Origin of the sequence: Sphingosinicella terrae (genome assembly GCF_003347635.1) — a bacterium.
In the GTDB taxonomy this organism is placed as follows: domain Bacteria; phylum Pseudomonadota; class Alphaproteobacteria; order Sphingomonadales; family Sphingomonadaceae; genus Allosphingosinicella; species Allosphingosinicella terrae.
In genome coordinates, this window is the sequence record NZ_QDFY01000013.1 from 54,162 (window position 1) to 96,593 (window position 42,432).

A 42,432-nucleotide genomic window follows, 5' to 3' on the forward strand; every position below is an offset into this window, starting at 1 on the left:
ATCCCGGTGCCCGGCCACGACCTGCCCGGCGTGGTGGCCTTCAGGGAACTGGCCGACGTCGACGCGATGCTCGCGGCGGCCGAGGACGGCGGCGAGGCGGTGGTGATCGGCGGCGGCCTGCTCGGCCTCGAGGCGGCGCACGGCCTCTCGCGCCGCGGCATGCGGGTGACCGTCGTCCATCTCATGCCGACCTTGATGGAGCGCCAGCTCGACGAGGCAGCCGGCTGGCTGCTCAAGTCCAGCCTCGAGGCGCGAGGGCAGACCATCCTGACCTCCGCCTCGACCCGCGAGATTTACGGGGGCGGACGCGTCGAGGGTGTCCGGCTCGAGGATGGCCGCGAGGTGCCGGCGCGGCTGGTGGTGATGGCGGTCGGGATCCGCCCCAATGCCGCGCTGGCGCGCGAGGCGGGCCTCGAGGTCGGCCGTGGCGTCGTCGTCGACGATCATATGGTGACGAGCGACCCGGACGTGCTCGCGGTCGGGGAATGCGCCGAGCATCGCGGCCAATGCTACGGGCTGGTGGCGCCGATCTGGGACATGTGCCGCGCCGTCGCCGACGGGCTCACCACGGGCCCGCGCCCCTATGCCGGCTCGGCCGTGTCGACCAAGCTCAAGGTCTCCGGAATCGACGTCTTCTCGGCGGGCGACCTGGCCGGCGGCGCGGGCTGCGAGGACATCGTCCTGCGGGACGCGGCGCGCGGCGTCTACAAAAGGCTGATCGTCCAGGGCGAGCGGCTGGTCGGCGCGGTGCTCTACGGCGACACCGAGGACGGCAATTGGTATTTCCAGCTGCTCCGCGAGGGCGCCGACATCGCGCCGCTGCGCGACAACATCATCTTCGGCCGCGCCTTCGCGGAGGGCGGCGCCGCGGACCCTAAGGACGCCGTTGCGGCACTGCCCGACGAGGCGGAGATCTGCGGCTGCAACGGCGTGTGCAAGGGCAGGATCATAGCCGCCATCGCCGAGCAGGGCGCGGCGACGCTGGACGACGTGCGCGCTCTCACCAAGGCCTCGGCGTCGTGCGGATCGTGCACGGGACCGGTCGAGGCGCTGCTCGCCTCGACGCTCGGCGAGTCCTATGCCGGCGAGCGCGCCGTCCGGACGATGTGCAAATGCACCAGCTTCGGCCATGGCGACGTGCGGCGCGAGATCGTCGCTCAGGGGATGAAGTCGATTCCCGAGGTGATGCACAAGCTGCACTGGGCGACGCCGGACGGCTGCGCCTCCTGCCGGCCGGCGCTCAATTACTATCTGCTCTGCGCCTGGCCGGGCGATTATGCGGACGACGAGCAGAGCCGCTTCGTCAACGAGCGGCTCCACGCCAACATCCAGAAGGACGGCACCTATTCGGTGGTGCCGCGCATGTGGGGCGGGATCACCAGCCCGAAGGAATTGCGGGCGATCGCCGACGTCGTCGAGAAATATGACGCGAAGATGGTCAAGGTCACCGGCGGCCAGCGGCTCGACATCTTCGGCATTCGCAAGGAGGACCTGCCGGCGGTCTGGGCAGACCTCAACGCGGCCGGCATGGTCTCGGGCCACGCCTACGGCAAGGCGCTGCGGACGGTGAAGACCTGCGTCGGCTCCGAATGGTGCCGGTTCGGCACCCAGGATTCGACCGGACTCGGCGTCCGGCTGGAGCAGATGAGCTGGGGCAGCTGGATGCCCCACAAGTTCAAGATGGCGGTGTCGGGCTGCCCCCGCAATTGCGCCGAGGCGACGATCAAGGATTTCGGCGTGATCTGCGTCGACAGCGGCTACGAACTGCATGTCGGCGGCAATGGCGGCATCAGGCTGAGGGGCACCGACCTCCTGTGCAAGGTGGAGACCGAGGCGGAGGCGATCGAATATTGCGCCGCCTTCGTGCAGCTCTACCGCGAGGAAGCGCATTATCTCGAGCGGACGGCGCCGTGGATCGAGCGGGTCGGGATCGAGCCGATCCGGGCCCGTATCCTCGATCCGGCGAGCCGCGGCGCGCTCGCCGAGAGGTTCCGCCAGTCGCAGCGGCACAGCCAGCACGATCCGTGGGCGCAGCGCGCGCGCGGTCGCGACCGCCACCTCCACCACCATCTGGCCGAGGTCCGGCCGAAGGAGAATGCCTGATGGATCGCAGCCTGTTCGGCGAGTGGCTGGACCTCGGCCCGATCGAGGACATCCCGCTGCGCGGCGCCCGCAGCGTCCCCGTCCAGGGCGGCGAGGAGATCGCCGTCTTCCGCACCGGGGAGGGCCGCGTCTACGCCCTGGTCAACAAATGCCCGCATCGCGCCGGACCGCTCAGCCAGGGCATCGTCCATGGCGACAAGGTCGCCTGTCCGCTGCACAATTGGGTCATCTCGCTCGCCACCGGCCAGGCCGAGGGCGCCGACATCGGCTGCACGCCGACAATCGAGGTGCGGGTCGTCTCCGGCCGGGTGCAGCTCAAGCGCGCGGCGGTGGTGGGCCGCGCCGCCTGAGATGGAGTCGGTCCGGACCACCTGTCCCTATTGCGGCGTCGGCTGCGGCATCCTCGCCCGCGCGGCCGAGGGCCAGGCGGAGATCAAGGGCGATCCGGAACACCCGGCCAATCGCGGCCGCTTGTGCTCCAAGGGCGCCAACCTGGCCGAGACGCTTACCCCCGAGGGGCGGCTGCTTCACCCGATCGTCCACGGCCGGCGCGCCAGCTGGGACCGGGCGCTCGGCCTGGTCGCGCGGCGGATGGCGGCCTGCGTGCGCGACCACGGTCCGGACAGCGTCGGCTTCTATCTGTCGGGCCAGCTCCTCACCGAGGATTATTACGTCGCCAACAAGCTGATGAAGGGCTTCATCGGATCGGCCAATGTCGACACCAATTCGCGCCTGTGCATGTCGAGCGCCGTCGCCGCCCATGTCCGAGCGTTCGGCGAGGACATCGTCCCGGCCGGCTATGACGATCTCGACCAGGCCGACCTCGTCGTCCTGATCGGCTCCAACGCCGCCTGGTGCCATCCCGTTCTCCACCAGCGCATCCTCGCCGCCCGCGAGGCGCGCGGGACCCGCATCGTCGTCGTCGACCCGCGCCGGACCGAGACGGCCGAGGAGGCCGACCTGCACCTCGCCTTGCGACCCGGCACCGACATCGCCCTGATCAACGGTCTGCTCGCGCATTGCCGCCGCAGCGGCCTGGTCGACGACGCCTACATCGCCCGTAGCGTCCACGTCCCGGACGGCTTCTGGTCATCGATCGAGCAAGCGGGCGATCCCTGGTCGGTGGCGCGCGCCTGCGACCTGGCGCCGGCCGACGTCCAAGCCTTTTTCCGGCTGTTCGCCGAGCGTCCGCGCACGGTCACCCTGTTCAGCCAGGGGATCAACCAGTCGGTGCGCGGCACCGACCAGGCCAATGCGATCCTCAATCTCCATTTGGCGACCGGGCGGATCGGCAGGCCCGGCGCCGCTCCTTTCTCCATAACCGGCCAGCCCAATGCGATGGGCGGGCGCGAGGTCGGCGGCCTCGCCACCAGCCTCGCCGCCCATATGGATTTCGGCCCCGACAATGTGGAGCGCCTGCGCCGCTTCTGGGCCGCGCCGAACGTCGCGTCGAAGCCGGGGCTGAAGGCCGTGGACCTGTTCCGCGCCGTGCGCGACGGCCGCGTCAGGATGCTTTGGATCATGGCCACCAATCCGGCGGTGAGCCTGCCCGATGCGGGGGAGGTGCGCTCGGCGCTGGCGCGCTGCCCTTTCCTCGTCGTCTCCGACTGCATCGCCGAGACCGACACCAGCCGCTTCGCCCATGTGAAGCTGCCGGCGGCCGCCTGGGGCGAGAAGGACGGCACCGTCACCAATTCGGAGCGCAGGATCAGCCGGCAGCGACCCTTCCTGTCTCCGCCCGGCGAGGCGCGGCCGGACTGGTGGATCGTCGCCGAGGTGGCGCGGCGGATGGGCTGGGGCGACGCCTTCGCCTATCGCGGCCCGGCCGACATCTATCGCGAGCATGTCCGGCTGTGCGCGTATCAGAATGACGGTCAACGGCGGCTCGACCTCGGCCGTCACGCCGGCCTGTCCGACGCCGGCTATGCGGCGATGGAACCCTGGCAGTGGGGCGGGCGGCCATTCGCCGACGGCCGCTTTCCCACCGCCGACGGCAAGGCGCGGCTGGTCGCGATGCGGCCGGCGCGGCCGGAAGCGCCGCTGGCGCGCTGGCCGCTCCTGCTCAACAGCGGGCGCTATCGGGATCAATGGCACAGCATGACCCGCACCGGCCTGTCGCCGCGGCTGGCGCGCCATCGGCCCGAGCCCTTCGTCGAGATCGCTCCAGCCGATGCCGAGGCCGCAGGCATCGCCGAGGGCGACCTGGTGCGCGTCGCGACCCCGCAGGCCGCGAGCCTGTTCCGTGCCCGGCTCACAGACCGACACCGTCCCGGCGAGCTGTTCGTGCCGATCCACTGGACCGACCGGCAGGCGACCGGCGGCCGGACCGGGCTGCTGACGCGGCCGCTCGTCGACCCGCATTCGGGCCAGCCCGGCTTCAAGGCGACGCCGGCGGCGATCGCCAAGGCGGCGGTCGACTGGCACGGCTTCCTTGTCGCGCGGACGCTGCCCGCGGCGATCGGCACCCTCTACGCGGTCCGGATCCGGCTCGCCGGCGGCTGGCTGGTCGAGCTGGCCGGCAGCGGCGATCCGGCCCCGCAGGCGGAGCGCCTGCTTCCCGCCGGTCACCGTGTCGAAGCCAATGACGCGGCGCGCCGGCAGCTGCGCATCGTCGTCGAACGGGAGGGGAAGCTCGAGGGGGCTTTGCTGATAGGGCGGCCCGGCTCGCTGCCGCCGCGCGAGTGGCTGATCGGGCAGCTGGCAGGCGACGACGAGGCAGCCTCGGCTGCGGAATGGCTCGCCGGCCGTCCGCTCGGCGCGCGGCCGGCCGCCGGCCCGATGTTGTGCGCCTGCTTCGAGGTCACGGCTGACCGGGTCGCGCAGGCCATCGCCGAGCATGATCTGGGCAGCGTCGAGCAAGTCGGGTCATTGCTGCGGGCGGGGTCGAATTGCGGCGCCTGCCGGCCCGAGATACGCGCGCTGCTTCGCCGCAACTTCGCTTAGGGGAGGGGCCCGGGAGGACATCCTCCCGGGCCCGAGGATCAGCCGAAGCAGGCCCAGGCCAAAGCGATCAGCGGCCCGAGGACGAGGGCGGTGAAGCCGAGCATCTGGTGGGGCTTCAGCCGGAAGTCGCGGGCGTGGTCCTTGCGGAACTGCATCATCCGCGCGGCGACGCCCTCGCGCGCGCTGGCCAGGCCGATGTCGAGCTGGCGGCCATTCTTGAGGAAATCCAGCAGCCCGGCCTTCTCCGCCTCGGCGATGTGAGGATAAAGGCGGAAGAGATCGGCGATGCGGTCGATACGCCGATCCTCGTCCGGCTCGGACATAAGCGGCTGGGAGGCGGCGAGCGGGCCCTTGTCCCGCACGTGGACGACATTGGCAGTCTTCATATCGGTGACTCGCGATGCTCCGCACCGGCCGCAGAAAGGCCGCGGCCGGTGGATAAGGATGAAGGAAGATGACGGCGCGATGCGCCGGGAGCGTCAGGCGAGGGGCGGAGCGCGCGGGCTGTAGTGACAGCCGGCCGAAAGGGCCGCGCCGCCGGTGGCGGTCGCACGCGGATGCGCGAGGCGGACCCGAGAAGCGGGGGCAAGATCCGTTCCGCCGGCAGAGAGGCCGGCGGGATGATCGCCACCGCTGCCGCCACTGCCGTCGTCCGGCAAGCGGGCCAGCCCGTCGACGACCGAGAGCGGCCGCGGCACCAGGGCCTTGGGCAGGTCGGATGCGGCGGTGAAGAAGGGACCCTGACCGCGGCCGGCCGCGGACGCAGGCTCGAGCGGCACCGCGAGCAGCGCCGTCACCAGCAGCGTCAGCAAGGCGACCAGGCGGCCTATTCTCGCGGCGATGAAGTCATGGCCGGACGGCAATTCGGATCCTTCGGAGAGCGAGTGTCTCATCTGGGACCCCGGCCCGGGTCTTTCAATCGTGCAGATCGGCCGCTCCGAGACTCACCGCTTCTCGTCCGGAGTGCGGCAGGCCTGACGATCGCCGTTCAGACAGGCCTCGACCCGGGCGCGATACTCCGCCTGCTCGCGTGCGACGCGGCGGGCATGCTCTTCCATCACCGCCCGATGCTCGGCTTCGACCCGGCGCGCTTCCTCCTCGGCCTCGATCAGGCTGCGCTCGTAGGCGGCGCGCTCCTCCTCGATCCGGCGGGTCTCGGCTGCCGCGCGGGCCGCGACCTCGGCGTTGAGGCGATCGATGATCGGCGATTCGACGGCATTGATGTCCCGCCGCCTTTGCTCCTGCATCTCGGTCCAGCGCGCATCGGCCTCCGCCGCCGCGTCCGCGTCGGTCTTTGCAGCGCCTTGGTCGGCCATGTCCGTGGCCGGCGGCGCCGCCACCTCGACGGGAACCGCCTCGGCTTCGGCCGGAGCCGGGAGGGCTTCCTCCGGTATCGAGGAGGGGGGAAGGTCGACCGGGACGACCGATCCCGGTCGCACCGGAGGCGTCGGCGCCGGCATCGGTGCCGGTTCGGGCTTGGCGGGGGATTCCGGCGACAGCGCCGGGGTCGGCCTGTCCTCGGGCAGCGGGATCACCTCGAGCAACTCGCCGAGCGGCTCGTCCGGTGTCTGTGCCCACGCATATCCGCTGAACAGGGCGGCGGCCGCGAGCAGGAGGGACGTCCGGCGAAATCGATTCATGCGGGCCTGATCCGCCTGTGAAGCTGAGCGTCCCGTGAATGGCCCCTTCCCGGGACCGGCGTCAACCGCCGGCGAACACCATCGCCAGGGCGGCGCCGGTCGCCGCCGCCCCGCGGGCGCCGCCGGCGCGCCGCCTTCGATGGGATGAGCTTCTTCCGGTTCGCCGGCAGCGCGGCGCCGGCGTCCGGTCTCCGCGCCGCGGCGAGATCAGACGATCAGGACCGTCGCGACCGACAGGAAGACGCCCATGCTGACGACGTCGCTGGCGGTGGTCAGGAAGATGCTCGACGCGGTGGCCGGATCGGCGCCGAGCCGCTTCAGCACCATCGGGATGAGCGCTCCGGCAAGGCCCGCGCTGACGCAGCTGACCACCATCGCGAACATGACGACGCCGGCGAGGAGGGCCGGCTGTGCCTCGCCCTGCATCGTCGCATAAGCGAACATGCCCAAGCCCGCGGTAACGCCGACGAGCAGACCGTTGAAAAGGCCGAGCATGCCCTCCTTGACGACGAGGGTGCGTTCCGAGCCAGGCTTGAGGTCGCCAAGGGTCATGCCGCGCAAGGTCACCGCCAGCGCCTGACAGCCGGTATTGCCGGACTGGCCGGCGAGCACCGGCAGGAAGACCGCGAGGATGACGAGGCGGTCGAGCGTGCCCTCGAAGATGCCGACCACGCCGGCTGCGATGAAGGCGGTGAGGAGGTTGAGCTGGAGCCACGGGTGGCGCATGAACAGGCTCTTGCGCATCGGCGTCGAAAGGCGCTCCTCCTTCTCGACACCGACCATCTTACCGGCCTGGGCGCTGATCTCGATCGCCTGCTCGGCGAACAGCTCGTCGCCGCGGATCAGCCCGCGCAGCGTGCCGTCGGCCTCGCAGATCGGATAGACCGGAAAATGCTTCGACACCGCCACCTTCAGCGCCTCGTCGAGCGGCATTTCGACGCGCAGCCAGAAGGGGTTGCGCAGCATGATGTCCTCGAGCTTCGTCTCGGGCGTCGCGAGCAGCATGTCGCGCATCACCACCACGCCCTCGAGCTTGCCGCTGTCGTCGGTGATGTAGCAATAGGTGATGAAAGCGGCCCGGGTCAGCTCGCGCAGCAGTTCGACCGTCTCGGCGACGGTCATGTCGCGGCGGAAGACGCCGATCGGCGGCGACATCAGCTCGCCGACGGTAGCGGGGGAATTGGTCGCAGGGGACAGGGCCTCGACGGGTTCGGCGGTCATGGATGCTCCAGCCAGGTCCAGGAGAAACAGAGGGCCTTACATGTCATTCTTTTCCGATGCGGTCCATCCCGCCAAATGCCCGTTTCGTCGCACAATAGAACAGGTTGGTAGCGTTGCCTCCGACTCCGTCCCTTCCCGGCGCCGCCTCGGTTCGCTGCGTGGCTCCGCTCCCCCGGAATTCGGGGCTGGCCGGATCTTCACCATGCGCCACCCGCTTGTGGTGGTGCCGCATCAGCCGTTCCGCGGGCTCAGCCATGACCGGCCTCGCATCTCCCTGCCGACGGCGATCGTCGACGGCGCGAGCGATCGCGCTCTGCGGGTCGTCGGCGAGCCAGGTCCGCCATTCCTCGCTGTCGAGGCGGGGCTGGGCCGCGCGATAGAGCCGCGACAGGCGCCGCACGCGGCGGCCGACGAACCGAGGCTCGACCTCCTCGAACCGGTAGACGAACAACCGGCGCCGCGGGGGCGAGGTCGCGCAGGAAGCGAGCAGCCTTGCCGCCTCCGCCGATGAAGTCCACGAGTCCACCCGGCATCCCGCCTCCCTCCCCTCGGGCAGGCGATATATACAATAATCATGTAAAAGTCAAGGGCCTCTTGTAGGGCTCAGCCGCTCTCGGGCGGCCGCGGCCGCGCGAACCAGGTCAGCCGGCCGACAATCTCCCCGGTCGCCGACTGGATATAATAGGTTTCGTCCGCCGTAGCCTCCCCTTCCGGCCGCGCCTTGCCGAGCGCGTCGGCGATCACGCCCGAATCGAACGCGGCGCGGACATAGCGGAACCAGGGGCGCAGAGAGCGGGGCCCCTTGTCCTCGGTGGCATTCTCGATGTCCGAGATCTGCTGCTGGTGGATCTTGACGGGATCGCCCTGTCGATTGGCGATCAGGGTCGCCATGCGCGCGACCAGCATGGAAGAGGCGCCGATCTCCGACCTCTTCTCCGCGAGCCACCGCCCCGCCTCGAGAACATCCGCTTTGCCATTGGCCATCATTCCCTCCATCGCAGCCTGTTTACCTACAAGATAATTGTTGAACAAGGTACAATCTTCTTGTAGATTGTGAATCGAAGGAAGGGACGACAATCATGGCCAGGCGCAACGCGGGACGGAAGAAGAAGAGCGGGGACCGTTACCCCTCGGGCAAGCTGAAGCCGCTGCGCGACGAAGGCAATGCGCGGGTGCGGTCGCATCGCACCTTCTACCTGCGCCACGGCCAAGTCCGGGCCGGAGACGATCTCGACTGCGCCCTCGGCCAGGCCCATGCGCTCGGCCTGCTCGAAGGGACGCGGGTCGACGGCCGGGTGCTGCTGGAGCATGGCAAGGAATGGTGCCGTCTCTACCGAGCCACGTTCGGCGGCGGCGTCCAGACGCACAATCTCGAGCGGATCGGCCAGTCGATGCCGAGCAGTGCGATCACCGCCACCGACCTGCGCTACCGGGCCTGGGCAGCCATCGTCGCCACGCTCGGCGCGCGGGAGCGAGAATGCCTCAACCTGGTCTGCGTCGAATATGGCGAGGGATGGAGCTTGCCGCCATTCCTGGAGCGGCTGATCAATGCCTGGAAGGCGCGGCAGCGGCCGCCGCTCTATGCGGGCGACTATCTGCCGATCCGCGGTGACCAGGAAAGGCTGGACGCGCTGAAATCCGCCTTGCTTGCCATCGTCGAGGGGAGCCGGCGGCGCCGCTCGTGAGGCCTATCCCGGCTTGCGACCGACATTAGCCAGCTTTTTACCATCGTGCGTGTAGGTCGGCCTGGTTTGGGGAGAACGAGATGCTGAACAGGGAGGGGGGCGCGTTGCCTGCCGCGGGCGGGGTGCCGGAGCATCAGCAGCGCGTGGACGAGCTTCAGGCCCAGGTCAGGCGGGAAGGGCGCGCGAAGCGTCCGACCCTCTTCAAGCCGGCCGCGCCCAAGCCCGATCCCTCCCAGGATCCGCTCGATCACCGGATCGCCGAGGAGCTCGAATGCATCCGCCGGCATCTGGACCTGATCGGCGGCGTCCTGGTCAGCGAACCCATCCTCCTGCACCGCTATGCCACCCAGCTGCAGGCGATCGACCGGATCAATCAGCAGCTCGGCCATCTTGCCCGCATCGTCGGGTCCGAGCAGAAGGAGATGGCGGTCGACCAGGTGACGATGCAGGACCTGCGCGGGCGCCTGCAGCGCAGGCCGCTGAGCCTGCTCACATCGCCCCACCGCTGACCGGCGAGCGCTGCGGATCCTATCCGCTACCGCGCATCGACGTCGCGAACCGGTGAAAGACGACGCCCCGCCGAACGAGCATCCGTAAGCTTCGAAAGTGAGGTCGGCCTCGGCCCCGGGATCAGACTCGCGGCCGAATGACGGACGCGCCCGCGTCAGGCCGGCTCAGTCGGCGGCGCGGCGGGCGCGGTTGCGGAGCAGCCAGGCCGTGCCGGCGGCGAGCGCGGCACCGGCGCCGGCCGCGACGGCGGCGCCGCGGTGGCGATTGAGAACCATCTGCAGGCTCGACGGCGATGCCTGGGCGTCGAAGCGGCCATGGGCGCCCGGATCGCCGGGGACCGGCTCGAACAGATTGTCGCGGCGGCCGCGCTCGAGCGGCTCGCCGGTCGCCTGGCCGTCGACGCCGGTGGCGCCGAGATAGCGGTCGAGCCAGGGGGAAGCGAGGGCGTCGCCGACGATCGCCTCGATCGTGGTCCGTCCGACCCACACCTCCTTGCGGCGCGAATAAGCGGCAAAGCGGATCGCGCGCGCCGCCACCTCGGGCTGGTAGATCTTGCCCGCGGGCCGCGGCTTGCTGTCGATATGGACGCGGCCCCAGTCGAATTGCGGCGTGTTGAGCGCCGGGAGCTGGACCATGCACAGCCTCACCGGGCTGTCGGCGTGGATCAGCTCGCAGCGTACCGCGTCGAGGAAACCCTGGACCGCATGCTTCGCGCCGCAATAGGCCGACTGGAGCGGAATGCCGCGATAGGCCAAGGCGGAGCCGACGAGGACGATCGAGCCGCGGCGACGCGGAAGCATCCGGCGCAGGGCGGCGCGCGTGCCGTGTACCTGGCCGTAATAGGTGACGTCGGTCACCCGCCGATATTCCTCGGAGGTCATCTCCATGAAGGTCGAGAAGATGCCGGCGAAGGCATTGTTGACCCATATGTCGATCGGACCGAGCTCATCCTCGATCCGCGCGGCGGCGGCCTCGACGGCGTCTTCATCGGCGACGTCGGCCTGGATGGCCAAGGCACGGGCGCCCAGCGCCTCGATCTCGCCGCGCGTGGCTTCCAGCCCCTCGCGGCCGCGCGCGATCACGGCGACGTCGGCACCTTTCCCGGCAAAGAGGCGTGCGGTGGCTCGACCCACGCCGGCCGTGCCGCCGGTGATGACGACGACGTCCCTTCTCGCGTTCGGCCGTCTCGCGTTCGGCATCTTCTTCCCTCTTGGCGGCGTCTCATCCGGCAACGGGCCGCGGCGGGCCGGGTTCCGCGGGCGAGGGGCCGGCAGGGGGCCCGTCCGCCGCTTGAGCCGGTTCCTCGATCCCGGACATGTTCACGCTCGCCAGGCAGGCCTGCAGCTGGGCTCTGCGGAAAGGCTTGGCGAGACAGAGCAGGCCCGGCGGCAGTCCGTCGGGCTCGGGCCCGCCGGAAACGAGAATCACCGGCAAGCCGGGATGGGCGCTCCGCGCGATGCGGGCCAGATCCGTGCCGCTCATCCCCGGCATGATCTGGTCGGTGACGAGCAGGCCGACCTCGTGGCGCCCGTCCAATATCCGCGCTGCCGCCTCGCCGGAAGCGGCCCCGATCACCCGATAGCCGAGCGCTTCGACCATCTCTGCCATGCTGGCGCGGACAAGGTCGTGATCGTCGACGACGAGGGCGATGACGGGCGGCGCCGGCGTCCGGCGCGCCTCGGCCGGCGGTACTTGGTCGGGTCGCAGGGTGCGCATCGGGCCCTCGCGGTCATGGTCCCCCCGCCTGGCCCCGGATCACGCTGATCCACATTCATTAACGAATCGTAAAGATCGAGTCGCGGGCCGCTTCAGGATGCCAGCCAGCGGCCGAGCTCGGCCGGCGCGATGGCATGGTTGAAGCCGATCCCGCAGCAGCTGCCCCGGCGCCAGCGCACCACGCCTTCGATCGGCCGGAAACCCTCGAAGGTCAGGGTAACGGCGGCCCCTTGCTCCAGCGGGTGCTCGCAGGCGAGCCGGGCTCCGTTCGGAGAAATGTCGCGGGCGGAAGCGAAGGCGATGTCGGCACCCGCGCGGACCATCGTCAGCCGGTCGAGCGGAAGGCGGAGCGGGCGGGCGCGTCCGCCGGACGGCGGCGCCAGCGCCTCGGTCAACGCGATCGGCCGCTCGAACGCGATGCCGGTCTCATAGCCCTGCGTCCAGACGATGCGGGCCGGCAGCGGCTCGCCGTCGGTCAGCTCCACCGCCACCGCCTCCCCGGGCTCGAGACGCGAGAAGGTGCGCGCCATCAGCCCTCCCGCCGCGAGGTTGCGGACGAGGCAGAGTTGACGCGCCTCTCCCCTGATCAGCACCGCGACCCGCAGCAGCAAGGCCAGGTTGCGCGCGTCGCCGCGCCGGTCGCCGATATCCTCCGCGCCACGCCGTGAGGCGCCTTGTCCCCTCGATTTCCGGTGATCGCGCGACATCGCCACTCCATCTGGATCTCTGCCGCTTATCCCGGCCTTCGCCTAGAAAGCGTTCCCGGCAAGGCTGAACCGGCCGATAACCAAGCTGCCTCTCCCGGCGATCCGCTTATTCGTTCGAACATCTTCCAAAGGGTAGGCGGCCATGTGGCGGCCGGCGCCGTCCCACGCCAGCGGCCCGCGCGAAGGCGCTGCGCTCAGCCTCCCGATCGACGAAGAAGGCGGCGAGGCCAGGCCTTCGATGATGTGCAACGCATACAATCGCCAAGATAGTCCCGGCTGCTACTTTGCAAGTGTTAGCGCTACCACAAGTCGAGTCACAGTCGCGGCGCAGACAAGCTCTGTTGCTTCCCCGCAACAATCGCGCACTCAATTGCAGTCTTGCTTCGCCGCTCCTTGTTGGTTGGCGGCATAAAGGAGTAATTCTCTCTCCATAACACAAGGGGAGAGAGTGCCATGTTGCATCGACGCGCGTTTGCGCGAAAGATCTTTCTCGTCAGCTCGGTGGCCTGCATGGCCTCGCTCGGCGCCATCCCGGCCGCCGCGCAGGACCAGACGGCGACCAATGCCGCCACGGACGACCAGACGATCATCGTCACCGCGACCAAGCGCGAGACCTCCCTGTTCGAGGTGCCCTTCTCCATCAACGCCCAGACCGAGGCCGCCATCCAGCGCTCCGGCGCGACGACGATCGAGGATCTGTCGCGCAACGTCGCCGGGCTCACCATCCAGAATCTCGGCCCCGGCCAGAGCCAGGTGTCGGTCCGCGGCGTCTCCGCCGGCCAGATCGTCCGCGACCAGCCGGGCGTGAAGGAGCAGGTCGGCGTCTATCTCGACGAATCCGTCATCTCGCTGTCGCTTTTCACCCCCGACCTGGACCTTTTCGACCTCAATCGGGTCGAGACGCTGCGGGGGCCGCAGGGGACCCTGTTCGGCTCCGGGTCGGTCGGCGGCACGATCCGCTACATCACCAATCAGCCGGATCCGGACCGGATCGAGGGGCTCGTCGAAGGCAATCTCAACCTCGTCCATGAGGACGATATCGGCGGCCACCTCAAAGGCATGATCAACTTGCCCGTGGGCGAGGGCGTCGCGATTCGCGCCGTCGGCTACTATACCCGCTATGGCGGCTTCACCGACGCGCTTCGCGAAGGCGGCGGCGTCGACGAGAATGTGAACGACGGCGAACGCATCGGCGGCCGCCTTGCCGTCACCTTCCAGCCGACGCCGGACATCCGGTTCACGCCGCGCATCGTCTATCAGGAGATCCGCGCCGACGGCTTCAACCGCCAGGAATCCTATAACGTCCTGGCCAATCCCTTCACGACGACGCGCCCGGCCGTCACGTTCGACGAGCGCGAGCATTTCCTGCTGCTCGACGAGTCCTTCGAGGATCAGACGCTGCTGGCCGACTTCACCGCCAGCTTCGAATTCGGCGGCGTCGAGCTGACATCGGTGACCAGCTACATCAACCGTGAGATCCTGGTCAGCCGCGACGCGAGCGCGCTCAGCGGCAGCGTCTCGGTGGACCTAGGCTTTCCGGACGCGGCCGTGCTGCTGCCGTCCAATCTGGTCGACCGGACCGACCTCGAGACCTTCACCCAGGAGCTCCGGCTGAGCTCGACCGGCGACGGGCCGTTCCAGTGGGTCGTCGGCGGATTCTATTCCGACATCGACCGCTTCTACCGGCAGCGCCTGCCGACCCCCGGCTACGACGCCTTCACCGACGCGACCCTCGGTGCCGGCACGTCGGCCGCGGTCGCCAACGGCTTCCCGGCGGACTCGCCCTACAATTCGGACCTGCCCTACGATATCCGGCAGACGGCGGTGTTCGGCGAGGCCAGCTACGATCTCACCGACCGCTTCACCCTGACCGCGGGCGGCCGCTATTACGACTTCTCCGAGGAGCGCCGGTTCGTCTCGGGCGGCCTGTTCGCCAATGGCGACGACCAGACCGACCGGACGGAGTCGAGCGGCTTCAGCCCGCGTTTCATCGCTTCCTACGAGGCTTCGGACAATCTGCGGCTCAACGCCCAGGTGTCGAAGGGCTTCCGGCTCGGCGGTGTCAACGATCCGCTGAACCTGCCGCTCTGCACGCCCGAAGACGAGGCGATCTTCGGCGGCTTCCAGGATTATGACGACGAAAGCCTGTGGAATTACGAAGTCGGCGTCCGCGGCCAGGGCCGCGGCCTCAGCTTCAACGCCGCGGCCTTCTATACCGACATCAGCAACCTCCAGGTGACGCTGGACGCCGGCTCCTGCTCGTCGCGCATCGTCTTCAATGCCGAGAAGGCGCATACGATGGGCATCGAGGCCGAGCTGACGGCCGAGCCGGTCGATGGCCTCGCTCTATCGCTGTCCGGAAGCTGGGTGGAGGCCGAGTTCGATTCGACCGTCCGCGACGGCAGCGGCAACGTGATCGGCGGGATCCGCGAGGGCAACAGGCTTCCGTCGGTGCCCAATTTCCAGCTGTCGGCCAGCGCGAGCTACAGCTTCCCGGTCGCCGCCGGCGCGGAAGCGTTCGTCGGTACCTCCTTCCAGCATGTCGGCAGCCGTTACACCCAGCCGAGCGACCAGGAGAACAATCCGCGCGCCTTCGTCTCCGGGCTGCCGTTCGGCGGCGCCACCGGCGCCGAGGTGACTTTGCTCGACCTGCGCCTGCCTTCCTACAATTATGTCAATCTCAGCGCCGGCATCGACTGGGACAACGGCCTTGGGGTGATGCTCTACGTCACCAACCTGTTCGACGAAAATGCGCTCCTGTCGTTCGACCGCGAGCGCGGCGGACGGGCCCGGCTCGGCTACAATATCGGGCAGCCGCGGGTGATCGGCATCACCGTCCGCAAGCGCTTCGGCGGCTGAGGGCGGTGCCGCCGGTCACGCGGCGCGCGGTGCTGATCGGCGGCGCCGCGGCCACGCTGTCGGCCGCGGCCACAGGGACGCCGGCGGCCGCGGCGCGAAGCTGGGACGTCATCGTCGTCGGCGCCGGCGTGTTCGGCGCCTGGACCGCGCATCACCTGCTGGCCGCGGGCCGGCGCGTCCTGCTGGTCGACGGCGAAGGGCCGGCCCATGCCCGCGCCTCGTCCGGCGGCGAAAGCCGGCTCACCCGCGGCGCCTATGGCAGCGACCTCGTCTACACCCGCCTGGCGATGGACTCGCTGCCGCAATGGCAGAGTCTCTCCGACGCGGCCGGGCTGCCGGTCTTCCATCCGGCGGGAATCCTGTTCTTCTTCCCGCAACGAGAAGCCTTCCTCGAGGAGACGATGCGGGTCCATCGCGCGCTGCGGCTGCCGACCGAGCTGCTCGATCGTCCTGCGCTCGTCCGGCGGTTTCCGCAGCTGGATTTCGGCGACGTCGAAGCGGGTCTGCTCGAGCCCGGCTTCGGCATCCTGATGGCGCGCCGGGCGGTGCAGACCCTGGTCGACCGCTTCGTCCGCGCCGGCGGCACCTATCGCCGCGCCGCGGTGGCGCCGCCGCGCCGCAGCGAGGCCAATATGGTCGAGACCCTCGACGGCGAGCGCCTGGCCGCAGACCGGATCGTCTTCGCCTGCGGGCCGTGGCTCGGCCGGCTTTTTCCCGAGCTGCTCGGCCCGCGCATCTTCCCCACCCGCCAGGAGGTGTTCTTCTTCGCGCCGCCGCCCGGCGACGATCGATTCCAGCCCGCGCGGCTGCCGGGCTGGGCCGACTATAATGGCGGCGACATCTATTACGGCATGCCCGACGTCGAGAACCGCGGATTCAAGATCGCCCATGATCGCCACGGGCCGCCGATCGATCCGGACGAGGGCGACCGCACGCCAAGCCCCCAAGCGCTCGCCGACGCGCGCGCCTATATGGAGCGGCGCTTCCCCGCGATGCGCGGCCGGCCGCTCAACGAGGCACGGGTCTGCCAGTATGAGAACAGCTCCAACGGCGACCTGCTGATCGACTTCCATCCGGAAAAGCCGGGTCTGCTCCTGGTCGGCGCCGGCTCGGGCCACGGCTTCAAGCACGGACCGGCCGTCGGCCGCTACGCGGCGGACCTGCTGCTCGGCCGCCCGGCCAGGCCCGAGCCGCGCTTCTCGCTGGCGACCAAGGACGTCCATCAGGCGCGGGCGGTGCACTGAGGCGTCCGCCCCCTTGCGTCGAAAGGCGCTGACAAAGCAGGGCTGCTCCGGCTATTTGCCCGACGAATCCGCACCACGGAGGCCGGCCATGTATTTCGAGATTTACGAGCGCGAGCGCAGCGTCGTCGCCTCGCTTCGCGGCAGCCGGCTGATGGGCGGCGGCGACTGGCGATGGCGGCTCAAGGACGCGCAAGGCAAGGTGATCGCGTCGGAGGAGGGGCATCCCACCCGCTCCGAATGCGAGCGCGCCATCATGGAATTCAAGCAGGAGATCGCCGCGGCGCCGCTGCGCGACGGGTGAGAAGAGGGGGGGCGGCCGCGCAAGGCTATCTATTCCGTCCCCGGCGACCACACCCTCACATAATCCACCTCCATGCGCTGCGGGAGCGCGGCATCGTCTATGCCCTGGGCGCCGCCCCAGCCGCCGCCGACGGCGATGTTGAGGATGAGGTGGAAGGGCGTCGCGAACGGCCAGGCGCCGGCGCCGCCGGGCTGGTCGTTGGCGACGCGCATGTAGCCGCGGCCGTCGACGCCGATGGTGATCGATCCGGGCCGCCAGTCGAGCTGGTAGCGATGGAAGCCGGTGCAGGCGGTGGGCAGGCGGATCGAGGCACCGCGATGGGTGTTGCGTGTGTGATTGAACAAGGCGGTGTGGACGTTGGCATGGATGATGCCGGGATCGTGGCCGACATGCTCCAGGATGTCGATCTCGCCGCCGTCCGGCCAGCCGCCGCTCCGCGGCAGCATCCATATCGCCGGCCAGGTGCCGCGGCCGCAGGGCAGCTTCGCCCTGATCTCGTAGAAGCCGTGAGTCCACTCGCCGGTGCTGAGCATCCGTGCCGACGTATAGTCCTGGCCGCCCCAGTCGGGATGGCGCGACGCATCGATCCGCTCGCGACGCGCCTCGATGATCAGCCGCCCGTCCTCGACCCGCGCATTTTCCGTCCGGCCGTCGGAATAATATTGCGCCTCGTCATTGTACCAGCCGTCGCGGTTGCGATGCGTGTCGAAACGCCATTTGGAGCGATCGACGGCGGCGCCGTCGAATTCGTCGGCCCAGTCCGGGGCTCGCTGCGGTGCCGCGATCGGAACGTCCACAAGGTAGCGGCTCGTCGCCGCGGCGGCCGGATCGGGCATCTGTGCGGCGGCGGGTAGGACGGGGATCGCCGCGATCGACGCCGCCAGGGCCAGGATCGGTCTCGCCTTCTTCATGTCAATGTCACCCTCTCCCATTTCATTCGCCGATAGCCTGCTCGCGCAGCCGCGGCAGTGCCGGGGCGATCCGCTCGATCCGATTGGTCATCAGGCCGCCGCGCCACCCGCCAGGCAGCCCGTTCAGGCTCTCGACGCTGTCGAATGTGCCGTAGCGCCGACTTCGGAGATCGGCGGATTCGAGAAGGGTCACGCGGGTGTTCGCCGCCTGCATGCGATCGAGGAAAAGGTCGGGCCAGCCCCAAAGCAGCCAGCCATGGCTGGCCGGCACCATGATCGACGTGTTCCGACACGGCGGAGGCACATGGCCGCGCCAGCCGTGCACCATATAGGCTTTCAGGCACGCAATCGTCTGCTCCTTCGAGACCGACCGTAGCGATGGCCGAAGTGCCCGAAGGCGCCGTACCGGCCGCTCCCCTCCGATCACCTCCAGGCGCGCCTCTTCCACCCTGTGTCGGCCAAGATAGGCGTGGAGGCGCTCGGCTTCGGCAGGGTCGTTGGACTTGATGTTGATCTGGAACCGGGACTGCGGAAAGGCGGCGAGCATTTCGGCGAGCGTGGGCATCATACCGGTGGCGCGGCCGCGGAAGGGGAAGGTGCGCCCACCGTCGGCGGTATAGCCGTAGCCGATGTCGAGCGTGCGCAAATGGGCCATGCTCTGCTCGCGCGTGATGCCGCGCCCGTCGGTGCGGCAGTCGATCGTCCAATCGTGAAAGACGGCGAACTCTCCATCGGTCGTGGGGTGAATGTCGATCTCGACCATGTCGGCGCCCATCCGGAAGGCTTCGCGGACCGAGGGAACGGTATTTTCCAGGAAGGGATGCGCCGGCGGAATGATGCGTGTGGCTGTGCAATCCTGGGGGCCGAGATCCTCGTGCGAATAGGTTTGGTGCACGCCGCGATGCGAGAGAACCGTGAAGGCGTTGGCTGGCGATCCCCGCCAAGAGGCGTTGCCGAGATAGAGGAGGAGCAGGAGCACGGCCACGATGGCGGCGGCGAGGCAGAGCCGCCGGCCGCGGCGACTGCGCGGAGCCGTGCCTTCACTCTCCTGTGCTGCCATCGACCGCCTCTTCCCGCGCCGGAACCAAGTTTGCGGCAGAGGAGGCGCTTGATCAAGCGGGAGCGTGGCGCCCAAAAAAGGAGGAGGCGCCGAGCCCCCCGCCCGGCGCCTCCAGTAGGGCCGATCCGCCGGATCGGCTGGGGATCAGAAATTCACTTTCGCGCCGAGACTGAAGATGCGGCCGCGGCGGTAGCTGTTGATGTCGATGCGGTTGCCGTCGATCGCCTGGAACTCGCGATAATCCTCGCCGAGCAGGTTACGCGCCTCGAAGCTGAACTCGATGCGGGTGTCGAAGAGGCGGGCTTCCTGGCGGGCGACGAAGTCGAGCTGGATTCCCGGACGCTCGCGTATGTCGGGCTGACGCTCCTCGCCCTGGATCGGGCCGCGATTGGTGACCCGCTCGCTGGCATAGGTGACGAGGACGGTCATCTGCGACAGCCGATCGGTATCTTCGATTCCGATCTGCAGATTGGCGAGATGGTCGGACTGGCCGGTGAGCGGTGCGCCGTCGCGGAACAGAAGATTGGCCGCGACCGGCTGGAGGTCCGGCCCGACGATCAGGCTGTCGTCGGCGCTGATGCTGGACTGGGTCCAGGTATAATTGCCGATGAGGACGAGCCGCCGCGTGGCGAAGAAGGCGCCGCCGAGGCCGTCCAGCGGCAGGAACGCCTGCACCTCCGCCTCGATGCCGTACAATTCGGCCTCGGGCGCGTTGGCGAAGCCGGTGCGAAGCTGGCCGCCGCCGGCGAAGAAGGCGGCCGCCTCGATCGGATTGTCGATCTTCTTGTAGAAGCCGGCGAGCGTCACCCGCTGCTGGGGCAGGAAGTAATATTCGATCCGGGCCTCGGCATTGGTGAGCTCGCTGTCGACGAGGAAGGGATTACCGGTGAACTCGCGGTCGGATTCGAAATCCTGGTAGATCTGCGGCGCAAGCTCACGGAACTGGGGCCGCGCGATCGTCCGCGATCCGTGCAGGCGCAACTGGACATCCGGAACCACGTTCCAGGTGAGGGTCGCCGCCGGCAGCCAGTAATCGTTGGCGAGCGAGGTCGGCTCGAGCGCCCCGCCGATCGGCTGCACCCTCTGGTCGGCATCCTCGTAGCGCACGCCGGTCTGCAGCCTGACCCCGTCGATCGGCTCGATTTCGGCCTGGACGTAGCCGGCATGAATTTCGAGATCGGCCTCGTAGGCGGCGGTGCCCTCGGCGCCCGACACGTCGCGAAGCTCGATGCCGTAATTGAAGATGTTGAAGTCGGAGAGCAGATAATCGGGCCGTTGCTGGGCGAGCTCGATCCGGAGCGCGCCCTCGGGCCGGAAATACTGGAACTGGTAGCGCGAGGCGCTGCGTTCGGTCCGGCTGTAATAATAGCCGGCGGAGAGCGTCACCGGCATCGCCGTCGGCAGGCGCCAGGAGAGGTCGCCCTGGCCGGCATAGAGATCCTCGGTGAGGTCGCTGAAGGCGATATTGGCGAACTGGCCGGCGGAGGAGAGGTTGTTGATATAGTCGTCGACGTCGCTCGCGCTCTTCGTCGTCGGATCGCCGTCGCCCAAATAGAAATAGCCGATCGACCGCTCATAGGGGGATTCGCGCTGGGTGTTGGCGTAGGTACCGCGCAGGTCGACGCTGACATTGCCGAAGCGGAATTCCCCGACGAGCTGGGTGTCGATCAGCTGCCGTTCGAACCAATAGGTGTTCTGCTCGAGGAGCGAGGGGGGCAGATCGGGATCCTGGTCGGCGACGTTGCGGTTCGAGCCGGCCGACAGGCGCGCCTGCTTCAGCGTGTCGCGGATATAGAGGTTGGTCCAGCGCAGCTGGTGCTCGCCGAAGCTGAGGCCCAGGCCGAGCAAGCCGTTGACCAGGATCCGGTTATCGGTGGTGACCGAGCGGAAGTCGGTCTGCGGGGTGCCGGCGAGCTGCGGGTCGAGCGACGTCTGCTGGAGCGCGTCGCGGGTGCGCCAGTTATTGCTGTAGCCGAAGGCGGCGATGACTCCGAGGCGGGTGGCGCCGATGTCGAACGACGATCCGGCGCTGAGCTCGCCGGAGAAATTGGCCGGCGTGTCGCTCATCCGCTGCAGCAGAGTGGTCGGCGCATTGGACAGGCTGGCGGCGAAGGCCTGGCGTTCGGCCGAACTGGTTTCGCCGAAGGTGCCGCCCTCGACCGCCGCGCGCAGGTCCGCCGGGAAATCCCGGGTGCCGTCGTCGAAGCCGAACGGGTCGAGATCGCTGCCATAATAAGCATAGCCGAGCTGGAAGCTGCTCTCGGTGTCGAACGAAACGCTGCCACCGAGCTGAAGAAACGGGTCGCGAGGTGCGGAAGGCGTGGTCAGGTTGATGACGCCGCCGCCGAACTCGCCGGGATAAGCGACCGAATAGCTCTTCTGGACGAGCGAGCTGGCGATCACGCTGGTCGGGAAGATGTCGAGCGGGACGACCCGCCGGAGCGGCTCCGGGCTCGGCAGCGGCGAGCCGTTGAGCAAGGCGAGCGAATAGCGGTCGCCGAGACCGCGAACGAAGACGAAGCCGTTGCCGACCACCGAGAGGCCGGTGACGCGCTGCAATGCGCCGGCGATGTCGCCGTCGCCGGCGCGGGCGATGTCTTCGCTCGACAGCACCGAAATCACCTCCGGCGCACGCTGGACGATGTTGCGCGAGCGCGTTCCGGTGACGACGATGTCCGGACCGGAGGACAGGTCGGCACCCGGCACCGAGATCTCGATATCTTCCTGCTGCCCCTCGGGTGCGGCAACCGCTTCCGCGGCCGGCGCGGAAGCTGCCGGTGCTTCGGCGTCCTGCGCGAAAGCCGGCTGGACGGCCAAAGCGGTGGAGGCGAGGAGACCGCCGAGGATGAGTGACTTTTTCATGTGATTGCCCCGTATCTTCGATGCGCGTGGGGCGGCGGCGCTTAAAGCGGCCGCCGCCCCGATGGCCGACGATGATCGATCAGGTCGTCGGTACGGCGGTGCACAGCCCGCTGGTGCCGAAGCTCGCGTAGAAGGAGTTGCAGGCCCAGCCGGAATACCAGCTGTCGGCGGCGTCGCGGACGGCGCCGATATAGGTGACAGCGGTGAGGCGGTTCGGCGCCGACGCGTTCGCCGTCTGGAACGGATCGTCGTTGAAAGGCCTCGGGTCCGTCGCGGTCACGCCGTTCTCGTTTGCGCCATTGATGAAGACGCTGGCGAGCGTGGGTGTGAACGCGTCGTTATTGTTGTTGGTGCCGGTGCCGAAGATCGCGGCCACTTCCGCGGCGGTGACGTTACCGTCGTCGCGGAAGGCGGTGTTGCAGGCCAGCACCACCGACCGGAAGGCGGGCGGTCCGCCATCCTGCAGTGCGTTGTCGCGCGCCCGCGTCGTGCTCCCGCCGGTGGCATCGATGTCGAGGCAGTTCTGCGGGCCGACGATGATGCTGTTGAGGATCGCATAATCGGTGCCGCCGCGCAGAAGCACCGCATTACCGCCCTGGGTGGTCCCGCGCTGGATGAAGGTGGCGTTGGAGATGCGGGTATATTGGCGCGGAAGCGCGTCCTCGTTGCCGTTCGAGTCGGCCTCGATCATCGAATCGCCGTTGCTCGAATCCCGGTGGACCGCGATCAGGAACTGGATCGTGCCGCGATAGCCGAGATCGGTGTCGATCGAATCATCGTCGGCGCCGGTCACGATGACGTTCTTGAGATTCGGGCGGCCGCCGAAGATCTCGATGCCGTCGTCGGAGCTGTTGTGGACGTGGATGTGATCGAGCGTCGTCGCGCTGCCGACGCCGCCGAGGGTGAGGCCCTGCAGCTCGTTGCCCGGCGCGATGGCGAAGCCGGAATAGCGGATCTGCACATATTGCAGGGTGCCGCTGGTGTCGTTGGCGGTGGCGCCCCCGTAGAAGGAGCCGGTGGTGCCCTCGATCACCTGCTGGCAGGAAGCCGAGCCGCCGGGGACCGCGGTGTTGCAGTCGCTGATCGGCGCGCGGCCGAGCAGGATGACGCCGCCCCACAGCCCCTGACTGCTGTCGGTGGCGGTGCCTTCGACATTGGCCCGGGCGGTGAAGATGATCGGCGCGCTCGCGCTGCCGACGGCCTGGATGCGCGAGCCGCGATTGACGACGAGATAGTCGTTGCCGGACGAGCCGAACAGCAGGGCGCCCGCCTGGATGGTGAGGGTGACCGACTGGCCGCCGGCCGCGCTGCCGTCGCCGCCGACGTCGGTGCCGACATTGACGGGGCCAGCGATCGAGTAAGCGACGCCCGCCAGGTTCTGGAGCGTCGTGTCCTGGGTGAAGCGGCTCGGAAGCTCGCAGGCGCGCTTCTGGCCGATGACGCCGCGGTCGACGGTCCCCGTCGGGCAGCTCGCTGCCGGCTGGCCCGGCGAAGGCGGCGGCGGCGGCGGCGGCGGCGGCGGTGCGGGCGGAATGACGATGACATTGCCTTCGCCCGGCGAGGCGACATCGTCGGCGCCGCATCCGGCCAACGCGATCGCGGTGCCGAGGAGCAGCAGAGCACGGTGCTTCATCATGTTCGGGAACCCCCTTGCTGAAAAACGGAGGGCGATTCGGCTTTGTGCCGGTCGCCTCGGGGGCTGAGCTAGGAGGGTTTTGTGATCCTAATGTTACAGTTATCGAACTCGCGACTTGTCATAGCAAGAATTTATACTTGAAATATCGCTGTAGTACCTATGTAATATGCTTGTCATCTTGACGCTTAATTCGCTTATTCGAGCTGGATTCGTCGTCCGCCCCGCTCGATCTCGAACCGGGTGCGGTCTGAGTGCGCCATCTGCCAGGCGAGCTCGAGCATTCGCTCCTCGTCGAAGGCGCTGCCGTTGACGCCGAGGATGACGTCGCCGGGCCGGAGGCCGGCGCGCTCGAGCGCGGGCATCGGCACGCTGGGCCTCACGACATAGCCGGCCGTCCGATCGCCGGCGCGGCGGGGCGCCAGCCCGATTCGATAGGCGATCGTGTCCTCGCGCAGCGCGGCGTCGGAATCGTTCGATGGGGAAACGGCGCTGGCGGCCGGCGCTACGATCGGCTGCGCAGCACCGTCGAAGCCTAGTCTCAGCTCGGCCCCGGCCGCGGCGAGGACGACATGGCTCTGCTCGATCCGGGCGACGCGAAGACCCGGCCGAATCTCGCGGCCGATCGCGAAGAAGGACTGGCGGCCACGGGAATCGCCGATGATCGCACCGCGCCCCAGCAGGCCGTGCAGCCTGAGGCCGTCGGCGGTCGGCGCCGGCGCCGGCGTCGCCGCCGGCAACGGAGCCGGGGGAAGCGGCTGGGGCGGTGGTGGTGGTGCGACCGGCGGCCCTTCGATGCCCGCTTCATTCCAGCGGATCAGCGCCAGCGCCGCGGCCCCGGCGAGGAGAAGGCCGCCGGCGGCGGCGCGCGCCGGGAGGCGGTCAAGCGACTTCATCGTCGAGGGCGTAGCCGGCCTGGCGGACGGTGCGGATCAGCTCCGGCCGGCCATTCGCACCGAGGGCCTGGCGCAGACGGCGGACGTGGACATCGACGGTGCGGACCTCGATCTCCTTGTCGCGACCCCAGACGAGATCGAGCAGCCGCTCGCGCGAGAAGACGCGGCGGGGATTTTCCATGAGCTGGCGCAGCAGCCGGAATTCGGTCGGTCCGAGCGGCACGTTGCGGCCGCTGCGGCGGACGCGGTGGCGCGCCAAGTCCATCTCGAGATCGGCGAAGCGTAGCTCTTCGGCCGCCGGCGCGCCGCGCGAGCGGCGCATCACCGCCCCGATCCGGGCAATCAGCTCGCGCGGGCTGAACGGCTTGGTGACATAATCGTCGGCGCCGGTCTCGAGCCCGCAGATCCGATCGCCTTCCTCGTCGCGACCGGTGATCATGATGATCGGCACGCCGGCCGTGCCCGGCGTGCGCCGCAGCCGGCGGCAGACCTCGATCCCGGAAATGCCTTCGATCATCCAGTCGAGCAGGATCACGTCGGGAGGCGATTCCTTGGCGAGCATGAGCGCCTCTTCTCCGTCCGGCGTCTGGGCGACTTCGAAAGCCTCGCGCTCGAGATGCCAGCGCAGCAGCTCGATGAGGCCGGGATCGTCTTCGACGAGCAGCAATCGGGGCTTCATGCCACCTCCCACTCCTGTTCGCGGCCCGTGCAGGGCCCGCTTTGTCAGCGTTCCCGGTAGCGCCGGGATGGAGAAGGATCGGTGACGGGCCGGTGACACTTTGATGACCATGCTGTGCCGCACCATTTCGACATTTCCGGAATAGTCGTTGACAAGTGATCCGACTTCTAATATTTCCAGAATCATGGAAACGTCGGATATGATGAGCAGCGATGGGGCGGTGTCGGCGTTGGCGGCGCTTGCCCAGGGACATCGGCTCGCGGTGTACCGGCTGCTCGTCCAGGCCGGACCGGCGGGCCTGCCGGCGGGCGCGATCGCGGAGGCGCTCGGTCTGCCGAACAGCTCCCTGTCCTTCCACCTGGGGCAGCTCAATCAGGCCGGCCTGGTCCACCAGGAGCGGCAGGGCCGGTCGCTCGTCTACTCCGCCGACTATGGCGCGATGAACGCCCTTGTCGGCTATCTGATGGAGAATTGCTGCCGCGGGAGCGAATCCTGCGCACCTGCCGGCGGCTGCGCATCCGAACCCGCCTCTGCCTGAAAGGAACGTCCATGAAGCGCCTGCACGTCCATGTCGGGGTGAACGACCTCGAGGAATCGATCCGTTTCTACTCCGTCCTCTTCGCTGCCGAGCCTGCCGTGGTGAAGCCCGATTACGCCAAGTGGATGCTCGAGGATCCGCGGGTCAATTTCGCCATCTCGGCCGGCAATCATGCAGCGACAGGCATCGAGCATCTCGGCATCCAGGTCGAAGAGCCGGCGGAGCTCGCCGAAGTCTATGGGCGGCTCGAGAGCGCTGGACGTCCGGTGCTCGAGGAAGGCGCGACGACCTGCTGCTATGCCAAGTCCGAGAAGAGCTGGATCGCCGATCCCCAGGGCGTGGTCTGGGAGACCTTCCTGACCACTGGGGAGGCGACCGTCTATGGCGACAGTCCGGAGCTGACCGCGATCTCCGCCCAGGCCGGCACGACCGCCTGCTGCGCACCGGATCTGCCGGCGGCGCCGGCGAAGACCGCCTGCTGCGGCTGATCCGATGACCGATCGGATCTACAACGTCCTCTTCCTGTGCACGGGCAACTCGGCGCGGTCGATCCTGGCCGAGGCGCTGCTGAACCGAATGGGCGAAGGTCGCTTCCGCGCCTGGTCGGCCGGCTCCTTTCCCAAGGGAGAGGTTCATCCGGAGGCGCTGCGGCTGCTCTCGCGCCTCGGCTTCGACACGACGGATCTGGCTTCGAAGAGCTGGGACGCGTTCGCCGAGCCGGACGCACCCGAGTTCCACTTCATCTTCACCGTCTGCGACGACGCGGCGGGCGAAACCTGTCCGATCTGGCCAGGCCATCCGATGGCCGCCCATTGGGGCATCGAGGATCCCGCTCGCGCCGTTCCCGGCGACCAGCCCGAGGCATTCCAGCTGGCTTTCAACTATCTGCGGCGTCGCATCTCCCTGTTTCTGGCATTGCCGATCGAAAGCCTGGACCGGATGACGATGCGTCGCCGTCTCGTCGACATCGGCGCGCGATCGGAAGGCGGGTCGGCAGTCGCCGCCGCGGCGACCGACGAATTCTGAGAGGGGCGCGTCACCGCCATGGCCGCCCGATCCGATACCGTTGATACGCGTCCCGGCCTGTCGGGCTTCGAGCGCTTCCTTTCGGTCTGGGTGGCGCTCTGCATCGCCGCCGGGATCGCGCTCGGCCACGCCTTTCCCGGCCTGTTCGCCTCCATCGCCTCGGCGGAGCTGGCCCGCGTGAACCTGCCTGTCGCCTTGCTCGTCTGGCTGATGATCATCCCGATGCTGCTCAAGATCGACTTTGCCGCCCTCGGTTCGGTGAGGCAGCATTGGAAAGGGGTCGGCGTGACCCTGTTCATCAACTGGGCGGTCAAGCCCTTCTCGATGGCCGCGCTAGCCACCGTCTTCGTCGCCTGGCTGTTCGCGCCGCTGCTGCCGACCGACGAGATCCCCTCCTACATTGCCGGGCTCATCCTGCTCGCGGCCGCGCCCTGCACGGCAATGGTCTTCGTCTGGTCCAATCTTTGCGAAGGCGAGCCCAATTACACGCTCAGCCAGGTGGCGCTCAACGACGTGATCATGATCTTCGCCTTCGCCCCGATCGTCGGGCTCCTGCTCGGCGTGGCGTCGATCACGGTTCCCTGGGACACGCTTCTTCTCTCGGTCGTCCTCTACATCGTCATCCCGGTGATCTTCGCCCAGATCCTGCGCCGATCGAGCCTGGCCCGCGGCGGACAGCCCGCGCTCGACCGGCTGATGCAGCGGCTCGGCCCGGTGTCGCTGATCTCGCTCCTCACCACCCTGGTGCTGCTCTTCGGTTTCCAGGGAGAGGCGATCCTCGCGCAGCCGCTCGTCATCCTGCTCCTGGCGGTGCCGATCCTCTTCCAGGTCTATCTCAATGCCGGGCTGGCCTATTGGCTCAGCCGCCGGTTCGGCGTCGCCTGGTGCGTGGCCGCCCCCGCCGCGCTGATCGGGGCATCCAACTTCTTCGAGCTCGCCGTGGCGGCGGCGATCTCCCTGTTCGGGATCCAGTCGGGTGCGGCGCTGGCGACCGTGGTCGGCGTCCTCGTCGAGGTGCCGGTGATGCTCTCCGTGGTCGCCATCGCGAAGCGCACGCGCGGCTGGTACGAAAAGGCCGCCTGACGCCCGCGCGGTCCGAATAATCGGACCCTGTCATCGTTCTGTCTCCGAAACCTAACCGCCGATTTACCAACGCCGGCTAGCTGGCGCCCCGGGAGGCGACCGTGCTCAGACATTTTCTCGAAGACGAGCCGGTGACCGGGGCGGGAGACGTCGGCAAGGCCGGGCTCGACCGACTCGTCACCGACCGGACATGGATTTCCGCCGACGCGGCGCTCACCCGCGCCATCGAGATATTCCAGGCCCATCCGGGCTTGCGGCTGCTGCCGGCGATCGACAACGCCGGTCGGCCAACGGGTGCGATCTACGAGCAGGACATCCAGCGGATCCTCTTCAATCCGTTCGGCTACGCCCTGCTCAAGAATCCGAGCTTCGGCGGCGACCTTGCCCGACATGTCCGGCCCTGTCCGGCGGCGGAAGCCGACGAGTCCGTCGGTGCCCTGCTGGCGCTTCGCGCGGCGCATGCAGGCGATTTCGAGGGGGTCATCGTGACCCGCGGCGGGCGCTTCGTCGGCGTGATCAGCAGCCAGGTCCTGCTCCGCCTCGCCGCGGAACGGGACGCCGAGGTCGCCCGGCTGCGGGCCGAAAGCTACGAGCGGGTCGCCGCGGCGAGCGCCGACTTCAGCGGCGAAGCATCGCGCATGGCCGGCGACCTGCGTCAGCTATCCGACGAGCTGGCCGCGACGTCGGCGAGCGTGGCGGCACGAGCCTCGGAGAACGCGCAGCATTCGGCGATGGTGGCCAACGCGGCCGCGCAGGCCGCCGCGAACATGGTGGAGATCGGACAGAATGCCAACGCCGTGGCCGGCACCTTCCAGCGGATCGAGGCGAAGACCCGCGAAGTCAGGCTATCGGCGAGCGCAGCGGTCGCGCTGATCGCGCAAGGGACCGCGCATATGGAGGCGCTCACCGTCTCGGCCGACGAGATCGGCCAGGTGAGCGAGCTGATCGATGGAATCGCGCGCCGGACGGCGATGCTGGCCATGAACGCCACGATCGAGGCGGCGCGGGCCGGGGAGGTCGGCCGCGGCTTCGCGGTGGTCGCGGCGGAGGTGAAGAATCTCGCTGCCCAGACGCGGACCGCCGCTTCGGGCATCTCCGGTCGCGTGGCGAGCATCACCCATGCCGTGCGGCACGTGTCGACGGGGCGGGCCGGCATCGAGGGAGCCGCGCGATCGGTGGAGGAGATGACCGTAGCCGTGTTCGAGGAGATAAGCGGGCAGCGATACGGGATCGAACTGATCGCGACCAATGTCGGGGAGGCCGGTGCGGCCGCTGCCCATATCGGCGAGCGGGCGGTGGACATCCAGCGATCGGCCGCTTGCGCCGTCGAGACGACCGAGTTCATGGATCAACTCGCGTCTGCTGTCGCGGGCCAGGGCGAGGCGATGCAGCGGCGGGTGCTCGATTTCATCGAGACGGTGCGGGAAGCCTAAGGGTTTTCCCCGCGCGCGAGGAGCGCCTTTTCCCACCCGCGATTCGAACTGTCACAATTTCCGGCGACAAGGCGTCCCTGACCGATGGCGGGAGGGCAGCCGATGGATCAGAACCAATCCAAGCCGGACAGTATCGGCGCGTTCGGCATGCGCCAGTCGAAAGCGGGCCCTGGTCTCAGCCCGTCCGGAAGCCCGAGGCGGCGCTACCGCACGATCTGGATCTCCGATGTCCATCTCGGCACGCGCGGCTGCAACGCCCGGCTGCTGATCGACTTCCTCGACCATGTCGATTCCGACACGCTCTACCTGGTCGGCGACATCATCGACGGCTGGCGGATGAAGAAGCGCTTCTATTGGCCCGAGCCGCACAATGCGATCCTGCGACGGGTCATGAAGCGGGCCAAGCGCGGCACGCGCGTCGTCTACGTGCCGGGCAATCATGACGAGATGTTCCGCCAGTTCACGGGGATGAGCTTCGGCGGGGTGGAGATAAGGCGCCGGGCTATCCACGTCGCCGCCGACGGGCGCCGGCTGCTCGTCCTGCACGGCGACGAGTTCGACGCGGTCATGCTCGCGCATCGCTGGCTCGCCTTCCTCGGCGACACCGCCTACACCCTGCTGCTCAAGCTCAACGTCATCGTCAACGGCGTCCGGCGAAAGCTCGGCCTGCCCTATTGGTCGCTGTCCAAGCACGCCAAGCACAAGGTCAAGAACGCGGTCGAGTTCATCTCGCGCTTCGAGGAGACCGTCGCCCGCGAAGCCGCCCGTCTCGGAGTCGACGGCGTCGTCTGCGGTCATATCCACACCGCCGAGACGCGCCGCTTCGGCGATGTCCTCTATTACAATGACGGAGACTGGGTCGAAGGCTGCACGGCCCTGGTCGAGCATCGCGACGGCAGGATGGAGATCCTCCATTGGGCGGAGGAGGTCGCCGCCCGCGAGCACGCGAGCGCGGCGGCGCGGGCGGCCGCGTGATGCGGGTGCTCATCGTCACCGACGCCTGGGCGCCGCAGGTGAACGGCGTCGTCCGCACGCTCCTGGCGACGCGGCGCGAGCTGGAGCGGCGCGGGCACGAGGTCGCCATCATCTCGCCCGATCTGTTCCGATCGGTCGCCTGCCCGACCTATCCCGAGATCAGGCTGGCGCTGGTCGGACATCGGAGCATCGCGGGCAGGATCGCAGCATTCGCGCCGGATTCGATCCACATCGCGACGGAAGGCCCGCTCGGCCTGGCGGCGCGCCGGGCCTGCCTCGACCGGGGCTGGCGCTTCACCACCGCCTATCACACGCAGTTCCCTGATTATGTCGCGCGGCGGACCGGCCTGCCGGCCGGCTGGTTCTGGCGCTACATGAAATGGTTCCACCGGCCGTCGCAGGCGATCCTGGTGGCGACGCCGACAGTCGCCGGGCAATTGGCGAGCCATGGGCTAAGGCAGACCCGGCCCTGGGGACGCGGCGTCGACCTTGGCGGCTTCAACCCCGAGGCGGCGCCGCACCCCGCCTTCCAATCGCTGCCGAGGCCGATCCAGCTCTATGTCGGGCGGATCGCCGTGGAGAAGAATATCGGGGCCTTTCTCGCCACGCGCCGTCCCGGATCGAAGGTCGTCGTCGGCGGAGGACCCGCACTCGAGAGGCTTCGCCGCGATCATCCGGAAACGTGCTTCCTCGGGCCGCTCTCGGGCTCCGAGCTCGCCTCTGCCTACGCTTCGGCGGACGTTTTCGTCTTTCCCAGCCGGACCGACACGTTCGGCCTGGTGATGATCGAGGCGATGGCGTGCGGCACGCCGGTGGCCGCCTTTCCGGTCCCTGGTCCGCTCGACGTGCTCGATGCCGGGAGCGGGGCGATGGACGAGACTCTGGATCGGGCGATCGACGGTGCGCTCAAGCTCGATCGCGCGCGTTGCGCGGCGCGGGCCCGGGCGTTCAGCTGGGCGGAGAGCGCGCGCCAGTTCGAAGCGGCGCTGGTGCCGCTGCAGGGCGCCGCCGCTGCTGGGCCGGTTCTCGAGCGCCTTCAGCTGCGCGAGAGCGGGATCGCGCCACTCGGCTGAGGCACGTTGCCGGCGATCCGCTCGAGCAGAAGATCCCGCAGTGCGAACAGCAGACATGCCAGGATCGCGGCGAGCAGGATCGCCAGGCTCAGCGTGCCAAGGATGAATTCGCGCGCCATCGTTTCTCCCTCCGGCACGGGGCCGAGAGAAGGGATAGCGGCCTTCTGTGTCGTTTTCGCTTCAGCCCGGCGCGTGGGGCCGGAGCCCCCGGCCGGAACTCAGCGGGCCGCGCTGGCCAGCGCCTGCTCGTAATGAGCGATCGCCTCGCGCGCGAGCCGATCGGTGGTCGTCACCCGGCCGCCGGCGGTGACGATCTCCTCCGGATGACGATCGGCCATCGCGTCGCGCCAGACGGCGAGAGCCTGGCCGGTGCGGCCGGTCGCCATATAGACCCGTCCGAGATTAACGAGCCGCGCCGGATTGTCGCGGGCGAGACCGCGATCCTCCTCGAGCAGTCGCTCGGCGGTAGCCCAGTCGCCGCGCTCGATCGCGGCCACGGCAAGCGACCCGGCCGGAAATCCTTCTTCCATCGTCTGGGCATAGGCGCTCGTCCCCATAGCAAGGGCGGCGGCGCCGAAAGCGATCAGGGCAATCCTCTTCATGTCTCGTCTCCCGCAAGTTCCATTGCGGTGATTTTTCACCTCCATGACAGTCGCGCAATAGAAGTATGACATTTGTGTTACAAACGCCTGCGAAAATCCGGAACGAGAGGGCTACGGGCCGCGGCGGGCCGTGCGGACGCCACCGCGCCGACCCAATAGTGTAACATTTCCGCATCAAAGGGGATGAAGGCCGCCGGAGCGCTTCGATGCCCCACGAAGTGGAACTGAAGTTCGATCTCGATGCCGACGGCCCGGCCCTCGTCGGCGCCGCCGGTGCGCTCGCGACCACGCCCACCGACGTCCGCGAACATGAAACGGTCTACTTCGACACGCCCGACCGGCGGCTGCACAAGGCCGGCTATTCGCTCCGCGTCCGGCGATCCGGGGAGCGCTGCATCCAGACGATCAAGCGCCGGAACGGCGGCTCGGTCGGGCTGTTCGTCCGGGACGAGTGGGAGAGCGAGGTCTCCGGTTTCGATATCGCCCGCGCCGATCTTGCCGCCGGTGCGCTGAAGGATGTGCTGTCGCGCGCCGAAACCGCGAGCCTCGTGCCGCTGGTCACGACCCGATTCCGGCGCACCCGATGGCTCATCGAGCGGGGATCCGGCCGAATCGAGGTCGCCCTGGACGAGGGCGAAGTCGGCTGCGCAGCGGACCGGGCGCCGATCCGCGAGCTCGAGCTGGAGTTGCTCGAGGGCAAGCCGGGAACCCTGTTCAGGCTGGCCGAGGAGATCGGCACCGCCGTGCCGCTCCGGCTCGGCGTGTTGAGCAAGGGCGAGCGCGGCTACGCGCTTGCCGACGGACGGCTCGGCATCGCGGCGAAATCCGAACCCGTGCGCCTGGCCGACGGCATGGAATTGGGCGAAGCCTTCCGGCTCGTCGCCTCGTCCTGCCTGCGGCACTTCCGTCTCAACGAGATCGCCTTGATGGGCGGCGGCGACGGCGAGGCCGTGCACCAGGCGCGGGTCGCCATGCGCCGGCTGAGGACCGCGCTTTCGCTGTTCCGCCCGATGCTGGTCGGGAACGACTTCCAGCATCTGCGCCGCGAGCTGCGCTGGGCGACCCGCCAGCTGGGGGAGGCGCGCGATCTCGACGTGCTCGTCGGGCGGCAGGGCGCGTCGACGGCGCAGGAGCTGCTGGATGCGCGCGACGAGGCGCACGATCAACTCCGGGCCGTGCTTCGAGGCGCGCGCGCCCGCGCTTTGATGCTCCGCCTCGCCTTGTGGATCGAAGGCGGTGCCTGGCGCTACCGCAAGCGCTCCGGCGGCGCGCTCGCGCCGTTCGCGACGGCGCAGCTCGACCGGCTGTGGAACAAGGTTCAGCGCCGCGGCGCGCGGCTCGCGGAGATTGGCGACGAGGCTCGCCATCGGCTGCGGATCGACGTCAAGAAGCTGCGTTACTCGGCGGAGTTCCTGTCGGGGCTCCACGGCAGCAAGCCGGCCGGGCGTCGGCGCGACTCCTTCCTCGCGGCGCTGCGCGACCTGCAGGAAAGTCTCGGCGATCTGAACGATCTGCGTGTTTTCGGCGCCGTCGAGACGGAAGCGGAGGCGACAGCCGCGGCGCTGACGGATTCGGCCAAGGCCTTCGATCGGGCCGCACGCTCCGCCGGCTACTGGCACGGCGCCTAGGGAAGGACGCGCGCCTTAACTTCCGATGGAACCCGGTCCGTCCAGCACCTATGATTCGCCGATGGAGCCTGCGGCCGATCCGGCCGCGCCCGCAGCGCACGGAGCGGGGATGGAGGGAAGATCGACCTCGCGCCGGGCGTCGGCGCTGTTGCTCGGCGGCATCGGGCTGGCGGCCGCCTTGCTGGCGGGAGCGCCGCTTCTGGCCGCGCTGCTCGCCTTGCTGGCCGGTGCGGCGGCGGTCCTGCTCCTGCGGCCCGCGCCGCCGGCGGTGCCGGCGATCGTCGCCGCGCAGCGCGAATCGGACAATGATGCCGCCATCTTGAGGGTCGAGGAGCTGCTGGGTTCGCTCGACGAGCCTGCCTTGCTCGTGCGCGATCGACGGGTCCGCGGCGCCAACGAGGCGGCGCGCCTATTGCTCGGCGCTCACATCGAAGGGACCGACGTCAGGCTGGCGCTCCGGCACCCGGCCGCCGCGGAGCGCCTGACCGGCGAGGGCCCGGGCGAAGGCCGGACCGAGCTGATCGGCTTGGGTGGGGCCGAGCGCCAGTGGCTGATGCGGGTGAAGCGCCTGTCCGACGGCAGCCGGCTCGTGCGGCTCACGGACCTCAGCCAGATCCGCGCGGCCGAGCAGATGCGTGCCGACTTCATCGCCAATGCCAGCCATGAGCTGCGAACGCCGCTCGCCACCCTGCTTGGATTTCTCGAGACCCTGCAGGACGACGAGACGGCGAGCGACGCCCAGACCCGCCGGCGCTTCATCGAGATCATGACCGGCGAGGCCTCGCGGATGCGCGCCATCATCGACGACCTGATCTCGCTGTCGCGGATCGAGTCGGAGCGTTTCGACGCGCCGGCAGAACCGGTCGACCTCGTTCCCCTGATCCAGTCGGTGAAGGAGAGCGTGTCGGTGCTGAGCGACAGGAGAGGCTCGCCGGTGGAGATCGAGGTGGAGGCACCGGCGCCGATCGTGGCCGGCGACCGTGCCCAGCTCGCGCAGCTGCTGCGCAACCTCGTCACCAACGCCCTCAATTACGGCCGGTCCGGCGCGCCGGTCCGCATCCGTATCGAGGAAGGCGGCGGCGGCATGCTGCGGATCCGGGTCATCGACCAGGGCGAGGGCATTCCGGCCGACCAGATTCCGCGGCTGACCGAGCGCTTCTACCGGGTCGATGCCGGCCGCAGCCGCGCCGTCGGCGGCACCGGGCTCGGCCTCGCCATCGCCAAGCATATCGCGCTTCGCCATCGGGGACGGCTGGAGATCGTCAGCAAGCTGGGAGAGGGCACTTCGGTCCGGGTCCATCTACCCCGCGCCTGACTTCATTGTCACAAAAGTGAAATGGATCTGACGCGTCCATGTCACTTCGCCGTCATAGGGACAGTCCCGGACCGGGCGGGCGAGGCCGCCCTTCAGGAGTGACGCAGATGAAGCTGCCGGTCTGGCTGATGGCTGCCACGATGCTCGCGGGCGCCGCGCCCGCATCGGCCCAGCCGTCGAGCGACGTGGCGGCGGAGATCGCCGCGCTGCGGGCGCAGGTCGACGCCCTGCAGGCGCGGATGGCCGAGCTCGAGGCCCGCGCCGCCGCCCCGCAATCGGCCCCGGCCGCCGCGGCCGGGCAGAGCGCGCCGGCGGCGGTCCGGACCGCCGCGGCGGAGGAGGCGCCGAACGTCCGCTTCCGTGGCGCGCCCGAGATCACCGCTCCGGGGGGCTGGTCCTTCAAGCCGCGCGGCCGGCTGCAATATGACGTGGCGTACGTGTCGCGCCCGGACGGTATCGACGATCCCGGCCTCGGCTTCTCGAACGAACTGCGCCGCGCCCGGCTGGGGGTCGAAGGCGACATTCCCGGCGGCTTCGGCTACGTGTTCGAGCTCGACTTCGCCGGCGAGGATGTCGAGATCATCGACGCGCTGCTGAGCTACGAAGCCTCCGATGCGCTGAGGCTGACCTTGGGCCAGCACAACAATTTCCAGTCGCTCGAAGAGCTGACCAGCTCGCGCTTCACCTCCTTCATCGAGCGGGCGGCCTTCACCGATGCCTTCAACTTCGAGCGCCGGGTCGGGCTGTCCGCGACGCTGAGCCATGGCGACCTCTTCGCCCAGGCCGGAATCTTCACCGACAATATCGCCGATCTCAGTGACGATGCGAATGACGGCGGCGGCGTCGACGGCCGCATCGTCTATGCGCCCAGGCTCGGCGAGACCCAGCTCCATCTCGGCGGTTCGGCCCACTGGCGAGACAATGGCGAACTCGCGGCGACCGCCGCGACCCGCTACCGGCAGCGGCCGCTGGCGCACAGCACCGACGTGCGCTTCATCGGCACGCCGGCGCTGCCGATCGAGCAGGAGACCAGCTACGGCGTCGAGGCGGCGATCATCCACGGCCCCTTCCATGCGGTCGGCGAGGCCCATTGGCTCGAGGCCGATCCGCTCGGCCCCGGCGCCGGGCAGACCTTTTTCGGCGCCTATGCCGAGATCGGCTGGTTCATCACCGGCGAGAGCCGCGGCTACAAGGACGGCCGCTTCGACCGCACCCGGGTCTCGCGACCCGTCGAGGAGGGCGGCGTCGGCGCCTTTCAGCTGAACCTGCGCTACGACCGGCTCGATCTCGATTCGGGAACGATTCTCGGCGGCACTCAGGACGGCATGCAGGCCTCGCTCATCTGGATACCGACGGACCATGTCCGCTTCCTGATCAATTACGCGCGGCTGGACTATGACAATGCCAGCCTTCCCGCTGCCGACGGCGACCGCGACTACAGCGTCGACGTCGTCGCCGCGCGCGCGCAGATCGACTTCTGAGGGCGGGGGCATGGCTCGTCATCACACTGTCATCAATCCCTCACAAGGAAATCCGCGGGGGCCGAAATTCGCGTCCGCCGCGGCCGAAAACGCCAGCCCAAGGAGGCGCAATTGAAGAAATCCCTCATGACGTTGGTCGCGGCGACCCTCGCGCTCGCCGCCTGCGGCCCCGGTCCCACCGGTGGCGGCGGTGGTGAAGCGGCCTCGCGCCAACAGATCCGGATCGTCGGCTCGTCGACCGTCTATCCGTTCTCGCGGGCCGTGGCGGAGCGCTTCGCCCAGGCCAATCCCGGCTTCGCCGCGCCGATCGTCGAATCGACCGGCACCGGCGGCGGCATGAACCTTTTCTGCGGCGGCGTCGGCGCCCAGTATCCCGACGTCAGCAACGCGTCGCGCCGGATCAAGGCAAGCGAGATCGAGCTGTGCAACCGCAACGGCGTCAACCAGGTGATCGAGCTTCCCGTCGGGATCGACGGACTCGCCCTGATCGAATCCGCGACCCGATCGACCGGCTTCCAGCTGACCGAGCGCGACGTCTATGCCGCCCTCGCCGCCAATCCGTTCGGCCGCGCGCAGACGGCGCGGACCTGGCGGGACGTCAACCCCGCGCTTCCGGCGGTCGCGATCCGCGTCTACGGTCCGCCGCCCACGTCGGGCACGCGCGACAGCTTCGCCGAGCTGATCCTGGACAGGGGATGCAATTCCGATCCGGCGATGCAGGCGCTGAAGGAGAGCGACGAGGACCGGCACAAGCATGTCTGCACCCAGATCCGCGAGGACGGGGCCTATATCGAGGCCGGCGAGAACGACAATCTGCTCGTCCAGCGCGTCTCGGAGAATGAGGGGGCGGTCGGCGTGCTCGGCTATTCCTTCCTCGAAGAGAATGCATCCCGGGTCCGCGGCATCCCGATCGGCGGAGTCACGCCGACGGCGGAGACGATCTCCAACTTCACCTATCCGGGTGCGCGCAAGCTCTACATCTACGTGAAGGGCGAGCATCTGAACGTCATTCCCGGACTGCGGGAGTTCCTCCGGGCATGGGCCCAGGGCTGGGCGCCAGGCGGATATCTGAGCCAGCACGGCCTCATTCCCCTGCCCGATGCCGAGCGGCAGGCCGCCGAGGCGACGGTGCAGAATCCGACGCCGATTACGGCTGCGAACCTCCAGTAGATAGGTTATCGGGCGCCGGTGCCCCGACGGGTCCGGCGCCCGTGCTTGCGGAGACTGAACAGTGTCGCTCGGCGCCATAACGCTGCTGATCCTCGGCCTGGGCGTCGTCGCCTGGCTGGCGGCGCGCGCCCGGGCCGCGGCCTTCGCCGCGCCGGACCGACCGAGGCCGCACTCGCTGCCGGGCCAGCATGGCTGGTACGTGGCGCTGTGGACGGCGGTGCCGGCCCTGATCTTCCTCGCCATCTGGCGGCAGGTTTCGGGAAATCTCATCTACGCCAGCGTCATGGCGAGCCCGGAGGCCGCTGCGCTCCCGGCCTTCGACATGCAGCGTCAGGCGATCCTGAGCGAGGCCTATGCGCTGGCCACCGGCCGGGCCGAGACCGCGTTCAATCCGCAGGCCGGAATCCTCGCGCCGGTCTACGAGAGCGCGATCGGCTTCTACAACTGGATCGGGCTGGCGGTGGCGCTCCTCGTCGCCTTCGCCGGCGGCGCCTGGGCCTATAGCCGGGTCTCCCCGCAATTCCGGGCGCGCACGCGGGTCGAGCGCATCATCATGATGGGCCTGCTGGTCGCCTCGCTGATCGCGATCCTGACCACCCTCGGCATCGTCCTGTCCCTGCTCTTCGAGTCGCTGCGCTTCTTCTCGATGGTCTCGCCCGTCGAGTTCCTGTTCGGGCTGAACTGGAGCCCGCAAATGGCGATCCGCGCCGACCAGGCCGGCTCGTCCGGCGCCTTCGGCGCGATCCCGCTCTTCTGGGGCACGATCTTCATCGGCGCGATCATCGCGATGATCGTCGCGATCCCGCTCGGCCTGATGAGCGCCATCTATCTCACCCAATATGCAAGCTCGCGCCTGCGTGCCTGGATGAAGCCGCTGCTCGAAATCCTCGCCGGCGTGCCGACGGTGGTCTACGGCTATTTTGCCGCGCTGACGGTGGCGCCGGCGGTGCGCGACCTCGGCCTTTCTATCGGCATCCCCGCCTCCACCGAGTCGGCGCTCGCCGCCGGCCTGGTGATGGGGATCATGATCATCCCGTTCGTGTCTTCCATGGCCGACGATTCGATCGCCGCCGTGCCGCAGGCGATGCGCGACGGCTCGCTGGCGATGGGCGCGACCACGTCCGAGACGATCCGCAAGGTGCTGGTGCCTGCGGCCCTTCCCGGAGTCGTCGGCGGCGTCCTGCTCGCGGTCAGCCGCGCGATCGGCGAGACGATGATCGTCGTCATGGCGGCAGGCCTCGCCGCCAACCTCACGGCCAACCCGTTCGACAGCGTCACCACGGTGACGACCCAGATCGTCCAGCTGCTGACCGGGGACCAGGAATTCGACAGCCCGAAGACGCTCGCCGCCTTCGCGCTGGGCCTCGTCCTGTTCATGGTGACGCTGGCGCTCAACATCGTCGCCCTTCGGGTCGTCAAGAAGTACCGCGAAGCCTATGACTGACATGGCCGCCTCGATCGACCCGAGCCCGACCGACTGGAACGGCGAGGCGATGCGCCGGCGCATTCGCCGGCGCTACGCCGCCGAGCGCCGCTTCAAGCTGCTCGGCCTGGCCGCGATCCTCGTCTCGGCGGGCTTCCTCGCCTTCCTGCTGGTGACCATGTTCAGCAACGGGATCAGTGGCTTCGCGCGAAGCGAGGTCCGGCTGGACGTGGATTTCCCGCGCAGCAGCCTGTTCCTGGACCCTGCGGCACTCGAGGGTTTCGGCGCCGACCAGGCGCTCGCCGGGGCCGACTTCCCGGAGGCGCTGAACGAGGCGGCGCAGGCGCAATATGGAGATTCCGGCCGCAGCCTGTTCTCGGAAGGCGCCTGGATCGGCCTGCGCGACGCGGTGCGGGACGATCCCTCCCTGCTCGGCCGCCGCGCGACCTTATGGCTGCCGGCTTCCACCGCGATCGACATCGCCGCCAAAGGCGAAGGCGAGGCGGAGGCCGAACGGCTCAAGGCTCGGCTCGCCGAGGCGGGGAGGGTCCGCACCGGCATCAACTGGACCTTCCTTCGCGGATCGGATTCGACCGATCCCTCCGCGGTCGGCATCTGGGGCGCGTTCAAGGGCTCGCTGCTGACGATGATCGTCACGCTCCTGATCGCCTTCCCGATCGGCGTCCTGTCGGCCGTCTATCTGGAGGAATATGCGCCGAGGAACCGCTGGACCGACATGATCGAGGTCTCGATCAACAATCTGGCCGCGGTGCCATCGATCATCTTCGGGCTGCTCGGCCTCGCGATCTTCCTCAACGTGATGCACCTGCCGCGCTCCGCGCCTCTGGTCGGCGGCCTCACCTTGGCGTTGATGACGATGCCGGTCATCGTCATCGCCGGCCGCAACGCGATCAAGTCGGTGCCGCCGTCGATCCGCGACGCGGCGCTCGGCATCGGCGCCAGCCGGATCCAGGTCGTCTTCCACCACGTGCTGCCGCTGGCCCTGCCGGGCATCCTCACCGGCACGATCATCGGCATGGCCCGCGCGCTCGGCGAGACGGCGCCCCTGCTGATGATCGGCATGCGCGCCTTCGTCGCCGCGCCGCCGGGCGGCTTTGCCGATCCGGCGAGCGTGCTGCCGGTCCAGATCTTCCTCTGGTCCGACGAGGTCAGTCGCGGCTTCGTCGAGAAGACCTCCGCCGCGATCATCGTGCTGCTGGTCTTCCTGCTCGCGATGAACGGCCTCGCCATCTATCTCCGCAACAAGTTCGAGCGCCGCTGGTGACCCATGGCTGATATGATCCAATCCCCCATCCAGGCGGCCGATGCCGCCGCCTCGTCGCCGAAGATGACCGCGCGCGGCGTCAGCGTCTTCTACGGCGAGAAGAAGGCGGTCGACGACGTGTCGATCGACATCCACCGCGAGCATGTGACCGCGTTCATCGGCCCTTCCGGCTGCGGCAAGTCGACCTTCCTGCGGACGCTCAACCGGATGAACGACACGATCGGCAGCGCCCGGGTCGAAGGCCGCATCGAGCTGGACAGCGAGGACATCTATGCCTCGTCGATGGACGTGGTTCAGCTGCGCGCGCGGGTCGGAATGGTCTTCCAGAAGCCCAACCCGTTTCCGAAGTCGATCTTCGAGAATGTCGCCTACGGACCGCGGATCCACGGGCTCGCCGCCGGCAAGGCCGAGCTCGACGTCATCGTCGAGCGCTCCTTGCGCCGCGCCGGCCTGTGGGACGAGGTCAAGGACCGGCTGGCCGAGAGCGGGACGGCGCTGTCGGGCGGGCAGCAGCAGCGCCTGTGCATCGCCCGCGCCATCGCCGTCGATCCGGAGGTCATCCTGATGGACGAGCCGGCCTCGGCGCTCGATCCGATCGCCACCGCGCGCATCGAGGAGCTGATCCACGAGCTCAGGGGTAATTACGCGATCGTCATCGTCACCCACAACATGCAGCAGGCGGCGCGGGTGTCGCAGCGGACCGCCTTCTTCCATCTCGGCGTGCTCGTCGAATATGGCGAGACCTCGGCGATCTTCACCAATCCGCGCGAGACCCGCACCAAGGATTACATCACCGGCCGATACGGCTGAAGTTTTCGATGCCGCGATTTCCGAGTCGTCGCACAATCTGTCCGACTAGAAATCGCTAATGTCATACGCGCGTCACAGGACGCGGCGAGGAGCGAGATCATGGCGACCACCGGCCACACCGTCAAAGCCTTCGACGAGGAGCTCGACCAGCTCCGCGCCACCATCTGCGAGATGGGGGGGCTCGCCGAGGCGGCGATCAGGGATTCGATGCAGGCGCTGGCGCGCCGCGATGCCGAGCTGGCCCGCGCGGTCGTCGAGCGGGACCGCCGCATCGACGCGCTCGAGGCCGAGGTCGAGCGCAACGCCGTCCAGATCATCGCGCTGAGGGCGCCGATGGCGGACGACCTGCGCGACGTGGTTGCGGCGCTCAAGATCGCCGGCGTGGTCGAGCGGATCGGCGACTATGCCAAGAATATCGCCAAGCGGGTCCACAGCATCGAGGACAGCAAGATCAGGCCGATCTCGCTGCTCCCGGAGATGGCGAGGATCGCCGGCGAGATGGTGCAGAACGTGCTCGACGCCTTTGCGGCGCGCGACGCGCAGAAGGCCGCGCAGGTGTGCGAGCGCGACGCGGCGGTCGACGATTTCTACAATGCCATCTTCCGCGCGCTGCTCACCCACATGATGGAAAATCCGCACAACATCACCCCAGCGACGCACCTGCTGTTCGTCGCCAAGAACCTCGAGCGGATCGGCGACCATGCCACCAACGTCGCCGAGATGGTCTATTTCGCCGCCACCGGCGAGCATCTCTCCGACCGGCCCAAGGGCGCGGACGCGACCGATATCGCCGCCGGGGACATCGAGCCCCAGGGAAGCTGATGCCCAACAAAGCCCGAATCCTGCTCGTCGAGGACGACCGTGCCCTCGTCGAGCTCCTCGTCTTTCACCTGTCGCGCGAGGAATATGACATCGCCACCACGGCGGACGGCGAGGAGGCGCTGCTGCTGGCGCGCGAGACGGTTCCCGACGTCGTCATCCTCGACTGGATGATCGAGGGCGTGTCCGGAATCGAGGTCTGCCGCCGGCTGCGGCGCAACCCCGACACGGCGCAGGTGCCGATCATCATGCTGACCGCGCGTGGCGAGGAGGCCGACCGCATCCGCGGCCTCGAGACCGGTGCCGACGACTATGTCACCAAGCCGTTCAGCCCGCGCGAGCTCGTCGCCCGGGTCGGCGCCCAGCTCCGCCGTTCCCGGCCGGCTCTGGCCGGGGAGCAATTGCGCTATGCCGATCTCGAGATGGATCTCGTCGCGCACAGGGTGAAGCGGAGCGGCGAGACCCTGTCGCTCGGCCCCACCGAGTTCCGACTGCTCCGCCATTTCCTCGAGCGCCCCGGCCGGGTCTTCTCGCGCGAGCGGCTGCTCGATGCGGTTTGGGGCCATGACAGCGACATCGAGCTGCGCACGGTCGACGTCCATATCCGCCGGCTGCGAAAGGCGATCAATGTCGGCGGCCGGCCCGACATCATCCGCACCGTCCGCTCGGCCGGCTACGCCCTGGACTCGGAAGGCGCCCTCTAAATCGGGGACATGGCGTAATTGAGATAGGCCCATCCTCCTGCTGATACGAAGTCGGCACGAAGCCGCTTCAAGGAGGAGGATGGACCCATGGCTATGT

Annotated in this window: 41 protein-coding genes (1 of these 41 cut by a window edge); 24 read left to right on the forward strand and 17 right to left on the reverse strand. The window is 68.7% G+C overall.

Going from position 1 to position 42,432, the window contains the following annotated elements:
- The 3 genes in view from nirB to DDE10_RS19515 are tightly spaced (at most 1 nt apart) and all read left to right on the forward strand, a layout consistent with a single transcriptional unit that may run on beyond the window.
- Positions 1–2,103, forward strand: the 3' portion of a protein-coding gene (nirB, locus tag DDE10_RS19505; protein ID WP_114954479.1) for a nitrite reductase large subunit NirB. The gene continues 381 nt to the left of window position 1, outside the view; the window shows 2,103 of its 2,484 coding nt (coding positions 382–2,484); its start codon lies beyond the left edge, outside the window; the stop codon is at positions 2,101–2,103.
- A complete protein-coding gene (gene nirD / locus DDE10_RS19510; RefSeq protein ID WP_114954480.1) occupies positions 2,103–2,453 on the forward strand; it encodes a nitrite reductase small subunit NirD in 351 nt (116 codons plus the stop codon). Before nirB ends, nirD begins: the two co-directional genes overlap by 1 nt.
- A 1-nt stretch (position 2,454) precedes the next feature.
- Positions 2,455–5,046 (forward strand): nitrate reductase, encoded by a 2,592-nt coding sequence (locus DDE10_RS19515; RefSeq protein WP_114954481.1) that lies wholly within the window; start codon positions 2,455–2,457, stop codon positions 5,044–5,046.
- A 38-nt stretch (positions 5,047–5,084) separates the two neighbouring features.
- Here DDE10_RS19515 and DDE10_RS19520 read toward each other — a convergent pair whose 3' ends face one another.
- From DDE10_RS19520 to DDE10_RS19545, 6 genes are all read right to left on the reverse strand, one after another.
- The gene (locus DDE10_RS19520; RefSeq protein WP_114954482.1) at positions 5,085–5,432 is read right to left on the reverse strand and encodes a hypothetical protein; all 348 of its coding nucleotides are present in this window, start codon (positions 5,430–5,432) and stop codon (positions 5,085–5,087) included.
- Between the two features lie 93 nt (positions 5,433–5,525).
- Entirely contained in the window at positions 5,526–5,909 is a 384-nt protein-coding gene (locus tag DDE10_RS19525; RefSeq protein WP_114954483.1) for a hypothetical protein, read from the reverse strand.
- An 81-nt stretch (positions 5,910–5,990) separates the two neighbouring features.
- Positions 5,991–6,686 carry a hypothetical protein gene (locus DDE10_RS19530; RefSeq protein WP_114954484.1) on the reverse strand — a complete coding sequence of 232 codons (696 nt, stop codon included), beginning with the start codon at positions 6,684–6,686 and terminating at the stop codon, positions 5,991–5,993.
- 207 nt (positions 6,687–6,893) lie between these two features.
- On the reverse strand, positions 6,894–7,907 hold the full coding sequence (locus DDE10_RS19535; protein WP_114954485.1) for a magnesium transporter: 1,014 nt from the start codon (positions 7,905–7,907) through the stop codon (positions 6,894–6,896).
- A gap of 43 nt (positions 7,908–7,950) precedes the next feature.
- Complete coding sequence (locus DDE10_RS19540) at positions 7,951–8,433, reverse strand: hypothetical protein (RefSeq protein WP_162806746.1); 483 nt, start codon at positions 8,431–8,433, stop codon at positions 7,951–7,953.
- 77 nt (positions 8,434–8,510) lie between these two features.
- On the reverse strand, positions 8,511–8,891 hold the full coding sequence (locus DDE10_RS19545; RefSeq protein ID WP_114954487.1) for a hypothetical protein: 381 nt from the start codon (positions 8,889–8,891) through the stop codon (positions 8,511–8,513).
- Between the two features lie 95 nt (positions 8,892–8,986).
- Between DDE10_RS19545 and DDE10_RS19550 the strand changes: the two genes are divergently transcribed.
- Both DDE10_RS19550 and DDE10_RS19555 read left to right on the forward strand, forming a co-directional pair.
- Complete coding sequence (locus tag DDE10_RS19550; protein ID WP_114954488.1) at positions 8,987–9,592, forward strand: hypothetical protein; 606 nt, start codon at positions 8,987–8,989, stop codon at positions 9,590–9,592.
- Positions 9,593–9,672: 80 nt separating this feature from the next.
- The gene (locus DDE10_RS19555) at positions 9,673–10,101 is read left to right on the forward strand and encodes a hypothetical protein (protein ID WP_114954489.1); all 429 of its coding nucleotides are present in this window, start codon (positions 9,673–9,675) and stop codon (positions 10,099–10,101) included.
- 165 nt (positions 10,102–10,266) lie between these two features.
- On the opposite strand, the gene DDE10_RS19560 is transcribed toward DDE10_RS19555, so the two are convergent.
- From DDE10_RS19560 to DDE10_RS19570, 3 genes are all read right to left on the reverse strand, one after another.
- Complete coding sequence (locus DDE10_RS19560; RefSeq protein ID WP_114954490.1) at positions 10,267–11,301, reverse strand: SDR family oxidoreductase; 1,035 nt, start codon at positions 11,299–11,301, stop codon at positions 10,267–10,269.
- A 22-nt stretch (positions 11,302–11,323) separates the two neighbouring features.
- Complete coding sequence (locus DDE10_RS19565; RefSeq protein WP_114954491.1) at positions 11,324–11,818, reverse strand: response regulator; 495 nt, start codon at positions 11,816–11,818, stop codon at positions 11,324–11,326.
- Between the two features lie 92 nt (positions 11,819–11,910).
- Positions 11,911–12,525 (reverse strand): PilZ domain-containing protein, encoded by a 615-nt coding sequence (locus DDE10_RS19570; RefSeq protein WP_114954492.1) that lies wholly within the window; start codon positions 12,523–12,525, stop codon positions 11,911–11,913.
- A 453-nt stretch (positions 12,526–12,978) separates the two neighbouring features.
- Here DDE10_RS19570 and DDE10_RS19575 point away from each other — a divergent pair, with 453 nt between their 5' ends.
- From DDE10_RS19575 to DDE10_RS19585, 3 genes are all read left to right on the forward strand, one after another.
- On the forward strand, positions 12,979–15,384 hold the full coding sequence (locus tag DDE10_RS19575; protein WP_114954493.1) for a TonB-dependent receptor: 2,406 nt from the start codon (positions 12,979–12,981) through the stop codon (positions 15,382–15,384).
- Between the two features lie 5 nt (positions 15,385–15,389).
- A complete protein-coding gene (locus tag DDE10_RS19580) occupies positions 15,390–16,628 on the forward strand; it encodes an FAD-dependent oxidoreductase (RefSeq protein WP_162806747.1) in 1,239 nt (412 codons plus the stop codon).
- A gap of 88 nt (positions 16,629–16,716) precedes the next feature.
- Positions 16,717–16,929, forward strand: coding sequence for a YegP family protein (locus DDE10_RS19585; RefSeq protein WP_114954494.1), 213 nt, complete (start codon positions 16,717–16,719; stop codon positions 16,927–16,929).
- 29 nt (positions 16,930–16,958) lie between these two features.
- On the opposite strand, the gene DDE10_RS19590 is transcribed toward DDE10_RS19585, so the two are convergent.
- The 6 genes from DDE10_RS19590 to phoB (DDE10_RS19615) all read right to left on the reverse strand — a co-directional run bounded on the left by DDE10_RS19590 (position 16,959) and on the right by phoB (DDE10_RS19615) (position 24,970).
- A complete protein-coding gene (locus DDE10_RS19590) occupies positions 16,959–17,840 on the reverse strand; it encodes a glycoside hydrolase family 16 protein (RefSeq protein WP_114954495.1) in 882 nt (293 codons plus the stop codon).
- A 22-nt stretch (positions 17,841–17,862) separates the two neighbouring features.
- A complete protein-coding gene (locus tag DDE10_RS19595) occupies positions 17,863–18,900 on the reverse strand; it encodes a glycerophosphodiester phosphodiesterase family protein (RefSeq protein WP_114954496.1) in 1,038 nt (345 codons plus the stop codon).
- A 144-nt stretch (positions 18,901–19,044) separates the two neighbouring features.
- A complete protein-coding gene (locus DDE10_RS19600) occupies positions 19,045–21,762 on the reverse strand; it encodes a TonB-dependent receptor domain-containing protein (protein WP_114954497.1) in 2,718 nt (905 codons plus the stop codon).
- A 79-nt stretch (positions 21,763–21,841) separates the two neighbouring features.
- On the reverse strand, positions 21,842–23,398 hold the full coding sequence (locus DDE10_RS19605; RefSeq protein WP_114954498.1) for a hypothetical protein: 1,557 nt from the start codon (positions 23,396–23,398) through the stop codon (positions 21,842–21,844).
- A gap of 194 nt (positions 23,399–23,592) precedes the next feature.
- On the reverse strand, positions 23,593–24,291 hold the full coding sequence (locus DDE10_RS19610) for a hypothetical protein (protein WP_114954499.1): 699 nt from the start codon (positions 24,289–24,291) through the stop codon (positions 23,593–23,595).
- Positions 24,278–24,970, reverse strand: coding sequence for a phosphate regulon transcriptional regulator PhoB (gene phoB / locus DDE10_RS19615; RefSeq protein WP_114954500.1), 693 nt, complete (start codon positions 24,968–24,970; stop codon positions 24,278–24,280). Before phoB (DDE10_RS19615) ends, DDE10_RS19610 begins: the two co-directional genes overlap by 14 nt.
- Positions 24,971–25,172: 202 nt before the next feature.
- On the opposite strand from phoB (DDE10_RS19615), the gene DDE10_RS19620 reads away from it, so the two are divergent.
- From DDE10_RS19620 to DDE10_RS19650, 7 genes are all read left to right on the forward strand, one after another.
- A complete protein-coding gene (locus tag DDE10_RS19620; RefSeq protein ID WP_284734785.1) occupies positions 25,173–25,508 on the forward strand; it encodes an ArsR/SmtB family transcription factor in 336 nt (111 codons plus the stop codon).
- 11 nt (positions 25,509–25,519) lie between these two features.
- Positions 25,520–25,996 carry an ArsI/CadI family heavy metal resistance metalloenzyme gene (locus tag DDE10_RS19625; RefSeq protein ID WP_114954502.1) on the forward strand — a complete coding sequence of 159 codons (477 nt, stop codon included), beginning with the start codon at positions 25,520–25,522 and terminating at the stop codon, positions 25,994–25,996.
- A 4-nt stretch (positions 25,997–26,000) separates the two neighbouring features.
- Positions 26,001–26,534 (forward strand): arsenate reductase ArsC, encoded by a 534-nt coding sequence (locus tag DDE10_RS19630; protein WP_114954503.1) that lies wholly within the window; start codon positions 26,001–26,003, stop codon positions 26,532–26,534.
- Positions 26,535–26,552: 18 nt separating this feature from the next.
- Positions 26,553–27,617: an ACR3 family arsenite efflux transporter gene (gene arsB / locus DDE10_RS19635; RefSeq protein ID WP_114954504.1), complete on the forward strand. Its 1,065-nt coding sequence runs from the start codon at positions 26,553–26,555 to the stop codon at positions 27,615–27,617.
- Between the two features lie 101 nt (positions 27,618–27,718).
- Entirely contained in the window at positions 27,719–29,050 is a 1,332-nt protein-coding gene (locus DDE10_RS19640) for a methyl-accepting chemotaxis protein (protein ID WP_114954505.1), read from the forward strand.
- Positions 29,051–29,197: 147 nt separating this feature from the next.
- Positions 29,198–30,025: a UDP-2,3-diacylglucosamine diphosphatase gene (locus tag DDE10_RS19645; RefSeq protein WP_114954515.1), complete on the forward strand. Its 828-nt coding sequence runs from the start codon at positions 29,198–29,200 to the stop codon at positions 30,023–30,025.
- Complete coding sequence (locus tag DDE10_RS19650) at positions 30,025–31,098, forward strand: glycosyltransferase family 4 protein (protein WP_114954516.1); 1,074 nt, start codon at positions 30,025–30,027, stop codon at positions 31,096–31,098. Before DDE10_RS19645 ends, DDE10_RS19650 begins: the two co-directional genes overlap by 1 nt.
- Here the strand turns inward: DDE10_RS19650 and DDE10_RS23600 are convergent.
- Both DDE10_RS23600 and DDE10_RS19655 read right to left on the reverse strand, forming a co-directional pair.
- Positions 31,062–31,217, reverse strand: a complete 156-nt coding sequence (locus DDE10_RS23600) for a hypothetical protein (RefSeq protein ID WP_162806748.1) — start codon at positions 31,215–31,217, stop codon at positions 31,062–31,064. The genes DDE10_RS19650 and DDE10_RS23600 overlap by 37 nt on opposite strands.
- A 99-nt stretch (positions 31,218–31,316) precedes the next feature.
- Complete coding sequence (locus DDE10_RS19655; RefSeq protein WP_162806749.1) at positions 31,317–31,700, reverse strand: tetratricopeptide repeat protein; 384 nt, start codon at positions 31,698–31,700, stop codon at positions 31,317–31,319.
- A 206-nt stretch (positions 31,701–31,906) separates the two neighbouring features.
- On the opposite strand from DDE10_RS19655, the gene DDE10_RS19660 reads away from it, so the two are divergent.
- The 9 genes from DDE10_RS19660 (at position 31,907) to phoB (DDE10_RS19700) (ending at position 42,335) form a co-directional block, all read left to right on the forward strand.
- Positions 31,907–33,328 carry a CYTH and CHAD domain-containing protein gene (locus tag DDE10_RS19660; RefSeq protein ID WP_114954507.1) on the forward strand — a complete coding sequence of 474 codons (1,422 nt, stop codon included), beginning with the start codon at positions 31,907–31,909 and terminating at the stop codon, positions 33,326–33,328.
- Positions 33,329–33,437: 109 nt separating this feature from the next.
- Complete coding sequence (locus tag DDE10_RS19665; RefSeq protein ID WP_114954517.1) at positions 33,438–34,643, forward strand: ATP-binding protein; 1,206 nt, start codon at positions 33,438–33,440, stop codon at positions 34,641–34,643.
- Positions 34,644–34,750: 107 nt separating this feature from the next.
- A complete protein-coding gene (locus tag DDE10_RS19670; protein ID WP_284734781.1) occupies positions 34,751–36,124 on the forward strand; it encodes an OprO/OprP family phosphate-selective porin in 1,374 nt (457 codons plus the stop codon).
- 126 nt (positions 36,125–36,250) lie between these two features.
- Positions 36,251–37,294: a substrate-binding domain-containing protein gene (locus DDE10_RS19675; protein ID WP_114954519.1), complete on the forward strand. Its 1,044-nt coding sequence runs from the start codon at positions 36,251–36,253 to the stop codon at positions 37,292–37,294.
- Between the two features lie 61 nt (positions 37,295–37,355).
- A complete protein-coding gene (gene pstC, locus DDE10_RS19680; RefSeq protein ID WP_114954508.1) occupies positions 37,356–38,738 on the forward strand; it encodes a phosphate ABC transporter permease subunit PstC in 1,383 nt (460 codons plus the stop codon).
- Positions 38,731–40,002, forward strand: coding sequence for a phosphate ABC transporter permease PstA (pstA, locus tag DDE10_RS19685; protein WP_432653744.1), 1,272 nt, complete (start codon positions 38,731–38,733; stop codon positions 40,000–40,002). The genes pstC and pstA overlap by 8 nt, the downstream gene beginning before the upstream one ends.
- 3 nt (positions 40,003–40,005) lie before the next feature.
- Complete coding sequence (gene pstB / locus DDE10_RS19690) at positions 40,006–40,812, forward strand: phosphate ABC transporter ATP-binding protein PstB (protein ID WP_284734783.1); 807 nt, start codon at positions 40,006–40,008, stop codon at positions 40,810–40,812.
- A gap of 99 nt (positions 40,813–40,911) precedes the next feature.
- Entirely contained in the window at positions 40,912–41,634 is a 723-nt protein-coding gene (gene phoU, locus DDE10_RS19695; RefSeq protein ID WP_114954511.1) for a phosphate signaling complex protein PhoU, read from the forward strand.
- Entirely contained in the window at positions 41,634–42,335 is a 702-nt protein-coding gene (phoB, locus tag DDE10_RS19700) for a phosphate regulon transcriptional regulator PhoB (RefSeq protein WP_114954512.1), read from the forward strand. The genes phoU and phoB (DDE10_RS19700) overlap by 1 nt, the downstream gene beginning before the upstream one ends.
- The last annotated feature ends 97 nt before the right edge of the window (positions 42,336–42,432 follow it).

Coding starts and splice junctions, on each gene's coding strand:
- DDE10_RS19625 (WP_114954502.1), top strand. CDS start 25,520: ATGAAGCGCCTGCACGTCCATGTCGGGGTGAACGACCTCGAGGAATCG.
- pstA (WP_432653744.1), top strand. CDS start 38,731: ATGACTGACATGGCCGCCTCGATCGACCCGAGCCCGACCGACTGGAAC.
- DDE10_RS19665 (WP_114954517.1), top strand. CDS start 33,438: ATGGAGGGAAGATCGACCTCGCGCCGGGCGTCGGCGCTGTTGCTCGGC.
- DDE10_RS19575 (WP_114954493.1), top strand. CDS start 12,979: ATGTTGCATCGACGCGCGTTTGCGCGAAAGATCTTTCTCGTCAGCTCG.
- DDE10_RS19595 (WP_114954496.1), bottom strand. CDS start 18,900: ATGGCAGCACAGGAGAGTGAAGGCACGGCTCCGCGCAGTCGCCGCGGC.
- arsB (WP_114954504.1), top strand. CDS start 26,553: ATGGCCGCCCGATCCGATACCGTTGATACGCGTCCCGGCCTGTCGGGC.
- DDE10_RS19660 (WP_114954507.1), top strand. CDS start 31,907: ATGCCCCACGAAGTGGAACTGAAGTTCGATCTCGATGCCGACGGCCCG.
- DDE10_RS19560 (WP_114954490.1), bottom strand. CDS start 11,301: ATGCCGAACGCGAGACGGCCGAACGCGAGAAGGGACGTCGTCGTCATC.
- DDE10_RS19535 (WP_114954485.1), bottom strand. CDS start 7,907: ATGACCGCCGAACCCGTCGAGGCCCTGTCCCCTGCGACCAATTCCCCC.
- DDE10_RS19590 (WP_114954495.1), bottom strand. CDS start 17,840: ATGAAGAAGGCGAGACCGATCCTGGCCCTGGCGGCGTCGATCGCGGCG.
- phoB (WP_114954500.1), bottom strand. CDS start 24,970: ATGAAGCCCCGATTGCTGCTCGTCGAAGACGATCCCGGCCTCATCGAG.
- phoB (WP_114954512.1), top strand. CDS start 41,634: ATGCCCAACAAAGCCCGAATCCTGCTCGTCGAGGACGACCGTGCCCTC.
- nirD (WP_114954480.1), top strand. CDS start 2,103: ATGGATCGCAGCCTGTTCGGCGAGTGGCTGGACCTCGGCCCGATCGAG.
- DDE10_RS19530 (WP_114954484.1), bottom strand. CDS start 6,686: ATGAATCGATTTCGCCGGACGTCCCTCCTGCTCGCGGCCGCCGCCCTG.
- DDE10_RS19545 (WP_114954487.1), bottom strand. CDS start 8,891: ATGGCCAATGGCAAAGCGGATGTTCTCGAGGCGGGGCGGTGGCTCGCG.
- DDE10_RS19565 (WP_114954491.1), bottom strand. CDS start 11,818: ATGCGCACCCTGCGACCCGACCAAGTACCGCCGGCCGAGGCGCGCCGG.
- DDE10_RS19570 (WP_114954492.1), bottom strand. CDS start 12,525: ATGTCGCGCGATCACCGGAAATCGAGGGGACAAGGCGCCTCACGGCGT.
- DDE10_RS19600 (WP_114954497.1), bottom strand. CDS start 21,762: ATGAAAAAGTCACTCATCCTCGGCGGTCTCCTCGCCTCCACCGCTTTG.
- DDE10_RS19515 (WP_114954481.1), top strand. CDS start 2,455: ATGGAGTCGGTCCGGACCACCTGTCCCTATTGCGGCGTCGGCTGCGGC.
- DDE10_RS19610 (WP_114954499.1), bottom strand. CDS start 24,291: ATGAAGTCGCTTGACCGCCTCCCGGCGCGCGCCGCCGCCGGCGGCCTT.
- DDE10_RS19650 (WP_114954516.1), top strand. CDS start 30,025: ATGCGGGTGCTCATCGTCACCGACGCCTGGGCGCCGCAGGTGAACGGC.
- DDE10_RS19645 (WP_114954515.1), top strand. CDS start 29,198: ATGCGCCAGTCGAAAGCGGGCCCTGGTCTCAGCCCGTCCGGAAGCCCG.
- pstB (WP_284734783.1), top strand. CDS start 40,006: ATGGCTGATATGATCCAATCCCCCATCCAGGCGGCCGATGCCGCCGCC.
- DDE10_RS23600 (WP_162806748.1), bottom strand. CDS start 31,217: ATGGCGCGCGAATTCATCCTTGGCACGCTGAGCCTGGCGATCCTGCTC.
- DDE10_RS19670 (WP_284734781.1), top strand. CDS start 34,751: ATGAAGCTGCCGGTCTGGCTGATGGCTGCCACGATGCTCGCGGGCGCC.
- DDE10_RS19675 (WP_114954519.1), top strand. CDS start 36,251: ATGACGTTGGTCGCGGCGACCCTCGCGCTCGCCGCCTGCGGCCCCGGT.
- DDE10_RS19605 (WP_114954498.1), bottom strand. CDS start 23,398: ATGATGAAGCACCGTGCTCTGCTGCTCCTCGGCACCGCGATCGCGTTG.
- DDE10_RS19585 (WP_114954494.1), top strand. CDS start 16,717: ATGTATTTCGAGATTTACGAGCGCGAGCGCAGCGTCGTCGCCTCGCTT.
- phoU (WP_114954511.1), top strand. CDS start 40,912: ATGGCGACCACCGGCCACACCGTCAAAGCCTTCGACGAGGAGCTCGAC.
- DDE10_RS19655 (WP_162806749.1), bottom strand. CDS start 31,700: ATGAAGAGGATTGCCCTGATCGCTTTCGGCGCCGCCGCCCTTGCTATG.
- DDE10_RS19550 (WP_114954488.1), top strand. CDS start 8,987: ATGGCCAGGCGCAACGCGGGACGGAAGAAGAAGAGCGGGGACCGTTAC.
- DDE10_RS19630 (WP_114954503.1), top strand. CDS start 26,001: ATGACCGATCGGATCTACAACGTCCTCTTCCTGTGCACGGGCAACTCG.
- DDE10_RS19520 (WP_114954482.1), bottom strand. CDS start 5,432: ATGAAGACTGCCAATGTCGTCCACGTGCGGGACAAGGGCCCGCTCGCC.
- DDE10_RS19620 (WP_284734785.1), top strand. CDS start 25,173: ATGAGCAGCGATGGGGCGGTGTCGGCGTTGGCGGCGCTTGCCCAGGGA.
- DDE10_RS19555 (WP_114954489.1), top strand. CDS start 9,673: ATGCTGAACAGGGAGGGGGGCGCGTTGCCTGCCGCGGGCGGGGTGCCG.